The following is a 57671-nucleotide window of genomic DNA, read 5'->3' as shown; positions in this document are numbered from 1 at the left end:
CAAACGGGAACGACAAAAGCCCAGGAACGAAGCAAAAACCTTTTCGCACGCTGAAAAAAGCGGCAAGTATGGCGAGAGCTGGTGCAATCATTTACGTGAGAGGCGGCACATACAAAGAGAAATTGATTGTCCGCCATTCAGGTACAAAGAAAGCACCTGTTATCTTTCAAGCTTACGGAAAAGAAAAACCTGTCATTAGCGGGGCTTCACTCAAAGGAAATCAAGCAGATGGCGGTCTTGTCTCGATCGATGAAAAAAGTTACATTACCCTCAAAGGTCTGACGGTGGGACATCTCAAGACGAATAAGGAAGATCTGACCCCAGTCGGTATTTTCATCAAAGGAAGCGGGAAAGGCGTTAAACTTCTCAACAACCGAGTGTATGACATTCAGACGACACACAAAAATGGGAATGCGCACGGTATTGCGGTCTATGGAACAAAAGCTCCTGCAGCCATTGAAGACATTGAAATCAAAGGAAACACTGTTGAAAAATTAAAGCTTGGCTTCAGTGAAGCGCTTGTGCTCAATGGGAACGTCAAAAAGTTCCGTGTGACACATAACACCGTCCGCCACACTGATAATATAGGCATTGATTTAATTGGTTTTGAGAACGTAGCACCTTCTAAAAAGTACGATCAAGTCAGAAATGGTGTCGTATCTAGAAACAAAGTGTATGAGATTACGAGTGTAGGAAATCCAGCCTATGGCAAAGACATCTCCGCTGGCGGAATTTATGTGGATGGCGGGAAGGACATTGTGATTGATCATAACATCACACATCACAATGACCTAGGGATTGAAGTCACAAGTGAACATAAAGGAAAAATGGCAGATCGCATTCGCATCGAACACAATCAAGTGTATTTGAACCGTTATACAGGCATTTCAATTGGCGGCTATGATAAAAAGCGAGGCGGAACAACAAATACGACGATCTCACATAATATTTTATATAAAAATGACACAGCCGGCTTAGAAGGCGGTCAATTGTTGATGCAATATCAAGCCGTGAACAATCGAATCACGAACAATATCATGACAGCGAGTGCCTCGCATTACTTAGTCGTGAATCTTTATGGAGTAAATCAAAAGAATATCTTCCAGAAGAACGTATATGACGACCGCAAAGGTGCAAAAGCATCACAGTGGGTATGGCGCGGGAAATGGATGGAAGGCTACAAAACGTATCTCTCTAAAAGCGGTCAAGATAAAGGATCAGCACATCTCAATCCACAATTTATGAATGAGAAAAAATATGATTTTCGCCTGAAGAAGTCATCACCTGCTAAGAAAATCATCGGAAATTAAGCAAGTCTGAATCGCAAACTCATTGTTTTAAATTTTCGAAAAAATCATTGACATTGATGTGACATCACATTAAAGTAAAGAAGACATTTCAACGAAAATAAAATTTCATAACGGATCTCTTATCAAGAGAGGCAGAGGGACTGGCCCTATGACGCCCGGCAACCGTTTCTACTATAGAAATTGGTGCTAATTCCTGCAAAGCTGTTACAGCTTTGACAGATAAGAGAGGAAGAATCCCGATACATGTTTCATGCAACGGTGATCAAGCCTCTCTTTCCAAGAGAGGCTTTTTTTCGTCTCTTTTTCAAATGAAAGAACAGTTTACTGGCGTTTTCCCACATTTTTACCTAGTTTTCCGATGTGAAAAATAAAAACAACTTGAGGAGGAACAGCAATGAAGCGTAACTATTTTACATCTTGTCTTATATTATTAACGGTATTGACCGTCCTATTAACAGGCTGCGGCACTGGATCAAGTGCAGGCTCAAAGACAAATGCGAACGAAAAGGTCTCCTTTGACAATGTACCGAAGCGATTTGCAAAGGGACAGGGAGCAAAAATTAAAGTCATTCGTAAAATTGGAGGAGATGATCATACAGCGCAGTTTTTAGCTGGGACGAAGGCAGAAGGTGAAGCGCTTGGCTTTACGGTAGATGTCTACACCGCAAATGGAGATACAGCGAAGTTCCATGACGCGATCTCTCAGGCGCTGGAAGAAAATTATGATGGCTTTATCATCTCTCATGGGGACGACGAGGCGACCGTCGCTGACGTGAAAAAGATCACAGCGAAGGGTATTCCAGTCGTAGCGTTCGATTCAAATCCTAAGCTGAAGGACATCAAAGGAGTCACAGTGACGTCTCAAGATGACGAACAATTAGCGAAAAAATCACTAGACGCACTCGTGTCTGACTTTAAAGGAACAGCAAATATTGCGTACCTCTGGGTAGATGGATTCCCGCCAATGGTGAGACGGAACAAGGTCTATCAAGAAACGCTCAAACAACATGCAGGGATCAAGGAACTTGACCGCTTTGGTATTGCCTCCTCTGATACGTCTGTTCAAACACAAAATGCAGTGGCAGCGATGCTGAATAAATATCCAAAGGGCAAACTTGACGCTATTTTTGCTACGTGGGATGCCTTTGCCATTGGCGCAGCAAGAGCGCTAAAGGAAGCAGGAAGAACAGAAGTGAAGATTTATGGGATTGATGTGTCAAATGCGGATCTTCAAGAAATGACAGCAAAAGACAGTCCATGGAAGTACACAGCAGCGGTTGATCCGAAGCTCATTGGCGCAGTTGACGTGAGAATTCTTGCGAAGAAAATAGCGGGTGAGAAAACCCCGTCTTCCTATGATCTTGAGGCCTCTCTCATCTCACAAAAACAGCTTAAACAATCAGGAAAGGCCATCAATATGGTCAATCTTGCAGACGAAGTGAAGGGGTTCGGCTCATCGACTGCCTTTGAAGAAGATTGGATGAAGACCTTGAAGAAGCATTATACAAAATAAACGCCGTGCACTCTCTTCTATAGAGGGTGTTTCGTTTTTCAAATGATGATCATGAGAAGGAGGACATCTATGACTTCGCCGCTAGTTTGTATGAAACATATTTCGATTGAATTCCCAGGAGTAAAAGCGTTAGATCAAGTGAATTTCACATTAAAAAAAGGGACAGTTCATGCACTGATTGGAGCGAATGGTGCTGGGAAGTCCACGTTAATGAAAGTTCTTTCTGGCGCTCATTCGCACTATGAAGGAAGCATCCAAATCAATGGTCAGGCGGCATCGATTCAAACCCCAAAGGATGCGGCCTCATATGGTGTGCAGACGGTTCATCAAGAAGTGGATACAGCTCTCGTTCCCTACTTAAGTGTTGGTGAGAATATGATGATGCATCAGATTGAGAAAAAAACATTTGTCGACTGGAAAGAGCTGCACCGTAAGGCAGCTCAACGATTAAAAGAACTGGACATCGACATCTCCACAAAACGCCTTGTAAGTGATCTGACCCTTGCGGAAAAACAGATGGTGCTCATCGCCAAAGCCGTTTCAATCAAATGTAGCATTTTAATTTTAGATGAACCAACAGCTCCGCTAAGTCATACAGAAACAAACAAATTATTTTCAATGATTGACCGGCTGAAACAGAATGGAACGGGCATTGTGTTTATCTCTCATCGCATGCCTGAAATTTTCACCATTTGTGATGAACTGACAGTGATGCGAAATGGAACCGATGTCGCAGCTCACCTTGTTCAAAATACAAATCCGCAGCAGATCATTGAAGAAATGCTAGGTGCGCCATTAGAGGAGCAATTCCCGCTCCGTACACCGTTGAAGGATGCACCTATTGCCCTTGAAGTGAAGCAGCTAAACGACCAGCATAAATTACGCAATATTCATCTTCATGTGAAAAAGGGTGAAATTCTCGGAATTGCAGGCCTTGTCGGTGCTGGAAAAACGGAATTGTGTAAAGCCCTTTTCGGCGCCTCAGAAAAAACGACAGGGACTGTGAAGCTTCATGGTCAAACCGTTCGCATCACATCGCCTCATCAAGCGGTGAGAGCTGGAATGGCCCTTGTGCCAGAAGAACGGAGAAAGGAAGGGATTCTGACAGAAGAGAGCGTGGGGTGGAACTTAACGGCCGCAAGTCTTCGTTCATTCTCAAGCGTGTTCAGTTTTTTACATCGTTCGAAGGAAAAGCGGAAAGCAGACGAAATCGTCAAACGACTAGGTGTCAAAACGCTATCTCTTGAAGCGAAGGTGAAGCATCTATCCGGTGGAAATCAACAGAAGATTGCCATCGGAAAATGGCTGCTGGCTGAAGCGGATGTCTATCTCTTTGATGAACCAACTAAAGGTGTTGACGTTGGAGCGAAAAAAGATATTTTCACGCTGATTGCAGAGCTTGCCGCCCGCGGGAAATCTGTGATTTATGCGTCAAGTGAGCTGTCGGAGATTGCAGGGATCGCTGACCGAGTCTATGTGCTGTATGATGGCAGCATTGCCCGGGGAATGACTGCCCCAACGACTGAGGAAGAGCTTTTATATCATTCAACAGGAGGACAATCATGAGTGAACAACAAATTCCAGCCCCTGTGCAGCAAACGAAAAAACAGCGGCCATCCTTTCATCTATTTGATTTCTTTTATCGATATGGCACGATCTTAACCATTGCTGTATTGATTGTGGTATTTGCGGCAGCGAATCCAGCGTTTTTGCAATCAGGGAATATTATCAATATTTTACGGTCTATCTCCATTGTGACCATTATTGCGGTGGGCCTTACCATCTCCTTGGCAGTCAACGGCTTTGATTTATCGGTCGGATCAGTCGCAACGTTATCGAATGCAATTGTGATTTCTATGTTTGTGTGGTTTTCGCAAAACCCGCTGATTGCGATCCTCTCTGCGCTAGCGGCTGCCATTATTGTTGGTTTACTCAATGCCTTGATGATTGTCAAAATGAAAATTCCAGATATGCTCATGACATTAGCCATGATGTTTATTATTCAAGGGCTGGCTCAGACGTATACGAAAGGGGCGACCATTTCTGAAAACATGGTGCTGCCTGATGGTACATTCTCAACGGGTACAATCCCTGCCTTTTTCAGCAAAATCGGACAGGTGCCATATATCATTCTCTTAATGGCAGTGATTGTGCTATTTGCACATGTTTTCATGACCTACACAAAGCACGGACGATATATGTACATCATTGGAGGGAATAAGGAAGCGGCTCGATTGTCCGGTATTCATGTGAATAAATATAAAATCGCGGCATATCTGCTTTCGGCTTTATTTGCAGCAATCGGCGGTATTGTGCTGGCATCAAGGGTAATGACAGCGGAAATAAATGCGGGCACACCATATTTAATGGATGGCGTAGCGGCAGCTTTTATCGGTTTTTCCGTCATGGGAGCAGGAAAACCAAATGCATTTGGTACTTTTATTGGGGCTGTGCTCATCGGTATTTTGCAAAATGGACTTGTGATGATGTCTGTCCCTTATTACGCGATGGATATTGTGAAAGGCTCTGTACTCGCGCTTGCGCTGGCGTTGACGTATTACAAACAGCGAGGCTGACGACGTATTTTTTAAAACCTTTCGAGTCCCGTCTCCGTCTAGTAAACGGAAAGCGGTGCTGCCGCCGTTTCCCAAAAGGAGATGACAAAAAGAAATGAATATGTCAGCAACTCATGTAGAAGATTTGAAAAACGTCATGGAAGACTGGAAAAATGAATTATTAGTATATAAATTTGCATTAGATGAAATGGATACGAAGTTTTCAATCATAAGCCAAGAATATAATTTAATCCATGGCCACAATCCAATAGAGCATACAAAATCACGGATCAAATCCTTTGAAAGCATTGTAAATAAATTAGCAAGAAAAGGATGCGACATCACAACACAATGTGCCAAGGAGTATATTCATGATATCGCAGGTGTCCGTATCATCTGCTCCTTTATTCAAGATATCTATAATATTATGGATGTATTGAGGCAAAGAGAGGATCTAAAAATCCTTGAAGTGAAGGATTACATTCAACATCCAAAACCAAATGGCTACAGAAGTCTGCATTTAATTGTGGAAATCCCTGTGTACTTAACGAATCGTGTGGAGCATGTGAAGGTTGAGATTCAGGTGCGGACCATAGCGATGGATTTTTGGGCGAGCCTTGAACATAAAATCTATTATAAACTGCAAAACGATGTCCCTCATCAGCTAACCGATGAATTAAAGGAAGCGGCAGATATCGCCCATTACTTAGATGAAAAAATGCAAAATATTAAACGAGAAATCGATTAACGTATAAAAAAGAGTAGCTGTGATATTCACAGCTACTCTTTTTCTTGTTTAAGGATTGGTGCCGCGGTCTCTCTTTTGAATGATATCTTGAGATTGTGCAGATTGGCTCTCTTTTTGGATAGAAGCGCCAATAGAAACACCTGTTATCAAGAGTGTCAAAATCGCAGTTGTGATAAGCCATTTTTTCATCATATATCACTCCATATTCTTAACAAGTTTTTAAGGACAACGCCTTGTTCCAGAAATAAGTGGATTCTTCATGAAGTCCAATATCTGTTAAGTAAGCAGCTGCATCCTGACAGATGGCTTCAAGATCGACAAGAAAATTCATAGATTCTAATTGATCACAATAAGACTTGATTTGCTCTATCATGTTGTCTTGCTGAAGCATAAGTGTTTCTAAAATAGATAATTTAAGAGAAATGTTTCGTTGTTTTAAATTTTCTGCTTTTTGAAGTGAAAGCTGCACATAATAGTGGAACAAACCAGGCTTTTTCAGCTTGAATAGTGCTTTTGTGTAGGCATACATGGCAAGTAAGTAGCCGCCTGGAGAAGACGTTTCAAATGTCTCGATCAATAAAGCCTTTTCTATGAGCGGCACAGCTTCACTGTATTCGTTTCTAAGACTTTTAATAAAAGCTGCATTGCAATACGCGTGACCAAGTAAATCTGGGTCTTCCATTTGTTCTAGTGAATGAATCACTTCTTCAAATAATGACTCTGCCTCATCATATTTTGATTGATCAGCATAATTCAAAGCGAGCATCATTTGACAGCTGATTGATTTTTTCACATAACATGGATCTGCGTCATAAATAGATGAAGCCATTTTCAAGTGGTGTATGGAGAGGAGCGTGGATCTTATATTATAGTAAAGACACCCTGTTTTATAATGAAATTCTGCTTTTTCAATGTCATCGTGGACGAGATCTAATTTATCCTCTGCCAATTTTAAAAGGTGAAATGCCGTATCCTGATTGCCTCTGCGCATTTCATACATCCCTTTAAAGAAATAGAAATAGTAGCTGAGCATGTCATCTGTACGGATTGCATTTTCATCAACAAAAAGACTGTGATCCAGCGAAGCTGTATCTTCAATGAGATCCTTAAAACGGTACTCTAGCAATTGATAGTAAAGTAGGACATCTTGATTCTCTTCCATGCGATCAAACGCTTGAAGAATCTCTTCTTTTAGCTGGATCGCACCTTGTATTTCTCTTTTTTTCATCATGACATACCAGTCATTTAACATATTCGCTACATCAACGGACGACAAAACACCTGTTTCTGCCAATTTATATCCTCCTTTCTTCATCTATCCATCTCGTTCGATTCCCGCTCATCTGAATTCACTTTCCATATTCAGTATCTTCTTATATTTTAAGCGCTCTCTCGCAATTTGTAAAACATGTTTTTTGATGTAAATTCAACCAGTTGTGAAAGAAATAGGGATCATGTGCCTTTTGTATACGCTTACATATTTTTAGGTAAAAAGAGGGTTTTAGAGAAGATATATTACGATATCAATAGAGAGAAGAAGATCATTCAAGCGTTTGTTTTCGTATGTTAGAAAAAACGGCGGTTTTCAAGGTTTTATCTCGTTTTTTGTGAGATTATCTCACATTATGATTGTGAATCGCTCTTCTTTTAGAATAAAATGAGTTATTCGCAAAAAAGTAAAATTTAAAGAGACTATTGATCTAGAATTGTATGGATCTTTGGTATTGATAAAAAACATCACACACTATAGCTTTAGCGTGGTATAGTATTATTGGTATTGCGAATATTTAGATAAAACTGACAATAGGGGGCGTGTTTTATGAAAAAATCGATGTTGCTGATCATGGGACTCATAGTTGTGCTCGTCATGGTAGCCTGTGGATCAAAATCGGACAGCGGTTCGGGAGAAGGCAAAGGCACATATAAAATTGGGATAGATGTAACATATCCGCCATTTGAATTTGAAAAGGGCGGTAAAACTGAAGGAATCGACGTTGATCTGATTAACGCCATCGCGAAAGACCAAGACTTCAAAGTGAAACTTGAAGCGATGGACTTCTCAGGCATTATCCCGGCAATGCAGGCAGGTCAGCTTGATGTAGGGATGGGCGGAATGAGCATTACAGATGAGCGTAAGAAGAAGGTAGATTTCTCAGATCCGTACTTCGACGCTGGATTGACAGTTGTTGTGAAAAAGGACAGTAGCATCAAATCAATTGATGATTTAAAAGGGAAAAAGCTAGCTGTTAAAAATGGGACGACGGGTGCAAAATTTGCATCAGATAACGCAGATAAATATGGGTATGAAGTGGTTCAATTTAATGACAGCCCATCGATGTTCCAAGAAGTTTCAAACGGAAATGCAGATGCCTTAATTGAGGATTATCCTGTCATTACGTATGCAATTGCACAGCAAGATTTAAAATTGAAAACAGTTGGAGACCGATTGAATGGAGACCAGTATGGTATCTCTGTGATGAAGGGGAAAAACCAAGACCTATTGAAAAAGATTAATAAAGGTCTAGAGAACCTAAAGAAAAATGGTGAATATGACAAAATTATTGATAAATATTTGAAGTCATAATACAAGCGAGGCGCGCTCCGAGCGCGCTTTCTTTATGATGCGTCGTATGTGAATTAGGGAGGGAGAAACATGGACACGATTATTAATGCATTTCCGTATTTAATGGATGGTTTGCAAACCACTTTATATATTTTTGTTGTTGCCATCATTTTAGGATTTATCATCGGCTTAATAGTGGCATTATTCCGTCTGTCACCTTTTAAAATCTTAAATTTCATCGCACTTGTCTTTGTCAATGCCATCCGAGGCACACCATTTATCGTACAGCTATTCTTCATTTACTTTGGTTTGAATACACTTGAATTCATATCGCTTGATCGAGTGCCGGCAGGGATTATTACAGTAGCGATTAATGCAGGAGCTTATTTCTCAGAAATTATTCGTGCTGGGATTCAGTCCATTGATAAAGGACAAACAGAAGCTGCGCGTTCCTTAGGTTTTACAGGGGGACAAAACATGCGCTTTATCGTCCTTCCACAGGCATTTCGCCGCATGCTTCCAGCAATTACAAACCAAGCCATCATCAGCTTGAAGGACACGTCTCTCTTATCAATTATCGGAATTGCCGATATTATGCAGCGGGGACAAGTACAGGCATCGGCAACATTTGATCCTTTGAATGTCTGGCTCATTGTCGGTATCATTTATTTCGTGATCATTTATTTACTTTCTCTACTGGCTAGCTACGCAGAAAGGAGATTTGATATCAAATGAGTATGATTACGGTGAAGAATTTAAAGAAATCCTTTGGCGATCACGAAGTGTTAAAGGATATTAATGCAGTCATCGAAGAAAAGGAAGTAGTGTGTGTGATTGGTCCTTCTGGATCAGGCAAAAGCACGTTTCTAAGATGTCTCAATAAATTAGAAGATATTACGGCTGGTGAAGTCGTTGTCCACGGACATACGATTACAGATCCAAAGGTGAATATCAATAAAGTACGACAAGAAGTGGGGATGGTGTTTCAGCACTTTAATTTATTTCCTCATAAAACCGTTTTAGAAAACATCACGATCGCACCGATGAAGGTAAAAGGTACCGACAAGAAGGCGGCAGTCGATAAAGCGATGGACCTGCTTGAAAAGGTCGGCTTAAAAGACAAAGCCAAAAGCTACCCTAACCAATTATCTGGTGGACAAAAACAGCGTGTCGCCATCGCAAGAGCCTTGGCAATGGACCCGAAAGTGTTATTATTCGATGAACCGACATCTGCTCTTGACCCTGAAGTCGTCGGGGATGTATTAGCAGTTATGAAACAATTAGCCGTCGAAGGCATGACAATGATTGTGGTCACACATGAAATGGGCTTTGCGAGAGAGGTAGGAGACCGCGTGATCTTTATGGATGGCGGATATATTGTCGAGGAAGACAAACCGGAGGCTCTCTTTGGAAATCCGCAGCATGAGCGTACAAAATCATTTCTTAGTAAGGTGTTATAAAAAAAGAGTAAGGGCATATGGATGCTCTTACTCTTTTTCTTTTATGGAGCCTAAAGGGAACTGGCCCCATTTCCTAGGAAATATTAGCGCTGGAAGAATTCGATCCATTCTTGGTCTGGCCCTCTGAAAAAGAAGTAGCAGTATCCATTTGGTAGCGTCGTAATTTCTTCATCAATTAATTCGATTTGCAGCTTTTGAATACGATTGAATTCAGCATGAATATTGTCAGTTGTAAAGGCAAGATGGTGAACCTTTCCTTCAGATGGCAGATCGCTGCTGTACCCTTGGATGAGCTCAATTTCCGTTTCTGCCTCATCTTTAAAGCCGAGAAATGCAAGCTCAATGATTCCGTTTGTATGAGTGATGCGATCCTTTAATTTCATGCCCACGACTTTTTCATAAAAATCAATGGACGTATCAATATTTGAAACCATAATACCTGTATGATCTAATCGTAATGTCGTCAAAAAAAGAGCCTCCTCTATGGTGTGTTGATATTTTTCTCCTCATCTTATCATAATAGAAGTAACGTATACATTCATATGATAGGATAGAGAGAGTCAATTTAGGATAAGGATGACACGAATGAAAAAAATCTCATTAAAACAAACATTTGCAGAACAAGTGAAAAAGGGATATCCGCTCATTTCTAAAGATGCTGTATCGCATGTAAACGGTATGAAAGAAGGCGAGCTGATTGAATGGGTGGATGAGCGAGGCACCTTTTTAGGAAAAGGATATTATGGTGTGCAAAATAAAGGGATCGGCTGGGTACTCACCTTTGATGCCAACGAAAAAATAGACCACGCCTTTTTTGTCTCCAAGCTTGAGCAGGCAGCGAAAAGCAGAACGCATTTATTTCATGATGCACTGACGACTGCTTTCCGTGTGTTCAACGGAGAGGGAGATGGCATTGGTGGGCTCACGATTGATCATTATGACGGCTTCTATCTCATCCAGTGGTATAGCGAAGGAGTTTATACATTCAAGGCGGAAGTATTGGCTGCACTTGAGCATGTATATCCAGACTATAAAGGCATTTATGAAAAGAAACGATTTGATACGTCGGGACAGTATATAGAAGATGATGATTTTGTAAAAGGGGAGAAAGGTCAATTTCCTCTCATCGTGAAAGAAAATGGCATGAACGTAGCGGTTTACTTAAATGATGGTGCGATGACAGGCATTTTTCTTGATCAACGTCATGTGAGAAAAGCAATTCGAGATCGCTATGCAAAAGGAAAGACCGTGCTCAATACATTTTCTTACACAGGTGCTTTCTCCGTGGCAGCAGCGCTTGGCGGAGCGAGCCGGACGACAAGTGTAGATGTCGCAAACCGCAGTTTGAAAAAAACATCTGAACAGTTTGAAGTCAACGATATAGATGTGGACGGGCAGGATATTAAAGTCATGGACGTCTTTAAGTACTTTCCGTTTGCTGCGAAAAAAGGATGGACCTATGATCTTGTCATCTTAGATCCGCCATCCTTTGCACGCACGAAAAAGCACACATTCAGTGCGGCGAAGGATTATAAGAAGCTATTAAAAGAAGCTATCCAAATCACAGCTGAGAACGGCGTCATTGTGGCATCAACGAATAGCAGTGCATTTGGTATGAAGAAATTCAAAGGATTTATTGCGCAGGCCTTTAAAGAATCAGGACAAACCTATCGTATCCTTGAAGAATATACACTTCCTGAGGATTTCCGTACGACGAAGAATTATCCAGAAGGAAATTATTTAAAGGTTGTCTTCATACAAGCATAAGAAAAAAGCCATTTTCTGATAAAGGAAATGGCTTTTTTTATAAGGCAAACGACATGAGGAGAGGTGCTGCACATAATGTAATGATGGCTGAAAGAATCATCGACACACTTGAGATCGTCCCTGAGACGGAGCTCATTTCAAATGCCTTCGATGTTCCTGCCCCGTGTGCCCCAGTACCAAGCAGGACGCCCATGGCAATGTCATTATCAATACGGAAATAACGAATGATCATTGGACCGATGATTGACCCAAACAGTGCGGTTAAAATGACGAATACTGCCGTAACGGACGGCATCCCGCCAATCATTTCTGACACACTCATCGCCACTGGTGTTGTGACCGACCTTGGAACAAGACTTTCAATAAGGCCTGTATCCAAATGAAACAACTTCGCGATAAATGCCGTAGATAGAATCGCAATGACAGAACCGCAAGCCACATTCAAAATAATTTCCACTGCATGCTTCTTCAGAATGTGAAAATACTTATATAAAGGAATGGCAAAAGCAACAGTCGCAGGCTGAAGCATATTCGTGAGCCATTTCCCGCCTTGATTGTATGCATCGTAAGGAATGTTGACGATTAACAGAAAGACGACAAGGACAAGCGGTGTCACAAGTAATGGTGAGACATAGACCTTCGGATGCCGTTTATACACCGCTTTTGATCCGAGATATAAAAGAACCGTTAAGATCAGAAATAGTGCGCCAACTAACATAGCTTTTTCCGCTCCTTTCTTTTCGCAATCATTTGCGTCATGATACCAGTCGAGAGCATGACGACAAAGGTACTCAGTAAGACGACAAGGACAATACTTGTACCAGATTGAGAAATCAATGTTCCATAATCAATGACACCAACGGCTGATGGGATAAAGAATAGCAGCAGTTCTCCGAGCAGCCATACGGCACCAAGTTCAATCCATTTTAATTGAATGATTTTAAAATGAAGTAATAAGAAAATGACCAGAATGCCTAAAATCGTACCCGGTATTCTTAAATGCAAAAAGGCCGCGAGCACATTCATCAATTTCGCAAAAACAAACAAAGCCATAATCTGAAGGACAGCAATCAGCGGCGTTTTGAGCAATTTCACTTTCTGTTCACTCCTTTTTCTATATAAATTGTTCACTGTTTCACAAAAGCATGACAACGTTCCAATTGATTAGCTTACTTTAAAGTGTACAGCACGTTCAGTTATAGGTAAAATACATATATCGAATAATTAGTATTCCTTTTGTCTATAGGAAGGGTGAGTCATGTGGACATTAGACATTTAACATATTTCTTAGAAGTGGCGAGGTTAAAAAGCTTCACAAAAGCATCACAATCTCTTTATGTGTCGCAGCCTACCATTTCCAAGATGGTCAAAAATCTCGAGGATGAGCTGGGGGTGCAGTTGTTTTATCGGAATGGCCGGCAGGTTGAAATGACAGATGCTGGACAAACGATGTATACCCAGGCGAGTGAAATCACACAATCATTTCAAAATTTAACGAGCGAGCTAAATGATCTAATGAATGTCAAAAAAGGGCATATTCGCATCGGGCTGCCGCCGATGATTGGATCGAGTTTTTTCCCGAATGTCATGGGAGAATTTCGTCAGCAGTATCCTGATGTCACATTTCAATTAGTGGAGCACGGCTCTATTAAAGTAGAGGAAGGGGTCGAAGATGGTTCGTTAGATATTGGTGTCATTGTTCTGCCTGCAAATGATAAAATCTTTCATACGTACACCATTATTAAAGAGGACATGAAGCTCGTGACGCATCCATCACATCCGATGGCAGGTCGAGATAAGGTTGATTTAGCTGATTTAAAGGAAGAGTCCTTTATTTTCTTTCGAGAAGACTTTGTTCTGCATAGCCGGATATTGAATGAATGTATGAATGCGGGCTTCCGGCCCAATGTCATTTATGAAACGTCTCAATGGGATTTCATTAGTGAGATGGTAGCCGAGAACTTGGGAATTGGCCTTCTGCCTGAGCGGATCTGCCGTGATCTTGATCCTGAAAAGGTGAAAGTCATTTCCTTAAATACGTCGATCCCATGGCATTTAGGAGTCATTTGGCGAAAGGATCGCTATTTGTCGTTTGCGGCAAGAGAATGGTTAAAGCATACGAAATCCTATGTATGGGGAGCAGAGTAAAAGGGAGGACGATACAGATGAAAACAAGCATCGCATCTCATTTATTGGAAAAGGTTCGAGCGGAAAATCCACTTGTTCATAATATCACCAATCAAGTCGTGACGAACTTTACAGCAAATGGTCTGCTTGCTTTAGGCGCTTCGCCAGTCATGGCAAATGCCAAAGAAGAAGTGGCTGAAATGGCGCAATTAGCCGATGCGCTTGTGCTGAACATTGGCACACTGACCAAGGAGACGGTGGAGGCCATGATTATGGCTGGACAATCTGCCAATAAAAAGGGGATACCTGTTCTATTAGATCCTGTCGGCGTTGGTGCGACGGCGTTTCGAATGAAAGCGGCAAAACAGCTGTTAGAGCAAGTGAACATGACCGTTGTCAGAGGGAACGCTGCAGAAATTGCTCATTTACTTGAAGTGGATGGCTGGGAGTCAAAAGGCGTGGATGCGAAAGCAGCGAACGGAGATGTATCGGCACTAGTCAAACAAGCAGCGAGGACACTTCAGACCGTTGTGGTGATCACTGGGAAAGTCGATGTGGTGTCAGATGGAGAGGACGTGTTGTCTATTCATAATGGACATGAATGGCTCACCAAGGTGACGGGAACCGGCTGTTTACTGACGTCTGTCATCGGGGCATTTTGTGCAGTAGGTGAAAGGCCGCTTCACGCGTCGGTAGCTGCTCTATTGTTTTATGGTGTCGCAGCTGAAAAGGCAGCTCAGTACACCCAGAATAAAGGGCCAGGTACGTTTCAAATGGAATTGCTCAATGCACTCTCACACACAACTGGCGATGATGTGTTGTCGATAGGGAAAATAGGGGGAATGTCACATGACAAAGGCTGATCAACAGCAAATCAAACAGCAATTATCGGTTTATTTTATTATGGGAACAGTGAATACAAGCCGGCAACCGCATGATGTTTTGAAAGAGGCGATTCAAGGCGGAATCACCATGTTTCAATTTCGAGAAAAGGGCGAGGGAGCCTTGCAAGGAGAAGAGAAGAAACAATTGGCTCGCCAACTTCAAGTACTTTGCCAAGAAGCGAATGTTCCTTTTATTGTAAATGATGATGTGCAGCTAGCGATAGATCTTGATGCAGATGGCGTACATGTTGGCCAGGAAGACACAAACGCAAAAGATGTCAGACAAAGGATTGGGAATAAAATATTAGGCGTGTCAACGCATAACCTAGATGAAGTGAAACAAGCCATGAAGGACGGCGCAGATTATGTCGGCATGGGTCCAGTTTATCCAACAGAAACGAAAAAGGATACACGCAGTGTCCAAGGAGTATCATTGATCACTGAAGTGCGTCATCATGGTCTTCATATTCCGATTGTTGGCATTGGGGGTATCACATATGGCAATGCAGCACCAGTCATACAAGCAGGGGCAGATGGTATTAGCATCATCAGCGCCATTAGCCAGAGCGCTGATCCTAAAAAAGCAGCAGAAGAATTGAAAGCACTTGTTGCATCAGAAAAAGTATCTCTTTAATCTGGAGGAGACATGGATTGACTCAATTCATGTCTTTTCTGATTTCGGGGAAAATAGACAGGTGAGAAACAATTGTGTACAATCAAATTGTTCGATTATTGTCGAAATGACAGGTAAATAAAGGAGAATGAACAATGGAAGTGCTCGATACGTATTTTCGCCGCTACGATGAAGCTGGAAAAGGGCAGGAGCAAATGGATGAATTGCTCGCATTGTTTTCTGACGATGTCATGATTGTCTTAAATGGTGCAGAGAAGCCTGGGATCCAAGCGTTTACACAGTTTTTAAACACATTTTTCCACGTGCATGAAGACATCAAGCATATGTGGGATGGGTGGAAAAAAAGAGAAGACGGAAAGTATGAAACCAACTGGGCCGTTTGTGGAAAACTTTCGGATGGCCGTGTTTATACAGCAGAAGGAATTGATATTGCACAACTGGACGACAAAGGAAAAATCGTTTATTTAGAAAACGTTCCGAAAAATCCAGAGTTATTTCAACGCTATTAAATAAAAAGCCGGCTCATCAGCCGGCTTCTTTTATTTGTCTAAAGAATAAGCCTCGATGGCTTCTTTCGCTGATGTTTCTTTATCAAAAATAAGGTGGCGGCTGTACACCTCACTTAAATGCAGTGGTTCTTGATCTAAGTCATCTACAAGCTCAAAGACATCTAATATGGCTGCTAATTTTATGGTCGTTTGTCCACCTGCAGCATTATCAAAGGTTTCTTCTGGAAAGCTTTTTTGGATGATACCTTTTACTTTACGATGGTTTTTTTCTCGCACCAAAATGATTCGTTCTTCAAATATTTTATCGGGCATACTGCTTGGTGATGAGATGGATTCGAATAATAACTTGGCAGCATATATTTGACGCATAAGTAATGTCACTTCTTTCTTGCAGTTTTTTTTGTTCAAATGAGAGTTTCTCAACATGTGAAATGATTTCCAGTATGTGTATAAAATGATAACATATGAATGATGTTGTGTAGGAGGATGTTTGAACACACATAAAAAGGAGGTGATAGGGATGAAAAGTGTGATTGATAATAGAGGGGAAGAGCATGAAATTTTGTTGATCCTCGTCACATGCTGCTCTTTGATCACACGTAGAAGGTTTGCCAGATTAGAGAAGTATAAAAATAAGTTAAAAGGTCAATTTATACCTTACTGAAACTTGTTTTTGAGAAGAACACAAAAAGCCGGCTCATCAGCCGGCTCTTCCTTATGAATCAGTATCCATATGCATCCCTGTATGTGCCTTTACTTGAATTTCTGTAAAGGTATCTTCATCTGCTTTTTCAGAGGAGAAGATCGTGCCTAAGTAAGCGGCAAGGAATCCAAGCGGGATCGAGATAATTCCAGGGTTCGACAGCGGGATGAGCGGGTCTCCTGTAAAGATGGCTGCTCCCGATGGGTCCCAGACGCTTGGGCTGAGCGAGACGATAATCAGTGCGCTCAGCAGTCCTACTAAGCTCCCTGCAATGGCACCTGTAGAATTAAATCGTTTCCAAAAGACAGTGAAGATAATCAATGGTAAATTTGCACTTGCTGCCACTGCGAAGGCAAGTGACACAAGGAAAGCAACGTTTAACGATTGGGCAAATAATGCGAGAATGATAGAAAGAATGGCCACGCCGATGGAAGCAAAGCGTGCCGCTTTTACCTGTTCCCGTTCACTCGCTTTCCCTTTGCGGATGATCTGACTATAAAAGTCATGCGCAAAGGCAGACGCGGCGGATAGGACGAGACCAGTTACCACCGCCAAAATGGTCGCAAAGGCAATAGCGGAAACAAAGGCAAATAGCAAATCTCCTCCAAGGGCTTGGGCGAGCAGGGGAGCGGCCATATTTCCTGCTGCATCTGCTGCTGTGATCGCTTCTGTTCCAACAAAGGCAGCAGCACCGAAGCCAAGGAAAACTGTCATTAGATAAAAAATACCGATGATCCACGTAGCGGATAGAACAGATTTACGCGCAGAAATGGCATCCTTCACCGTATAAAACCGGATCAAAATGTGCGGCAAACCTGCTGTCCCAAGCACTAGAGCAAGGTTCAAAGACAGTGTCTCTAAAGGCACATCATATTTATTTCCCGGGTGAAGAAATGCCCCACCGAGCGGGGTCGCTGTTTTCATCTCCTCAAACATCTTCAGCAGGCTAAAATCAAACTTTGCAAATACAAGCAGTGAAATAATCAGTGTCCCAAGCATGAGAAGTACAGCCTTTGTAATCTGTACCCAGCTGGTTGCGATCATGCCACCAAACACGACATAAATGGTCATCAAGACACCGACGATCAGTACCGCAATCCAGTAATCAATGCCAAGAAGCAGCTTGATTAATGCACCTGCCCCAACAAGCTGTGCAATCATATAAAAAGTAGAGACTGTGATTGTGTTAAACGCAGCAACTCCTCGAATGGCAGGACGCTTAAATCGTGCAGCAATCATATCGGCCATCGTATATTTCCCTAGATTTCGAAGCGGTTCGGCTACAACGTAAAGTACGACAAGATACGCCACTAGAAAGCCAATGCTATAGAAAAAGCCGTCAAATCCATTTAAAGCGATCATTCCAGCGATCCCTAAAAATGAAGCGGCAGACATATAGTCCCCGGCGATGGCAAGTCCGTTTTGAAATCCAGTCAGACCTCCACCTGCTGTGTAAAAATCGCTCGCATTGCTCGTTTTTTTCGCAGCAAAATACGTGATGACCAATGTGAGCCCTACGATCGCTATGAATAAAATAAAAGCGGTCATGCTCATTCGTCATCACCTCTTGATTCAATTTTTAAAGCGCTTACATATTTGTCGAACTGAGCTGCTTTCCTCGCATAAAGTCCACATAATACCCAGGTCATCACAAATTGTGTGAGGGCGAATAACCACGCCCATGAGATCGCGCCAATTGCCGGCGTGTTCAAAAAGGTGAAGTAGGATGTAGCAACCGGAAGTGAAAAGTAAAAGAGAAAAAAGAAAATCGTCATCGGTACGATAAATCTGCGTTTTTCCTCGAGAAGTTTTCGAAAATCCTCTGAAGCGGCAACCTTCTTATAATGAACTTTTTTGTCTGCCATTGTTTCCTCCTTTGTACGAATTAGGGACAAGGTACTCCAATGCATATGAGACGATCTGGCTGTTTATGACAGTATATCATAAAAAAGGCACCCGAAAAGGGTGCTTTCTATCGATAATTTGCAAGAAATGTTTGTCTCGCTTTTTCATATGCTTCCGCATCAAAATGATCTCCGCATTTGTGGATGCACCAAGGCTCTTCTTGTTTCGCAATGCCAACCTCATAGCCCTGTTGCATGAATTCAAAGGATTGCGAAACATCATAAAAATGAAAGCCATCAAAGAGGTCCTCACGCCACTTCACATCATATTGCGTCGCCATGAAAAGACCATCAATCGCCGAAGCGTTCATATAATCTTGCGTTTCTGCCTGTTGACGACCACTTTCAAACGAAAGCAGCTGATAGGTGTCGTGACGATATTCAATGACTTTCCCCCTGCAATCAGAACTTTCCCACCAGATCCCATTGTCAGGCACGCTTTCTGCACCTATGACCCCAATCATCCCAAGTGATGGATGCTGTAAAAAAAGCGGGATCAACTCAAGCAGCATATGCTGTTTGACAATCAAGGTATCTTGATGAAGATAAATTTTAAACTGAGCTGGATGAGTGATGGCTTCATTATAAGCAGAGGTCATACTGGATGCATGTCTAATCGGCAAAACCTCCACATGATATCCATGGGGAGCAGGAAGTGAAGCGAGCTGCCGAAAGCAAGCCTGAAACATAGACTCATCATTTACACATAAAACAAACAGGATGGTGGGGTTACTCATGAAGCTGAACCGCCTCAACCACATACTGATAGGCGGTAGCGGCCTCATGAAAATCTGAACGAATGCCATGCTTCATGAGTAATTCATGTAAATCACTCATTACGCTCGCGTAGGTAGGATGCTGTACGCGAATGGTTTCGAGTTCGCGAATACGAAAGCCTGCTGAATGAAACAGTGCATGAATTTCATGAAGAGTGAAGAAACGTAAATGAGTTTGATCCATTAATCCTGCATCTGTATAAGTGAATCTGCCGGCTAATAATTCTAAAACGGTTGATATGTGACCGATATTTGGAATGGATGACAGGATGGCTCCTTCTTTTTTAAGGAAAGGTTTGACCTTCTTTAAAACGGCCCACGGGTCCAATAAATGTTCAAGGACATCTCCGAATATAATGCAGTCAAATTGTTCCTGTTCGTAAGGGAGCGTCATCTGTTCAATATTTCCGCATAACACATGATCTAGCTCTTGCTCAGCCTCTTTTGCTGCATTCTCAAACGATTCAATTCCATAAATGGTCCGGTCCTTTTGTTTCAGGACTTTTCCAAGCTTGCCTGTGCCGCATCCGATATCCAATAAAGACGTCCATTCCTCACGAATACGGCTGACAATGACCGGGTTCACGCCATGATAATACTGATCCTTTTTTTGGTGATAATAGGAAAGGGAATCTGAACTCACGCTCTACCCACCTTTCTGCTTTCTCATTGTTTTCATGCTTAATATATGGGTGGGGAGCTTGGTTTTATAACGAGAGAAGAACAATTTTTATGAATGGCGGCTAAAAAGGGATCATATAAAGAACGGGAAACGGACTGTCCTCCTAATATAGAAAGACAGAACCCCATGAGTGGAAGGGATTGGTATGAAGGGGTGTTCTACTGTAGCGTATCGTCATGAAAGGATTTTTAAAAGGTCAATTGACAAGTCAGAACTTTTAGCCAAAGCAGTCTGAAAGACAAAGGATAACGGCGTTGATTTACGGTTTGTTTATCATCTTCTGATCACCGTTGGATGTTAAAAAAGCTTGTATTTCTTCGATGGCTAGTCCAATTTTTTTCGCTTCCTGAATCAAATAAACCCACTCTTCGTCAACTCTTCTTTTCACTTGCGTATCCATAATATCCTCCAGTTCAATAAGACATATTCATCTGCAACCAATGACTTGAACAAACCGTCTAGTAACTGTACGTGTGGATGAAAACAGCGCAAAATAGATTTTGTCGAAAAATGATGACATTTAACCTATTTTGTAAAATCTATCACCTACCACGTTCCTAAAAAAATGACTAAAAAACCCATAAATATTGATTTCTTACTTCTAATAATAAACAATTGTAAAGTCAGTTAAAAGATTATAAATTAAAATAATGAAAAAGACCTAAAACATTTGGCTTATATAAACCAATTAGGTGACATATGCCATCGAGTAGAACAAATTTCATCTGTGCAGGACGTACATATTGTTCGTTTGGGAAGTTCTTCTCAAGATGGTATTCTAAAAGAAACAGAAACCACCAAGAAGGAATGAAGAAAGACATGTATAGCCTTTTTCAAAAGTATCAAGAAGTTGTCATGTATCTTGTGATGGGTGTGTGTACAACCATCGTCAACATAGTCAGCTTCTACTTATTCGTTGAGATGTTTTCCATGGATTATAAAACAGCTACAGTTGTTTCATGGGTATTTGCTGTTCTCTTTGCTTATATCACCAATAAGAAGTATGTCTTCAAGCAAAAAGCCCGTGATACGAAAAGCCTTATGCGTGAGCTTTCTTCATTTTTTAGTGTTCGTCTCATGTCTCTAGGTGTAGATCTAGGGCTGATGATTTTATTTGTGACCCAAATGGCGCTCAATGAAACTGTCGCAAAAATTCTTGTCAACTTTGTGATTGTGGTCGTGAATTATGTCGCCAGTAAATGGTTCGTCTTCAAGAAAACAAAAGAAGATGCGATTTAACACATGAAAAAAGATAGGTGATATGAAATGAGCAGCAGGCCAGACGAATTATATGATGTCATATATCAGCAAACAGAAAAGCAGCATGAACAAGTGCTGAGGCTAGTCAAAGAAATGACCGCACATCCAGAAGCGTTTTCGGAACAAGAAAAGGAAAAGATCAACCGAATGGACATTGCGCTTCAAACAGCAACGGACATTTTGGAAAACTTAATGACACCTGACACGCAAATGACCATTGTTTTAAGACAAGGGAGAATTCATGTTGACCTGACGAAAGCGTAAAAGAAGCAGCCAATTGTGAAAGCGGCTGCTTTTTATTATGCATCGCTTGTTTCCCGCAGTTGCTTTGGAGACATGCCGATTTTCTTTCGAAAGACTTTATTCAAGTAATTCGCATTTCTGTAGCCGCACTGTATGGCGATTTCTTCAATCGAGTATTTTGTTGTTTTCAGTAACGTTTCCGCCTTTTCTAACCGAATATTGGTTAGATAGTGAATAGGTGTGAAGCCAGTGGCCTTTTTGAATTCCCTCGTAAAATGACTTTTGGATAAACGTGCCGCAGCTGCCATATCGTCCGGGCCAATTTCCTCGTGAAAATGATGGCTGGCAAACAATGCCGCTTGAACGATAGGCTCGGGCCATTTCTCCATTTGTCCCTCAAGCTTTGGCAAATATGAATACAGTTCCATGACAAATTGATAAGCAAGGCTAGACCCCTCAAATGGATTGGTAATCCGTCTTTCACTGGCTTCATCATAAATGGTCTTGAGCAGGCGGATAGGTCTGGAATTCGGATGAAAACGCATGACCTGCTTTCCTTGGTCAATAAATTGGTCAAAGCAAAGATCGCAGGCTTCCCCGTAAAGCGTTAAATAAAGAAATTCCCAATGCTCACTGTCTTCTGGAAAATAATATTGGTAGGCACTTGGGCTTTTCACGAGAAAGGCCTGACCCGGCAATACTTTGAAACGTTTCTCTCCGATTTCAATCATGCCATGTCCAGACAGTGTGAGCTGAAAGATGCACTTGCCCTGATCCTTCCGCTCCACGCCATTCCAGCTATATAACGAAGAAGATTGAACTTCCCAGCCAACAGACCAGATTTGTGCTGGCAATGTCACATCAGAATGGTGAAAACGAAATGCAAATGCTTCTTTCTTCAAATTGGAAACCCTCCTTCACAGCAAAAAACAACCTTTTTCTATTTAGAATCATGTTACACCTCATATCACATCGTACCATTCACAGCAAAAAAAGGGTATTTTTTAACGATTTTTTTACCATTGAACTGATGCTGCTGGGACAACTAAAATAAAAAGTATCAGAAGAGAAAAGGGGAATGGATATGATCGATACGTTACGCGCGGCATTTCACCAGCAATTTGGAGATAGAGAAGAACTTCGCTACTTTTTTGCCCCAGGAAGAGTGAACTTGATTGGTGAACATACAGATTACAATGGAGGACATGTATTTCCATGCGCGCTTACTCTAGGGACATATGCTGCTTGTGCGAAGCGGTCAGATGGCCGCGTGAGAATGTATTCCTTGAACTTTGATCGCGATGGTGTGAAAGAATTCAATCTTTTTGAAATCGCTTACGTAGAATCGGACGGCTGGGCAAATTATCCTAAGGGTGTGTTCAAACAGTTTATAGAAGCAGGAATGAAGATAGAAGAAGGCTTTGACATTGTGTACAGTGGCAATATTCCAAATGGTGCAGGCCTGTCTTCCTCTGCCTCCATTGAGCTTGTTACCGCTGTTCTCATCAATGAATGGCATTCATTCAGCGTTTCAAATGTCCAACTTGCCCTCCTTTCACAGCGTGCAGAGAATGAATTTATTGGTGTCAATTGCGGGATCATGGATCAGTTTTCGATTGCCCTTGGAAAAGAAGATCACGCCATTTTGCTCAATTGTGACACCCTTGCCTTTGAATATAGTCCGTTTCGGCAAGAGGGACTTGCGCTTGTCATCGCCAATACAAACAAAAAACGGACACTGGCTGATTCCAAATACAATGAGCGCCGGGCAGAGTGTCAATCCGCTTTAAATGATCTTCAGAAAGAAAACGACATTGCCCACTTATGTGAGCTCACTGCGGATGAATTTGCGAGGGTTGCCCACTTGATTGAAGATGACGTCTGCCGCAAACGAGCAAGACATGTCGTGACGGAAAACGAGCGGACGATGAAAGCAGTAAATTTTCTGAAAGATGATAAAATGGAAGAACTAGGTGGGCTCATGAAGGCTTCTCATCTTTCTTTAAAGAATGATTATGAAGTAACAGGACTTGAACTAGATGCACTGGCTGAAGCAGCTTGGCGGCACCCGGGGACGATTGGCTCCCGTATGACAGGTGCAGGCTTTGGCGGATGTACGATCAGCATCGTGAAAGAAGAGCTGCTAGATTCATTTATAGAAGAAACTGGTGCGATATATCAAGAGAAAACAGGGATTCAAGCCTCTTTTTACACAGCTGGAATTGGAGGCGGCGCAAGAGAACTCACAAAGGGGGAAGTGTGATGACAATTTTAGTTTGTGGAGGAGCAGGGTACATAGGCAGTCATGCAGTGGCGGCTCTTTTAGCGAAAGGCGAACGAGTAGTGGTAGTGGATAATTTGCAGACAGGCCACAAAGAAGCTGTTTTGGAAGGAGCTGTCTTAGAGGAGGGTGATTTACGAGATCACGCCTTTTTAAGACAGGTGTTCAAAACGCATCAAATAGAAGCGGTCATGCACTTTGCGGCAGATTCACTTGTTGGGGAGAGTGTAACAGACCCGCTTAAGTACTATAACAACAACGTCGGCGGAGCAACTACTTTACTACAAGTCATGAATGAATTTGATGTGAAACTCATCGTCTTTTCTTCCACTGCTGCTGCATACGGTGAACCGAAGCGGGTGCCGATCGTTGAAACGGATGAAACGAACCCAACGAATCCTTATGGAGAAACGAAACTAGCCATTGAAAAAATGCTGAAGTGGTCTGAGCAAGCGTATGGAATAGAATACGTAGTACTTCGCTACTTTAATGTAGCTGGTGCCCATACAGAAGGACTTGTCGGAGAGGATCATCAGCCTGAGACGCATCTCATTCCAATTATTCTGCAAGTTGCTTTAGGAAAACGGGATCAAATCATGATTTACGGTGATGATTATGAGACAGAGGATGGCACGTGTATTAGAGATTACATTCATGTGATGGATTTAGTAGAGGCACACATCTTAGCTGTTGACCGGCTGCGTGCTGGAAAAGGCAGTGCGACCTACAATTTAGGGAATGGAACAGGGTTCTCCGTGAAGCAGGTCGTAGAAGCCGTCAGAAAAGTCACGGGGCATGCCATCCCTGCACAAGTGGCAAAAAGGCGCGCGGGAGATCCAGCAAAGCTGATTGCTTCTTCTGAAAAAGCACTGCAAGAATTGGGATGGACACCTCAATATGCTGACCTTCACACGATCATTCAGAGTGCGTGGGATTGGTTTCAGAAGCATCCAGATGGCTACCAAAGTGAATAAAACGTAAAGGCAGGCAAGAGAGGGGACAGAGGGAATGGCGATTGATATTTTTGAAAAGCTGGAACAGCTGATTCAATACGGGATGAATAAAGAGCTGATAACATCACTAGATATCGAATATACGAGAAATCGACTGCTTGAGGTGCTCAGACTCGATGAAGCGGAAGCAAGAACAGTCTCAGGAGAAGAAGACCTTGAAGACATCTTAATGCCGATGCTCGATTGGGCAGTAGAAACAGAACTTATTCCTGAGGGGACGGATACGTATCGTGATTTACTAGATGCGAAAATCATGGGCTGCTTGGTGGCACCTCCAAGTGTCATCTATGCGAAGTTTGAGGAAAAACGTCAGCAGGGAGGACCGAAGGCAGCTACGAGCTGGTTCTATGAGATGCAGCAGCATGCACACTACATTCATACAGGCAGGATCGCCAAAAATGTACAGTGGTTTACACGAACAGAAGATGGTGTGCTAGAGATCACCATTAATCTATCGAAGCCGGAAAAGGACCCCAAAGCCATCGCTGAAGCCAAGAAGCTCAGCCAAAAGCAATATCCTCTTTGTCTCCTTTGTAAAGAAAACGTTGGGTTCGAGGGACGGATTAACCATCCAGCGAGACAGAATCATCGGATTATTCCTGTGTCACTCTCAGGTGAATCGTGGTTTCTGCAATTTTCACCTTATGTGTATTACAACGAGCACTGTATAGTGTTCAAAGGCAAACATGAGCCAATGAGCATCACCAAAAAGACCTTTGAACGACTGCTTTCCTTCATATCTATATACCCGCACTATTTCATCGGGTCGAACGCCGACCTTCCGATTGTCGGTGGCAGTATATTAAGTCATGACCATTTTCAGGGCGGTGCACATGAATTTCCGATGGCAAAAGCAGAGATGGAAGAGGTCTTTTCTCTCAATGCCTTTCCAGGTGTGCGAGCTGGTATTGTGAAATGGCCGATGTCTGTGATCCGCCTTCGAAGCAGTGAGCGGCAGTCGCTCGCAGACGCAGCAGACTTTATCTTACATGAGTGGAAACTGTATTCAGATGAAGAGGTGGGGGTCATCGCTCATACAGGAGAGACACCTCACAACACCATTACACCTATTGCGAGGCGCCACGGGGATGACTATGAATTAGATTTAGTGCTTCGTAATAACCGTACAAACAAGCAGCACCCGGACGGCATTTTCCATCCGCACGAAGAAGTCCACCATATTAAAAAAGAGAATATCGGATTAATTGAAGTCATGGGCCTTGCTGTGCTTCCTGGTAGATTAGCAGAGGAAATAAGCCAATTAAAAGAGGCTTTGCTATCCGAAAATCCACTTGAAGAAATCAAAGCCCGTCCTGCTATCATGAAGCACGAGGCTTGGGCGAAGCGGCTGCTTGAAGAGAATTCCTTTACAGAGAAAAATACCGAAACCATTTTACAAAAAGAAATTGGCTTTATTTTTTCTCGAATTCTCTCGCAGGCAGGTGTGTTTAAAAGAACTGAGCAAGGGAAAATAGCTTTTAACCGTTTCATTCAAACACTTCAAATAGGCAGGTGATTAGATGATTGAACAAGTAAGAGAGCTCATGGAAGAAAAGCAGCTTGAGGGTGTTTTGATTCAAAAGCGAAATAACTTCTCCTGGCTGACAGGCGGAAGAAGGAATCATATTGTGTTAAATACGCCAGAGGGCGTGTGCCAGCTGCTCGTCTTAAAAGATGACCTCGTTCTCATTGTGAATCAAATGGAAGAAAAGCGGATCATTGAAGAGGAAATGGCGTACGTCGATCATCCGTTTCAAGTGGTCACAATGGATTGGTATGAGGATGAGACCCCATACATTCAAGAACTCACAAAAGGTAAACGAATTGGGACGGACATTCAAATGGATGGATTCGAATGGATCGAACCGGATTTGTCGAATATTCGCTCGATCCTAACTGCCTCACAGCTCAGACAATATGAAACGCTCTGTCATGAAACAGCGGTCATTGTAGAAAGTGTCTGTCAAGAAATCGTTCCAGGGCAGACCGAGCACGAGATTGCTTCGCTTGTTGCTCAAAGAGCCATTGCGCAAGGGATGACGATAGAAGTCCTGCTTGTGGCAACGGATGACCGGATCCATCAATATCGTCACCCGATTCCAACAGATAAAGCTCTTCAAAAGCACGCGCTTGTTGTTCTCTGCGCGGAGCGGCACGGGCTCGTTGCAAATGTTACAAGGTCTGTTTACTTTGGTCAGCTTCCGAAGGAGCTTGAAGAGAACAAAGAGCGGCTAGCACGAATTGACACGGTCATGAATGCCGCTACACGTCCTGGGGAAACATTAGGTGATGTTCTGAAAGCAGGTATTGCTCAGTACGAAAAAGAGGGCTTCCCTGATAGCTGGAAAAAGCTTCATCAAGGGGGAAAGACGGGATTTGTATCTAGGGAAATCATTGCTGTTCCCTCATCGAAGGAAGAAATTCAGCTTCATCAAGTGTTTACATGGAACCCTTCATTGCCTGGACTGAAATCAGAGGATACGATTGTTGTAGAAAAAGAGGGCAACCGCTTTTTAACGTATACAGGCAAGTGGACGTACATGGACATTGAACATGAAGGGAAGATCTATAGACGACCTGACATCTTAGTGAGAGATGAATAAATGCAGAGTGCCGGCGCTGAGCCGGTTTTTTGCTGGAAGTCTTTAGCGAGATTCCACTAATTCAGCATCATTACCAATTCTTACAGCGTATACACAGAGGATCGATACTTTCTTTTCTTGTGAACTTGCGTTAAAATGAGTAAGGTTTTTGTTAAATGTGGGGATACCTATTTTGAAATTGTTTACCTAGATAAAATTTCATTAAGTTAAATTGAAATTTGACCAAACTTTTTTATTGTGGTAAACCTAAATTTGACAAAGTTCTTGATTGTTTGTCCTTTGCCTTCAACTCTCAACTTTTCAAAATCCTAGAAATTTATTGTGTGTGCAATAATATAAATTTATGTCGAATTTATGACATTTTAATAGAAATCTGTTGAAAAATAAATGAACTTTTGAAAAAAGGGAAGCTAACTCTAACAGATTTTGATAGCATTACAAAGGGAAGAAAAGTTTTCGAAGGCAGATGGCTTTTCACAATTATTCAGCAATATATACATTATCTAAGGAAGGATGGTGATCTTCTTGTTCAGAGCCATTAAACCTATGCTTTTATTAGCGATGCTCGTGAGTGTTTTTTTATTAGGAGGTTGCAGCAATATCGCTGTTTTAGATCCTAAAGGACCTGTCGCAGCACAACAAAAAGACTTAATCCTTTTATCCATCGGATTCATGCTCTTTATCGTTGGTGCGGTATTTGTACTGTTTACCATCATTTTGGTAAAATACCGTGAGCGTAAGGACGTTGGAAACGCCTCTTATAATCCAGAACTACACGGGAATACGCTTCTAGAAGTTATCTGGACAGTGATCCCAATATTAATCGTTGCTGCCCTTTCAGTTCCAACTGTAAAAACAATTTACTCTTTGGAAGAGGCACCTCAAGCAACAAGCCATAAAGATCCTCTTGTCGTTTATGCTACAGCTGTTGATTGGAAATGGATCTTTAGCTATCCAGAGGAAAATATTGAGACAGTGAACTACTTAAACATTCCAAAAGATCAGCCGGTTTTATTCAAAATCACTTCTGCTGATACAATGGCATCACTATGGATTCCTCAGCTAGGCGGGGAGAAGTATGCGATGGCTGGAATGGAGATGGAACAATATCTTCAAGCTGATCAAGTTGGCACATATGAAGGAAGAAACGCCAACTTCACAGGCGAGGGCTTTGCTCAGCAAAAATTCAAAGTCAATGCGATGAAGCAGTCTGACTATGATAAATGGGTAAGCAAAACGAAAAAAGAAGCACCAAAGTTAACGAAGAAAACGTATGACTACTTGATGCTTCCTGATGCTGCAGATGTGCAGACATTCTCATCAACACATTTATCCTTTGCGAAGCATGGAGAGGATTCTGAATACGCACTCCAAGCACGCAAACGTTTAGGTTACCAATCAGTTTCTCCGCATTCCAAAACAGATCCTTTCGAGAATGTGAAGAACTATAAAAGAAAACTAGATAATGAATAAACTGACTAAGGAAAGGAGGAGGCCGTTATGCATTTGAAATGGGATGAGTTTTTTGTAACTGGAGACCCATTAATTCTTGGTGCGCAAATTTCTATCGCTCTTACTTCCATTGCTATCGTGTTTGTTTTAACCTACTTTAAAAAGTGGAAATGGCTCTGGAAAGAATGGCTAACATCAGTTGATCATAAAAAGCTTGGGATCATGTATATCCTTGCTGCTGTGATTATGTTCTTCCGCGGTGGGGTAGACGGACTGATGATGCGCGCACAGCTGGCGCTTCCTAATAATACGTTTTTAGATTCCAACCACTATAATGAAATTTTCACAACGCATGGTACGATCATGATTCTATTCATGGCGATGCCATTTTTAATTGGTTTAATCAACGTCGTTGTACCTCTTCAAATTGGTGCACGTGACGTTGCATTCCCTTATTTGAACAACCTGAGCTTCTGGACATTTATGGTCGGAGCGATGCTGTTCAACATTTCCTTCGTCATTGGAGGATCACCAAGTGCAGGCTGGACGAGTTACATGCCGCTCGCCGGAAATGATTTCTCACCAGGACCTGGACAGAACTATTACTTGCTCGGGCTCCAAATTGCAGGTATTGGTACACTTATGACTGGTATTAACTTCATGGTGACCATCTTAAAAATGCGTACAAAAGGTATGACGCTTATGCGTATGCCAATGTTTACATGGACAACATTGATCACGTCTGTCATCATCGTATTCGCATTCCCTGTACTAACAGTTGCTTTAGCACTTATGACATTTGATCGTTTATTCGGTTCTGCATTCTTTACACTCGAAGCAGGCGGTATGCCAATGCTTTGGGCGAACCTTTTCTGGATTTGGGGACATCCTGAGGTATATATCGTGATCCTGCCGGCTTTCGGTATTTTCTCAGAAATCTTTGCGACGTTCTCAAGAAAACAGTTGTTTGGTTACAAAGCGATGGTTGTATCGATTGTGGCAATCTCTGTGCTTAGTTTCCTTGTGTGGGTTCACCACTTCTTTACAATGGGGAACAGTGCAGCGGTTAACTCATTCTTCTCGATTACAACAATGGCAATTTCTGTACCAACAGGTGTGAAAATCTTTAACTGGCTCTTTACGATGTATCGAGGCCGTATCAGCTTTACTTCACCAATGCTTTGGGCACTTGGTTTCATCCCGAACTTCGTTATCGGTGGTGTCACTGGGGTTATGCTTGCGATGGCAGCTGCGGATTACCAGTACCATAACACGTACTTCCTTGTATCCCACTTCCACTATGTATTAATCGCAGGTACTGTTTTTGCTTGTTTTGCTGGTCTTGTTTTCTGGTATCCAAAAATGTTTGGTTACAAGTTAAACGAAAGAATCGGCAAATGGTTCTTCTGGGTATTCATGATCGGATTTAACATCTGTTTCTTCCCGCAGTACTTCTTAGGACTGCAAGGAATGCCAAGACGTATTTATACGTATGGACCAGAAGATGGCTGGACTGCACTAAACTTTATCTCAACAATTGGTGCATTTATGATGGGTGTCGGATTCATCATCCTTTGCTACAACATTTACTACAGCTGGAGACACGCGAAACGTGAAGTGTCTGGAGACAGCTGGGGAGAGGGACGTACTCTTGACTGGGCGACATCTTCTGCAATTCCGCCGCATTATAACTTTGCAGCACTTCCAGAAGTGACAACACCAGATGCATTCCATCACTGGAAGCAAAACAATGTAGACGTTCATCCTGAAAAAGAATTCAAGAAAATTCACATGCCGCACAATTCAGGCAGACCACTTATCATGTCTGCATTCTTCGGACTTGGTGCATTCGGTCTTGTATTTGAATGGTACTGGATTGGCGTTATTGGCTTAATCGGTGTATTTGCAACGATGATTTTACGTTCATTCGAATACGACGATGGCTACTATATTCCTGTTGAAGAAGTGATTGAAACAGAGAAAAAGAATAAGGAGGCGCAGAAGTAATGGGACATAATGATAGCAGCTATGCAAATGCACCGCTTGAATATCAGTCTGAAACGGGACGTTTAAACATCCTTGGTTTCTGGATATTCCTTGGCGCGGAAATCGTGTTATTCTCAACACTTTTTGCGACCTACTTTGTTCTTCATGGCAGAACAGCTGGCGGCGTTTTACCAGCTGAGCTGTTTGATATGAAGCTTGTATTGATCATGACATTCCTGCTATTGGTTAGTTCATTTACATGTGGGATTGCCGTTCATGAAATGCGCCGTGGAAGTACAAAAGGGGTTGTCATTTGGACGATTCTGACACTGCTTCTAGGTGCAGGCTTCGTTGGCTTTGAGATTTTCGAGTTCTTCCATTATGTACATGAGGGCGCGAGCATTCATACAAGTGCGTATTGGTCTGCATTCTTTGTACTCTTAGGAACTCACGGACTACACGTATCCATCGGTATCTTCTGGATTACCGGGGTCTTGTTCCAAATTAAAAAACGTGGATTAACTCCACAAACAGCATCGAAGATTTTTATCTCAAGTCTATACTGGCATTTCCTTGATGTAGTATGGATTTTCATCTTCACAGCTGTTTACTTGATCGGATTAGGGGGGCTTTTGTGATATGGCTGGAAAAACAAATTCCTCAGCAGAGCACGAACACTTCCCTTGGAAACACGTAGTTGGCTTCATCCTATCCATCGTGCTAACCATCTTAGCATTCTGGATTGCTATTGGAGCTGAAATTGGCAGTTCTGCAAAACTTTGGATTATCTTTGGTTTTGCCTTCATTCAAGCGTTCTTGCAGCTATTCATGTTTATGCACATGACAGAAAGCGAGAACGGAACTGTTCAAGTCGGAAATACATTGTTTGGTCTGTTTTGTGCGATTATCTTCGTTATCGGATCTGTTTGGATCTTTGCGGCTCACTACAGCCACGGAGAGAACAGCAAAGACGGTTATTCACCTTCTGCGCCAAAGCAATCGGAGCATTCAGAGAAATAATAAAAAACCACTCATCTCTCAAAGGTGAGTGGTTTTTATCATGATGTTGATAACGTCTCCAATAAGTGGTGCGTTATTTATCTGGTGCTACTGAATCTTTTGCGAATGAATGGAAGTCCATAAATGAGGAACGCTGCAATATGTGCCAAAATGACGTTAATGGCAAAGAATGCGATCATGAAGGTATGTCCTGCTGGAGATAAACTGCTTGTCATGTAAAGACCGAAGAAAATCCACATAATCATAATGGGTGGAATTGAAGCTAGCGCAATTTTTCTGTTTTCAAGCCATAAAAACAGGGGTGTAGCCGTTGCAATACATAGGTACGCAAAGAACATATCCATCGTATCCAACTCCTTTGTAAGTTGATGTTCAATTCAAATGAGAGGTCAGGATGCAATTGTGTCTGTTTTTAGGAGATATTGTGAACATTTTGTTACAAGTATTATACCACAATTGACTTTGAAGTAAACTCAATAATTGGAAAATGGGCCTTATTCCGTAGAAAGTGGCTTTTTCCTTTTCTCTTCATAAAACTTATGCTGACTTGATAATTGCTTGTCATATCGCCACATAGGTCATTGAATTTTCCCCTTAATATCTGTAAAATAATCTTTTTAAAGGACTCGTGATCGGTTGAATGGAAAGAGTATAGAGGAATTTTTTCCTATTGTTAGGATGAAAAGTATTTCATTTTTTGAAAAATGATTGGAACCTTTCGGATGTATCTTCCGTCATATTTAAGGTGAGTTGCTTTTGTGAAAATTTCAATCTAATATAAATAAGGGCTTTTATGTTTTGTAATAAGGGTGGTTAGTTCATGAACAAGCAGAATACATCTCCGTACTATCAAGGGGATTTAATTTTTATATTTTTAGCCTTCTTTGCCATCAGTGTCATTGCGATTTATGCTGCGGGTCAATTTGGGCAGTATGGATCTAATGCATGGACCAGACAGATTATTTACTACATGGTCGGAGTTATATGTATCGTAGCCATAAATTACTTTGATTTGGAGCAATTAGAGAAGCTAAGTCTCTATATTTTTATAGGCGGCATCCTGTTGTTACTCTTTCTGAAAGTCGCTCCTGCACAAATCGGAGGTCATGATTTTGCTCCAATTAAAAATGGTGCAAAAAGCTGGTTTGTGATACCGGGGGTTGGAACACTTCAGCCCTCAGAGTTCATGAAAATTGGTTTGATTATGATGCTCGCATCTGTTATTGGCAAGTCAAGCCCTAGAGGAAAACGGACATTAGAAGATGATATCTTCCTTCTATTAAAAATTGCCGGGGTGGCAGCTGTTCCAGTTGGACTGATTTTCTTACAGGATGCAGGTACGGCAGCTGTCTGTATGTTTATTGTCGTTGTGATGGTGTTTTTATCAGGGGTCAATTGGAAGCTGATTTCTCTCATCGGTTCCGTTGTTGTGCTTTTAGTTGCCGCTGTGTTAGCCGTGATCATACTTTTCCCTGATGTTGCGAAAACAATTGGTATTCAGCAGTATCAGATTAACCGGATTACCGCTTGGCTACCTGATAGTTCAACGTCAGCCAACCAAGCGCAGACTCAGGATGCGTCGGGGTCTGATAAATACCAAGTAGACCAGGCCATTATGGCTATTGGTGCTGGACAGATTTTTGGGAATGGGGTTAAAAACTTAAAGGTCTATGTCCCAGAAGCACAAACAGATATGATTTTCTCCATTATAGGAGAAGCCTTTGGCTTTATCGGCTGTGCGTTTGTTGTGATCATGTTCTTCTTCTTGATCTACCGGCTTGTCGTGCTGATTGACCGTATCCATCCTTATAGCCGATTCGCGTCATTCTTCTGTGTGGGATATACAGCACTTATTGTGATCCATACGTTCCAGAACATTGGGATGAACATAGGCGTGATGCCTGTAACAGGAATTCCGCTCCTATTTATCAGCTTCGGAGGAAGCTCTGTTTTATCTGTTCTCATTGGATTCGGGATTGCTTATAATGCAAGTGTTCAATTAACGAAATACCAAAGTTATTTATTTAAATAAAACGGGTAAGGGCAGTCTAAGCATAGACTGTCTTTTTTCATTCGAGTTTTAATTTTTGAAAAGCCATATGGCTTTGCCTTATGATAGTAGAAGTGAAGGAGGTCTTCGAATTGAACAAAACGATAGAAACGATATTAAATCATCGGTCCATCCGTTCGTTTACAGACGAGCGTTTGTCCGAAGAAGAGGTGCTGACACTTATTAAAAGTGCACAGGCTGCTTCGACATCAAGCTATGTACAGGCGTATAGTATTATTGGGGTGACAGATCAGGAGAAGAAGGCCAAGCTTGCTGAACTGGCTGGGAATCAGCCATACGTTGAGAAGAATGGGCATTTCTTTGTCTTCTGTGCAGACTTGAAACGCCATGATGATATTGCAAAAAAAGCAGGTAAGAATCATCAGGAGGCGCTTGAGAATACAGAAGCCTTTCTCATTAGCGTCATTGATACAGCGCTCGCTGCGCAAAATATGAGTATAGCCGCAGAATCAATGGGACTTGGGATCTGCTATATAGGCGGTCTGCGTAATCAACTGAGAGAAGTCTCTGATTTGCTTGAAACGCCATCATATGTGCTGCCGTTATTTGGTCTGGTTGTCGGACATCCAGCGAATCAATCGTCACAAAAGGAACGACTGCCAGTTGAACTCATTTATCATGAAAATTCATATCAGCAAGATGAAGCGCATGTGGATCGTTATTTAAAAGAATACGATGATCGTATTTCATCATATTATGAAGAACGGACAAACGGAGAGAGAACAGATACTTGGTCTAAGCAGATGCTTCGCGGCTTTAGTCAGCCAAAGCGTGCCTTCCTTGGGGAATTTGTGAAAGAGAAGGGCTTTAATCGAAAATAAATAAGAAATCCCCCTTTCGATTGAGAGAGGGGGATTTCTGTAAGAGGTGCAGTAAGATGAAATTAAGTATACTGGATCAATCTCCTTTGATTGGAGATGCAACACCTGCTGAAGCCTTAAAGCAAACGGTTGAATTGGCAAAGCAGGCAGAGAAGTGGGGCTATCACCGTTTTTGGGTATCAGAGCATCACTTTTCAAACCGGCTTGCAGGATCGAGCCCAGAGGTGCTTCTCGGTCATTTATCAGCCGTTACGTCAAACATACGTATTGGCTCAGGCGGTGTGATGCTGCCTCACTATAGCGCCTATAAAGTAGCAGAGAACTTCAGGGTTCTTGAAGCCCTCGCTCCTGGCAGAATCGATCTTGGGATTGGACGTGCTCCTGGTGGTATGCCCATTTCCTCCATAGCTCTTCATCATGGTGAACGAAAACGTCTAGGTGATCAATATCCTGAGCAGGTAGAAGAGCTGAAGGTCTATTTACATGACCTAGCAGATGAATTTTATCCACTGCCTCATTTAATCGCTTCTCCGAAGGTAGAGACTGCACCAGAGGTATGGATGCTTGGTTCCTCTGGAGGAAGTGCAAGACTTGCGGCGAAAGCAGGTGCAGGCTATACGTTTGCGCTATTTATCAATGGCGAAGGCGGAGAAGATTCTGTGGAGCAATATATCAACCGGTTCGAACCTTCAGCATTCGGTGATGAGCCGCGCGTTAGTCTGGCGGTCTTCGTTTTATGTGCTGAAACAGAGGAACAGGCAGAAAAACTGGCAGTCAGCTTAGATTTATCCTTACTCGCCAATGAACAGGGGCAAAACCTCGGGGGCTTTCCTTCATATGAAGAGGCACAGGCTTATTCCTATAGTCCGTATGAACAAAAACGAGTGGCTGCCAATCGTCAAAGGATGGTGGTTGGAACGCCATCTTCTGTGAAAAAACAGCTGACGGCATTAACGAAGGCTTATCGTACAGATGAAGTGATCGCCGTGACCATCACTCACCGCATGCAAGACCGGCTCACATCTTATCGTTTATTAAAAGAAGCCTTTGATGCATAACGTATGTATGTCTGTTTACCGTCCACGCAGCCGGTAGATAGGGAAGAGGAGCATCATGATGAAAATAAACGCGGCTGTCACCAGCAAACTAAGCGGGTAAATGAAGGACACATAGACCGTCAGCTCGCATGCTTGATGAAAAGGACGAGGATGGTTCGCATATAAAAGGGTGAAAAAATACACCAAGGTGATCGTTAGAAAAAAAGCAATAAAAAAAGAAACGATCCATAGCAATATCAACATCAATCTCTCTTTCCTCCATATATGATCGAAAAGCCTTGATGAGCGATCCACTCATACAAGGCTTTTCTTGTGATTCACATTTATTCAGGATAAATATCGAAAGGTTCCTTCGTTTGAACAGTGTCGGATTTCCCTTTCAAACTTGCATACGCAAGCATTGTATACTCACCAGATTCGAGCTTTTGACCTTGATTAATTGTGCCATTCCATTTTACGCGGTGTTCTCCTTTATCAACATGTTGATAAACACCTGCTTCACCTAAATACTCTCCATCTGTCGAGTAGACGAGGAATGCAAGGTTTTCAGCTCCGCCAGGCAGATAGCTGCTAATGACATAGCTTCCAGCACGGTTATCCGGCTCTACAGAAACCGATGTGACGCGAGGATAATCAGGCTCTTTTACAATCAATAAAGTCGGAATCTCTGTGACCTTTCTGCCATTTTCGCGAAGGGTAATGCTGCCTTGGTACGTTCCTTTTTTCGTTTTACCATATTTCACTTGTACCGCGGAAGTAAAGGACCCAGTGGAATTCCCTTTGACAGTGATTTTTTTCGTTCCATTTATGCTGATGCCGCTGCCATCGAATTTGTAATCAATGGTATACGTTTTCGGTGCTTTTGAAAGGTTTTCTACCTTGAATTTCTTTGTTTTGATTTGAACGCCTTTTTCTTTCAAGAAAGTGCCGTAAGAATAACTCGCATCAGAAACGATAGATGACGCTTGGAGTGATTCAATGATTCGAACACTGCCTGTCCCTTGTGTGTTGTGAGGGAATGGGCTGCCGTTTGCGTCAAATAGTTTTTCTGCTGTATTCATGAGTAATGCTTTGATTTGTTCTGTTGAGTAAGATGGTTTTGCTTGCTTCATGATCGCTGCAACCCCTGCGACATGCGGTGAAGCCATGCTTGTCCCTTGCTTTGAGCCATATCCGTAAGGCTGAGAAGGATCATGCGTTGGGATTGTACTCACAATGCTGACGCCTGGCGCTGATAAATCAGGTTTAATCATCCACGTATCCACAACTGGTCCACGAGAGGAGAAGTCAGCGACTTGCTCACTAAGTTCTTTGACAAATTGAATGGAGAAAGTCGTTGTATTGTTTCCAGCCTCAATGGCTTTGACAAGCGCCGTTCCTTCAGCTTTTGAAAGCTTAATCGTAGGAAGAGCAAGACCCGGTACATCGACAGGGATTTCTCCATCGGTGTTGTTATACATCACAACGCCGATTGCACCAGCAGCTTTTGCATTGTCGACTTTATCAACAAAGGCAATGGCTCCTCGTTCGATCACGGCAACCTTTCCTTTCACATCGATGTCTTCAAATGCTTTTTCGTCACCGATACCTGCATGGACGAGTGTGACTTGTTTTTGGTCAAGTGCTTTTAAATCACTCTCTTGGTAGTAGCCCATCACTTTTGCAGTAGAATAGTTCGTGAATTTCACATTGTAAAGGCTGTAAGGAAGCTGAGTTGCTCCGACAGATATTGCATCTCTTGACGTGCCGGGAGATCCGACTGTCCAGCTGTTCGGACCGCTGTTTCCATTTGATGTGACAGCGACAACGCCTTCAGACATGGCCCAATCGAGTGCGATGCTTGTAGCATAATCAGGATTATTCACACTATTTCCGAGAGAGAGGTTCATGACATCTGCTCCATCAGTAACAGCACGGTCGATGCCTGCAAGGACGTTTTCAGTCGTCCCAGAACCGCCTGGTCCAAGTACACGGTACGCAAGAAGTGAGGCATCCTTTGCGACACCTTTAATTTGTCCATTGGCAGCAATTGTTCCTGCGACGTGTGTGCCATGGTCTGTCGATTCACCTCTAGGGTCTCCTTTAGGTGTCTCTTGCGGAGAATAATCATTATCAACAAAATCATAGCCTTTGTATAAACCGAAGTTTCCTTTTAAATCAGGGTGGGTATAGTCTACTCCAGTATCAATGACAGCGACTTTTACCCCTTTTCCAGAGTAGCCGGCATCCCAAGCTTTTGGGGCACCGATAAATGGAGCGCTTTTATCCATAAGGGGGGAGACATCTTCGTTTGGAAGCTGGATGCTTTCTTTTTTCACTTCATCTGTTTGATATGTAACATCCGGATAAACGGCTTTTACTCCGTCAACTGCGAGCAGCTTCGGAATTTCGTTTGCAGGAAGTTTCATCGAGAAACCAGAGAAGACTTTTTCGTATTCTTGACGAACACTCGCTTTATCAATTTCTTTGAGTGCTTCATTTTTTACTTTTGTTCGAGATTTTTTGAGGGAGGCCTTTGTTTGAGCTTTGCCTTCTTGCTTTGCTTCAACTAAGGATTTTTCCTTTAATTCAACAATGACAGTGGTGTGTTTTCTAGAATTGACATTGATTTCACCGAAGATTTCTGCTTTTTCCAGTTCCACCTGTTTGTTTGATGGAGCGGCACTAGCCTGTTGACCTGTAAAGAATGTGGATAAAATAAAAATAGTGGAGAACAATAGAACAGAAGAACGAGAGATGACCTTTTTCATTAATTTTCCCCTTTCTAGCTGTGTTTTTAGGGAGATAGCCTTTCTTTTTGTGAATAAATAGGAAAGATTCACTGCCCGTTATTAAGTATTCAATACGATGAAAACAATTCCTTTACTAAAATGGTCTTATTTTACATAGTTATAAAGAACTATTTTGTTTATAAAGTCTCACTTATGCACAAAATCCTGTTGATAACTCAATTATTTAGATATATATATGGAAAACAAAAAAATCTCATACACAAAATCTAGTAATGGGGTGTTGATATGTGGATAAACCCTGTTGATAAGGTGTGCTTATCTTTTGGATATAGTGTGTATAAAATTTTTATTCAAACACCCTCGTACATGATGATTTTCTGCACTTTTCAACAAAACTTCTGAAAACTAGTTTGTTTTTTCACCCAGATTGTGACAAACCTCTCTTTTTTCTCGGGATATGATAGGAGCAGTTGTTTTGCTAGAACTGCTAGATTCTAAGAAAAGCGGAGGGATGTTCGGTGAGGAAATTCAGAAACTGGTTGAGTGTATGGTTTGGTTTCATGATGAATGTGCTTGTGAATCCTGGTGTGATGATGAAGCAGCAACGTTTTCAGGCGGCTGCGGTGGATGATCGTTTCTTTCAAGTCGTGAACGAGAGAGAGCTAGAGAAGCTGGCAGAAGAAAAGAACAAGAAGCGCAGGTCAGAGAAACTGTTTAAGCAAAGTCTGATGATGCTTGATGAGAAGACGACGAGAGAGGCGCGTGCTGGTCCGCTCTTACCTTTACATGGGAGATGAAACAGGGTAAAATCCCACATAAGAAATGTTATCTAGTGGGAGAGGATACCCCTTGAAGATATATAAGATATTGAATAACAATGCAGTGATTGTAAAGGAGGATGATCAGGAGAAAATTGTGATGGGGCCCGGAATTGCTTTTCAGAAGGGGAAAAATGACGTCATTCCCGTTCAAAAAATAGAGAAAATCTTTGTTGTGCGTGAAGAAAATGAGAAATTCAAACAAATTCTTGCGACATTGCCCGAAGCGCATATTGAGGTGGCAGAGCATATCATCAGTTATGCAGAGGGTGAACTGATGATGCCGCTTAGTGATCATATCCACATATCACTGACTGACCATTTATCCTTTGCCATTGAGCGCATTCAAAAGGGCATTGTGCTATATAATAAATTGCTTGGTGAGATCAAAGTCTTATATAAGCAGGAATATGAAATTGGAAAGTATGCCATTCGTTATGTAAAGGATCGGCTTGGGGTTGAACTGCCGGACGATGAGGCAGGGTATGTGGCACTCCATATTCATACGGCCAAAATGAATACGGAGTCTATGAAAAAAACCGTGAAATATACAACGATGATCAAAGAAATGATCGAGCATATAGAAAGCTATTTTCAGCATTCAATTGATGAGGATAGTATTTCCTATCAGCGACTTGTGACACATTTGAGGTATGCATTAGGCAGGTTGGAATCAAATGAGGCATTTCAAATCATGGACGATGACATGCTGAGTTTTATCCAAACAAAGTATGATTTGGCTTACCAGTGTGCACGTGGACTCGCTGAATTGTTAAAAAATGAATATGAACTTCATCTCCCTGAATCGGAGATCGGCTACATCACGCTGCATGTCCAGCGTCTGCAGGATGCCGAATTGGTTTAGTGGTTGTGCCTGCATGCAGGCTTTTTTTTATGCACACTACTTTAAATAGTGTATATGGGTCAATAGATTCGAAAAAAGAGGTTGACGCACGTGACGCTCTTGTACTATGATGAAAGCGTAATCAAAACTTGATATCGTGGGATTGTGACTGTCAGGCAGGCAAGACCTAAAATTTGCGTAACGAGGGGACGTGTATGTCCTTTTATCGTTAGTGAATTTTAGGTCTTTTTTGTTTTAAAAAAGGAGGAGACAACATGGATTATCAAAAAACAGCCAAAGAATTAACAGAACTATTAGGCGGCAAGAAAAATGTCATCAGTGCCACGCATTGTGCAACAAGACTCAGATTGGTGATGAAAGATGAGGAACTGATTGACAAAGATGCCATTGAGGAACTTGAAGGGGTAAAGGGGGCTTTCTCAAGCTCGGGGCAATTCCAAATCATTTTTGGAACGGGAGCGGTCAACAAAGTATATGAACCATTTGCTCGTGAGACCGGCCTTGAGACAGACGACGAGAAAGAAAAACCTGTCAGCCATGATGAAGCAGTGAAACAAAAAATGAATCCACTTGCACGTTTTGCAAAGACGTTGTCAAATATTTTTGTACCGATCATTCCAGCCATTGTTGCAAGCGGTTTATTAATGGGGCTTTTAGGCATGATGAAAGCCTTCAAATGGGCTGACCCAAGCTCCGCGATCTTCCAAATGCTTGATATGTTCTCAAGTGCAGCCTTTATCATTTTACCGATTTTAATTGGTGTCAGTGCAGCGAAAGAGTTTGGTGGAAATCCGTATTTAGGAGCCGTTATTGGGGGGATTATGATTCACCCGAACCTGCTCAATCCGTGGGGACTGACGGATGCGAAACCAGAGTATATGCATTTATTCAATTTTGATATTGCTCTTCTTGGTTACCAAGGAACAGTCATTCCAGTGTTATTGACTGTGTACATCATGTGCCTTGTTGAAAAGTATTTAAGAAAAGTGGTTCCGAACAGTATTGATTTACTTGTGACCCCATTTGTGACGGTGATTGTGACTGGATTTGTGACGTTTATTGCTGTTGGACCGCTTGGAAGAATGCTCGGTACAGGAATTTCGAATGCACTGACATTTATTTATGATCACGCAGGGTTCTTAGCAGGACTTATTTTCGGAGGAGCCTACTCTCTCATTGTGCTCACAGGGGTTCATCATAGCTTCCATGCGATTGAAGCAGGACTGCTGAATGATATTGGGCGGAACTATTTGCTGCCAATTTGGGCGATGTCCAACGTAGCGCAAGGCGGGGCAGGCTTGGCAGTCTTTTTCTTAGCGAAACGCGCGAAAACAAAAGAAATTGCACTTCCTGCAGCCTTCTCAGCTTTCCTAGGGATTACCGAGCCTGTTATATTCGGTGTCAACCTCCGCTATCGTAAACCGTTTATTGCCGCGATGATCGGAGGCGCATTAGGCGGGGCATTTGTTGTCTTCACAAAGGTAGCCGCCAACGCCTATGGTTTAACGGGGATTCCGATGATTGCAATTGCAGCGCCATTCGGTGTGCAAAATGTGGTGAATTATGTGATTGGTATGTTAATCGCTGTTGCTGTTTCATTTACTCTCACCATCATCTTTAAAGTAAAAGAAGTCGAAAAATAATCAAGGAGTGGTCACAGTCATGACAACAACTGACGCAGTACTTCGTCAAAAGGTAGCAGAACGTATTCGAAACTACGAGCATTTGGTGAAAAAAGATGTGTACCGCCAGCATTTTCATTTAATGCCGCCAGTAGGTCTTTTAAATGACCCGAATGGGTTGATTCAGTGGAAAGGCGTTTACCACGTTTTTTATCAGTGGCAGCCATTCGAAACGGGTCACGGCGCAAAATTTTGGGGCCATTACACATCGACAGATCTAGTAAATTGGCAGCACGAGGAAGCCGCCCTTGCGCCAAGTGATTGGTTTGATCAAAACGGCTGTTATTCTGGCAGTGCAGTCATTGACGATGGACATATGTATGTGATGTACACTGGCAACGTTCGCGATGAACAAGGGAACCGCGAGACGTATCAATGTTTAGCTGTTTCAGAGGATGGCATTCATTTTCAGAAAAAAGGAGTCGTGGCGACGCTGCCAGATGGATTCACCGCCCATTTTCGTGATCCGAAAGTATGGAAGCGAAATGGCCAGTGGTACATGGTTCTAGGTGCACAAAGCCTGAACCTGAAAGGGAATCTCGTCTTGTTTACCTCTGATACTTTAGATAATTGGACGTTTCAAGGCATCATTGCAGGCAGTGGGAAAAATGGATTAGAGGATTTCGGCTATATGTGGGAATGTCCAGATCTATTTGAATTAGATGGCCGGGATGTATTGATTGTGTCGCCGCAGGGGCTCAAGCCGGATGGCTTAAAATATCATAATACACATCAATCAGGCTATTTTGTTGGGAGATTGGATGACCATACTTATCAATATACGCACGGAGCATTTGAGGAGCTGGACCGAGGCTTTGACTTCTATGCGCAGCAAACCTTTCTAGACGAATCAGGCAGACGCCTTCTAATCGGATGGATGGGAGTGCCTGATCAAGGAGAAGAGCATCACCCAACGATTTCGTATCAATGGATACACTGCCTCACCATTCCGAGAGAGCTGCGTTTAGATGATGACGGACATCTGATTCAAAAGCCAGTCACTGAGCTTCAGGCGATGAGAACCAACGAACAAGAGCATATTTTCCATATCAAACGCTCCGTTCAATCGATTCCTGTAGATGATATTACGAGCGCAGAGTTATTCATTGATCAAATTGATACACAAAAAGGGTTTGAATGCTGTATTCGAGCGGCAGCCCGTATCATTTATGATAAAGATGAGGGCAAACTGACACTAGAGCGAGATCGATTTGAAGATCGATCAAAAGAAGTTCGAGAAGTAGCAATAGAGGAATTACACGATCTTCACATCTTTATCGATGCATCGTCGATTGAGATTTTTGTAAACGGAGGCCGGGAAGTATTGACTGCTCGTTACTTTCCTTCCCCGGGAAATAAATCAATCTCGATCAGTGGTAGAAATGAAACAAATCTTAAACTAAAAACATGGCATTTACAAAGAGAAGCAGGTCGTTGATCTGCTCAACAAGTAGGGAAACGTCTACGTCTTCTACAACGATGATCAGTATGATGTGAAATTGAATTTTCCAGTTGATAAGTACCAAGAAACAGCGCAATGCTATAAATAAGGGAACTCTTCAGCCGCCTTCACGATTGATAGAAAAGGTGCCGATCAAGGATAAGGAATGTCAAACAAGAAAAAAGAGATGAATCATGAGTTTGTATAGGTAGAAATCTACCTGTATGAAATATCACTACTAAAGCTAAAGAAGAGCGAAAAAGAAGCAGGAAGGGATAGCCTGCTTCTTTTTGTTTTGAGAAGAGACAAAGTAATTATTAAGAATCTCAATCTATAGGCAACATTTGAATCAATTTGAACCACGATAGATGATAGTTGAATACAATTGTTCTTAGTTTGGACTAAGTATCCCCGAACTGTCCCCTAAAAAAGACTGATAACACATATCAGTCTTTTTTTCGCTTTTTATTATGATTTCTTTTTCAACTAAACATCTTTTGGTTTCCGAAAACACATTTTGATTCTTTCAGGTCTAAAATGTTACGTATTTTACTGAAATAAATCTTTTAAGATTAACTTGTGATATAAGGAATCTAGTTCTTTGGGCGTTAATCTCTTAGTTAGTGATTTATTCCAGTTGTCTAAAAAATTGATATTAGACAGAATATATTTACTAAGAAAAGAAGGTTCAAAACTAGTAGGGAGCATTTCTTCGAAATAATACTCCATTTCTATTACAAGTAATTTTGATAGATATTCAGTTAAAAAAAGGTTGAACGGTTCATCATTTACATGATTACTGATCAGCTTTCTTGCTTTAGAAAATTTATAAAAAGCGTCAGCTGTTTGAAAAGGTTGATGTATTCTATCATGAATATTAATTTCAGTAAATTTGCTCCATAAAATGGAAGCTCCAAATTCTAATAGATTGTATTTATCATGAAAAAGTCTATAGAAAGTTGAACGATGAATCCCTGATTGTTCGCATATTGTATTTATAGGAATTTTAGAAAATGTCCATTCTTCATTTGTAAGGAGTGAATAAAATTGTTCCCATATATATTTCTTTTGATTAACTGCTTTCATCATAATCTCCCAAGAGTCATAATTAAAAAAGTTCTATTTTGAGACAAAATCTATTTTTGTATCTTTTTCTTCTTCACTTAACAGTATAATATAAAATTATGCTTAATAAAAGGAGGAGAATAAAATGACGAGAAAAGTAATACTTTACATTGCTACAAGTATTGATGGATATATCGCAGATTCTGCTGGAGGAATTGAATGGTTATCATTAGATGAAACTTCGGGATTAGAAAAAGATGAAACCTATAATAAATTTTACAAGGAGATAGATACTGTTATCATGGGAAGAACAACTTATGATCAAGTAGTAAATGAACTATCTCCAAACTTTTATCCATACGAGAATAAAGTTAATTACGTGTTAACTAATAGAGATGGTGACGATAGAGCGAACGTAAATTTCTCAAGTGAGAATGTAGTTGATCTTGTAGAGAGAGCGAAAAATGAAAATGGAAAAGCTATCTGGATTGTTGGCGGAAATAGTGTAATAATGCCGTTAGTTGAAAAGAATTTGATTGATGAATATCGTATTGCTACAGTTCCTGTTATACTTGGGAAAGGAATTCCATTATTTAATACATTTAATAAATCAATTTTTTTAAAACTGAAAGAGTCATATAGTATTAATAGTATTTGTTATCACACATTTACAAAGTAGAGAAAACTTAGCAGATGATTCAAGTAAAGGAACGCTGATTGAACTGTCTGGTTTGGCGAAAAACTAAATTCAGAAATTAAACTAAACCATACAAAAAGAATCCGTGTCGGTGGCGAAGCCAAACCGATGCGGATTCCTTTTTTAGTATGTGTTAACCCCATGTTCTAACAGGGGGCTAACAAGTAACAGGAAACTGTCTCAACTATTGACAGATCAACGTTCTTATTGTCACATTCCAGTAGGAAATGGTCAACATAAGAAATTGACAAAATCATTTGATAAAAAAAGTGAAGCAAAGCGTTGGGCTTTAGAAAATGAATTAGAAAAAGGAAATGGGAAACAATTAGCTGAGCGTTCTACCACTTTTGCTGTGTACTTTGAAAATTGGATTTATATTATCAAAAAAAATGATGTCAAAGAAACTACTTTTCAAATTACCAACGTACTTCGTCAAGTATTGTTAAACGACTTTTTGGTGACATTCAGTTAAAAGATTTGAATGACATCGTAGTTCAACGTAAAATCGACGAGTATGCTAAAACACATTCCCGTAAGACAGCACATGAAGTTCTCTTAAAAATCAAAACGGCTCTACGTGATGCGTATGCTAGAGGTTACCTAGTGAGTGATTTTGCTAGTTTGGTAAAAACTCGTGATGAGGAATTACCTAAGCGTAATAAAGCCCTATCAATTACCGATTTTAAAACATTACGCAGATACATTCTAGAAAATACCGATGACGAGTTTAATGTGTTGGTATTGCTTGCTTTAGAAACTGGATTGCGGCGTTGTGAACTTTTAGGTATTCGGCCAGAAGATGTATATGAGTACGGCATATAGGTTAGACGTTCCATATGTCCAACTTCTGATGACACTTCTTTAAAAATTAAAAATTCTAAACGTGATGTGCCCATCAATAAAGAAGTCTATCAAATACTCAAAAAACTCCCCATTAAAGCAGGTGGCTTTTATTTTGATTCTGACGGATTCCATCAATCAGCTAAATTACTCAAAAAGTTAGATATTCTCAAAACGACGTTTCATGGATTACGTGATACCCATGCATCATTTCTATTCTCTCAAGATAGCGATATTGCCTATGTATCAAAACGCTAAAGTCATATCAATATTCAGACAACGCAGAACTATTATCTTGAATTGATGCCAGAAAAAAGCACCAGCAAGATGCTGATGCTTTAAACCTTTTAAATTTTTTGTCAAATTGATATTTTGAACCAACTTGAACCAAAAAACTCTTGTAAACGTTGATACAACAAGGAGTTGATTAACGTTTTGCGCAGTGAGTAAACCTCTATTTTCCTGAAAAGCGCAGAGGAAGTGCTTGTACATGACCAATGAAAGAAATACAATTACAGCGTTCCATTGTTGGGCTGCTAAGACCCCTTTATCAAGGAACGATCTCCTCTAATTTCAATAGAGTGAATAGCTTGTTAAAGTAGGATGTTAGAGCATGTGATGTTTCATTCTTTTTATTTGAATTAACATAAACCTGCTAAGTTGATTTTTTAGCTCAGCTATTTATTGAATTCATTAACTTGAAGAAGTATTCAGGTTGATGAGTCTTATTTAGGTTATACCATGAATGTAATGTATCTGGTGCAAATACATCTAATTTTTTCAATACTTCCATCGCAAATTCCAGAGGGGCTATTCCTGAGGCAGTAACTAAATTCGCATCAGATATTGCAGATCCCGCCTCATAGAACTTTTCCCCTTTATAGTTAGGACATACCATTTTAGTGTATTCTAAATTATTACTTGTATGCTTTCTAGTATCTAAGTATCCCATGTTCGCAAGAGCCTCAGTGGCACCACAAATTGCAGCAACAATAGTGTCATTCTTTAAAGCCTTGCCAACTAATTCTAAGGTGGGTTGATGAATTTCTTCATTCCAAGTAGTCCCTCCTGGTAAAATTAAAAGATCTTTACTCTCAAGAATACATTCATCGAGGGAAATATCTGGTTTTATGCTCAGTCCTCCCATAGTAGTAATCATTTCTTTATTAGCTCCTACTGTCATTACTTTTAAAGGTGCTAAACCTTTTTTGAAATATCTTCCTGAGTTTAGTTCAGCAATTAAATATCCATATTCCCAGTCCGACATTGTGTTAAATACATATAGAAATACTTTTTTTGTTTGCATCCAATAACACTCCAATCACAAGTGATATAGCTATTATAAAATAACTTCCCTGACAGTTAACGTCAGGGAAGTTATCATACTTGGTGAAATTTTATTAATTCCGACAGAACTTCAATAAGTCTTTTTTTAAGACTTATTGGCTCAATAACTTTAATAGATTTATTGTACGGTAAAAGTAAATAAGGTACATATGTATGTATCATGTCTTTTTCAAGAAGAAAAACTGCTTGATTTGAAGTCCGTTCTTGTAAATAATGTCCTAAAAACCAATGTTGGCAAATATCAGCCAATACACTTTTATCCCCATTAATAACCAATGAAATAATTTCTTCCTTATCTTCTATAGTTGGAAGGAGGTTTTTTATAAAAAAGTCACGTGCTGAAAAATTTTCTGGTCTGTTAAAATGATTTTCAGTTAGCATAAGACTTTCAATTCGATCTACTCTAAAACTGCGGATATCATTTCTTAGATGACAAAATCCAATCACATACCACTTATTATTCCAATAGATAATTCTGTACGGATCAATCAATCTATAATTTAATTGCTTTTCTCCAATTTTCTGGTAAAGAATTTTTACTGAATGCCTGTGCGCTAAGGCCTGCTCCAACTCTTTCAAAGAAGATTCCATAGAGAAAGAACTTACTCGACTTATTACTTCAAGACTAGTTACATGTTGGTTTATCTTTGATTCCTGCTCTTGATTTGAGTATTTACTTAGTTTTGAAATGGCCCTATTTAAGGCTTCACCTCCGTAATATCCGGCTTCTTCTGCAAAAACAGCAGCGTGAAATAGTGAAGTTTGTTCCTCAGAATCAAAAAAAAGAGGAGCCTCAATGAAATTGTTCATTAAAGTGTATCCACCGTTATGTCCTGGTTCTGAAATTATAGGTACGCCACTTGTTGAAATTGTATCAATATAACGATACACAGTCCTTATATTAATTTCTAACTTTTCTGAAATTTGTTTCGCAGTAATTTTCTCACCTGAATGAAGCATCCATAGAATTGCTAACATATTGTCAATTTTAGGCATGTGATTTCACCTCTATATGAAATTTATTTTCTGTTATACATTTCTGATTTTTTAGTATAACTCATCAACTGTTCCTTTCCGATAGCTTTCTATACAATGATGCCCTAGACATTGTGATTTCACAAATTTGATTTACAGTGTGATCTCACTCTTTATAAAGCTTTACTGCTTAATCCATTCTTACATCATATTTCTCCTTAGGATGGGAGCATATCACTAGGAGAATACCTAATTCTAAAAAATGGTTGCGTTCGATTCTCTAAGACCATTAAACCTTTCTTAACGTTGTTAAAACTGTGGAGTTAATTATACTTTTTCTTATAGTTGATTGTAGAAAAACATGGGTGTCTCTACAATCTGAGCTGATCATTGATCTGCTTTTTCTAGTTAAATCAACCTGTATCTTATAGCCTATAACGTGTATATACAAGGCTGACTGGAAGCGGTTTGATGACGTTTTACATATAGGATATCAAGTGGCATTATGGTATCATTTTAAAATATATACAGCTGAGGCTGACGTTTATCCAAATGCGGTAGGACAAAAAAGGGGTTGTTTATTTGAATTCAAAACAGCAGCCGACGACTAGAAAACGCTTGGAGACAATGGCAGATCATGTTGAAGATAAACGTGAAGAATATAAAGAATTGCTCATTCAAGTCCAATCTATTCTCGGTGAACCTTCTCTAGAGCAGGAAGAATTAAAAGAGAAGCTGTCAGATACGTATAAACAAATGAAAGAATATGCCTTATTTGTTGAATCCATTGAAGCCTTTATTCGAAAAATGGCGAAAGAATCTGATCAGCAAAAGTAGGTATTCATTTATGGATAAAAGAGTGTACTTGCGTGCGAGTGCACTCTTTTATTTCGGTCAGATGATTCAGAAATTAAAATGAAAGCGTTGACATTTCTATTGTCATGATAAATAATAAATAAAAATTCATCTGAGCATGTACAGGAGGAACGATATGAACCATACAACCAAGAAATGCCTGATCACCTTTATCATTGTCCTATTTTCTATGAGTTTTCTTTTTCCTTCCGTTTCTTCTGCCCGAAATCATACGTCGTATTTTGCATCAACTGCTTCAGTCCCATCTGGTCAATATTATCGTTCACAAGAGGTAGCTCTGCATTCTCACGTTCAAAAAGCTTCTCTTTATTACACAACAGATGGCAGCCAGCCGACAACTCAAAGTCAGTTATACAAAAAGCCCATTCATATAGAAACTGATACGACTTTAAAAGTAAGCGCTTACAAGAGAAACCACCGCCTTTCCACGTCTACGTACAATTATCGCTTTGTCACACGAGAGGACATTGCATCATCTTTTTTATCTTTCGAATACCAAGGAATGCCTTATCGGCTGTATATTCCAAAAAACCGTAAGAGGGGTAAAGCCTATCCTCTAGTCCTGTTCTTACATGGAGGCGGGGAGAGGGGAACAGACAATCAAAAGCAGTTACTTGCGAATGATGGTGCAGTTTTATGGGCTTCCCCTGAAGTCCAAAAGAAACATCCTTCGTACGTACTAGCACCTCAGGCGCGAAATGCTGTCGATGGAGGATTTGCATTAACAAGAAATTTGCAAAATGAAATCGATCTGACAAACGTGTTTCAATTTTCACCAGATTTACACAAAGCTTATGATGTCCTTCAGCATGTGTTAACTTCTTATCAGATTGATCAGAAAAGAATTTATGCGACGGGTTTATCACAAGGTGGATTTGGGACGTACCAGTTGAACATCACATATCCTCGTTTGTTTGCAGCGATGATTCCTATTGCGGGGGGTGCAGATCCAAGCAAGGCAGGAATTTTAGCGCACAAGCCGATATGGGCATTTCATGCAGAAGATGATTCCATTATCCCTATCAGCTATGCGAGAAATACAATTCAAGCTATTCAAAAAGCTGGCGGCCAGCCGCTTTATACGGAGTACGCAAGCAAGTATGGATATGACCATGCATCATGGACGCCTGCTTATGAGACACCAGGCTTAACAGATTGGCTGTTTGCACAGAGACGCAGCTATCGATAAACAAAACCCGATTCACCTTCTAACAAGGCGAATCGGGTTTTTTCTGTTTTATTTGTCAAAACGATGAGCAGAATGCTTTGTTGGTCCGATGTATTCATTTAGCTGGAAAGAGCCTTTGATGGCAGCTGTGATGAATTCTTTTGCTGCATAAATGGCTTCTTTCACGTCTGAGCCGTTTGCCAGTTCAGCTGTGACTGCTGCTGAGAATGTGCAGCCTGCGCCGTGTGTGTATTCTGTGTCGATCTTCTCTGTTTCAAGTCGTTCGAAGGTTTGTCCATCATAAAGCAAATCAATCGCTTTATCTGGGCTTAGCTTACCGCCTCCAGTGATGACCACATACTTGGCACCAAGTTCGTGAATGCGTTTTGCTGCTTCTTCCATTTGTTCGATCGTTTTGATCTCACCGATTCCGCTTAATTGACCTGCTTCGAAAAGGTTAGGCGTGATGACTGTTGCCAGTGGCGTAAGCTTTTCGCGCAGTGCTTCCGCGTGCTCTGGATAAAGGACTTCGTTCGCACCCTTACAAACCATAACAGGATCAATGACGACATTTTTTAGATCGTATGTTTTGATGGTGTCAGCTGCAAGTTCGATCACGTCGACCGTTGGGAGCATACCCGTTTTCAGCGCATCTACCCCAATACCTTCTACAATGGTAGAGAGCTGCGCACGAATCGTCGCCGTATCAATTGGAAACACCTGATGATCCCAATGGTTATGAGGGTCCATTGCAACGACAACGGTTAAAGCTGTCATCCCGTAGACGTTTTTTTCTTGAAACGTTTTTAAATCTGCTTGGATACCTGCACCGCCGCTTGAATCCGAGCCTGCGATGGTGAGTGCTTTATTCATAGACATAGTTGCTGAACCTCCAATGTGATGTGTAACAGTTACTGTTCTATCCTTATTATAATCAGCTTTTCCATTTATCACAATGAAACGGCATAAAAAAGCGTTCCACTCTAGGAGGAACGCCTTACCCCTTACCTTTTAAAAATCACTAATTTCCCCTTTTTCAGTTCGTCTAAAAGAGTTAAAGCTAATTCCTGATCGGCGCCAACTGACATCATTTTGGCCATGAGCTCGTCATCCCGGGTGCGGATGACATTGGCAATTTGATCTAAAATTCCTTGATCGACCGCTGTCATGCTTTTGGCATTCGTATGCTCTGTGACGGTATCAGAGCGTTCTGGATCGTATGCAAAAACAAAAATATCATCCTTTGCTGAGCGTATTTGTTCAATGGTCTGCTTCGCTTCTTTGCTATTTTCTACTGTGAAATATTCCATCGTGATCACTCCTTTCCATCGAAAATTCCCATTTTCCCGTCACATCAAACCGCCTTTTATATCATGAGAAGAACGTCATTTTATGTTTTAATGGAAAAAGACGAATCTATTAAAGGAGTTAGCTGAATATGAAGATTTCCTTATTAATTGTGACACATAACCGGCTCAGCGCACTGTGTGAGCTGCTTGAATCTATTACGAGACAAACCGTACAGCCTTTTGAAATTGTGGTTGTGAATGATGCAGGAGAGCGCGTCGAGATCATTCAGGAACTCTACCCCGAACTTCCGATCCGCTTGATCCATTTAGATGAGAACGTCCAGCATGTGAATGCTAGAAACGTGGGGGTGCGGGAGCTGACTGGCGATGTGATCATGCTGAGTGACGACGATGATTACTTTACACCTTGTCATATTGAACGTATGAGTAAGGCGCTGGAGGACGCCGATTTTGTCTTTTCTGATGCAGAAATTGTGTCATTTGAAGAAAAAGGCGCGACCCGCTTCCCGGTGTCAAGACGTTTGTTTGCGTATACAGCTGCTATTGAGGATATGCGTGTCTTTTCTACATATGTTCCTTCCGGCAGTATGTATAAACGCTGTATACACGATGAGATTGGCTATTTTGATCCAGCGATGCATCATTATTGGGACTGGGACTTCTTTTTGCGTGTATCACAGCATGCCCGGATCAAACGAGTGCCAGCTGCCAGCGTGATCTATGCGTTTTTTGACGGCGGAGGGAATCAGTCTAGTGATCTTGGTGAGACAAGGAAGAACTACTTAGATGATCTAAGTGAAAAGCATGGGCTGGGTGACCTTCCGACAGCGAACTTTGCTGTCTTATTAGAAGAACCAGCAATGAAAAAACGAGAATCAGAGAGTGAGATTGTGTGGGATGGAAAACCGATGATCTCAAGACTAACGCAGCAGACACAAGGAGGAGAACCCCAATGAAGCCATTTTTAAATGATAGCTGGTGGGCTGTGATGAAAAGTGAATTTGAACAGCCATATTATCACGAATTACGTGAATGGATGAAGGAAGAATATCGCACGCAGACCGTTTTTCCGAAACCAGATGACGTTTATCGTGCGCTTCATTTGACGTCATATGAAGAGGTCAAAGTGGTGATTTTGGGACAAGACCCTTATCATGGCCCATGTCAGGCACATGGATTAAGCTTTTCTGTTCAGCCTGGTGTGAAGCATCCGCCATCATTGAGAAATATTTTTCAGGAGCTAAAGGATGATCTTGGCTGTCCTGTTCCAAATCACGGCTCACTTGTGAGCTGGGCAGAGCAAGGTGTGCTGCTCTTAAACACTGTGCTAACCGTGAGAAAGGGCGAGGCGAACTCGCATAAAGGCAAGGGCTGGGAACGTGTGACAGACCGCGTGATTGATGTGCTGAATGAACGTGATCAGCCCGTCGTTTTTGTGCTGTGGGGAAGACATGCTCAAAATAAGAAAGAACGCATTGATCAAAACAAGCATTACATCATTGAGTCACCTCATCCAAGTCCTTTTTCTGCAAGAAACGGCTTTTTTGGCAGTCGTCCGTTTTCAAAGGTAAACGCGTATTTAAAGCAAATGGGGATTGAAGAAATCAACTGGTGTATCCAAGATATTGAGTAAAAAGAGGACGAGGGGAGAGACCCTTCGTCCTGTTTATTTTAAAAATTTACGAACCAAGTCGAGTCCGTTTTTCGCATTTGGATAACGGAAGGAAAAATCGAAGCGATTGGTTTGGCGCAGGACGCTTTTTTCATGCGTAAACGTAAAGAAGCTTTCTTTCCCGTGATATCGTCCCATGCCGCTTTCACCCACGCCTCCGAATGGCAGGTAAGGAGTAGCGACATGCATGAGCGTGTCATTGATACATCCTCCGCCAAATGAGAGATGGTCTAGAATATAGGCTTCTGTTTCTTTACTTGTTGTAAATAAGTAAAGCGCAAGCGGCTTCGGTCTTGTTTTGATCATATGAGCTGCCTCGTGCAGAGAATCGAAGGTCATGACAGGCAGAATCGGTCCGAAAATTTCCTCCTGCATGACAGGATCTTCCCATGTGATGTGGTCTAATATGGTTGGTGCAATTTTGAGCTCGTCTTCGTTGCGCTGTCCACCTGTAACGATCGTTCCATTTGAGAGAAATTGTGAGAGCCTGTCAAAATGACGCTGGCTGACATTTTTCCCAAAGTGCGGATTTGTTTCAGGCTGGTCGCCATAAAAGTCACGGATACAGGCTGTCATTTCCCGTAAAAGATCGTCTTTAATGGATTCATGAACAAGCAAATAGTCTGGTGCAATACACGTTTGGCCAGCATTGGTAAATTTGCCGAACGTGATTCGCTTTGCCGCTAATTTGATATCTGCATCAGGCGTGACGATGCAAGGGCTTTTTCCGCCAAGCTCAAGTGTAACAGGGGTCAAATGCTTTGCGGCGGCTTCCATGACGACTTTGCCAACTGCCACACTTCCTGTAAAGAAGATATAATCAAAGGGCAGTTTCAACAGCTCTGTACTCACATCTACACCGCCTTCTACGACAGCTACATGGTCTTCTTGAAATACAGGTTCGACCATTGCACTGATTACTTCTGAAACTTGCGGCGTCAGCTCAGACGGTTTTAAAATAACGGCATTACCCGCAGCAATGGCACCAACTAATGGAGAAAGGGCCAATTGGAAAGGATAGTTCCAAGGGGCAATGATGAGCACACTGCCATAAGGTTCCTTCATAATCATACTTTTCGACCCGATATGAGTGAGGGGCGTTTTCACGCGTGTTGGTTTTGCCCATTTGTGGAGGTGCTTGATGGTATGATTGATTTCCTCATACACCATCCCGATCTCTGTTGTGTAGGCCTCCTGTTCGGATTTATGTAAATCATGGGCCAAGGCTTGTAAAATATCCTTCTCATGCTGTTTGATGGCTGCTTTTAAGTCTTTAAGAAGACGGATGCGTTCTTCCACCGGCGGCTTTTGAAAGACTTTTTGTTTCTGAAAAAGAGTAGTGAGTTTGTCCATTATTCAATCCTTTCATAAACGATGTTGTTTCCTTTATTATGTGTGAAGGGCTATGTCGGGTCAAATAAGAGAGGCGGGAGCAGACTGCTTTGAAAAAATGAACCCATTTCGTTTGTTCATTTGGTAAAATAATGTTGAAAAGAGACTTTTTTAGATTGGAGGGTCTACCCTTGAATATTCATATATCAAGCCTGCTTCAAAAAATGGAGGAAGCGGTTCAAAAGGCGAAACAAAGTGAAAATGATGAAGAGGTGAAACGCCAAGTGGCGGCGATTTCTTCACTATGTGATGTCATTCTCGATGCACCATCACAGGTGCAAATGCCGCAAACGCCGGTTATCTCGCCACCTTCTTCGATACAGACACCGCCCGCGCCGCCCGTATCCTCAGATCAAGCCATGCTTGAGAAACTGATGGGTGCGAGTGGTGCGAAGAAATTTCAGCATCAAGAAGAGGGGCAAAAAGAGAAGGATGGGAACGGCGACTCTATCTTTGATTTTTAATGGTCTTGTCACGACAAAGGGAAGGTGATCGGTTTGAAACTATTTTTGGGCGCCATTCAGTGGATGGCATTTTTTATCGCAGCTTCTATTGCTGTACCAATTGCGATTGCACAAGCATTTGAATTGAACCAAGTGCAGTCAGCGGAGCTGATTCAAAGTACATTCTTTTCACTTGGTCTTGTGGCGATGGTTCAGTGTTTATGCGGCCATATGCTGCCGATCAATGAAAGTCCAGCGGGGCTTTGGTGGGGTGTGTATACCCTTTATGCAGGTATGACAGGAACCATCTTTGCGACGTATCCTGAAACTCTGCAAGCACTACAAGGGGCTTTAATTTTTAGTGCCGCTTTCTTTTTTATTTTTAGTTTATTTAAAATCATTAATTGGCTCGCGTCTTTATTTACGCCAGTCGTCACAGGCATTTACTTGCTATTATTAGTTGTCCAGTTAAGTCAGCCGATCATGAAAGGGCTGATGGGCATCGGCTATCGGGGAAATCAGGTGGATGGGCTTGTCTTTTGCTTATCAATCTTCATTATTATCCTGACCTTCATGATCAGCCGCTCAAAATGGCATTACTTAAGACAGTTTTCTGTGTTGTTTGCCCTTGCAGGAGGCTGGTTGTTATTCGCTCTACTCGGGTTGGCAAAGCCGGTTCGAATTCCAGAAAAAATCATCGAGTTTCCGAAGCTTTTCCCATTCGGCATGCCAGTCTTTGACAGTGGATTGCTTGTCACGTCCTTTTTCATTACGATATTACTCATTGTGAACATGCTGGCAAGTATTCGAATTGTGGAAAGTTCAGTGAAGGCATTTGGTGAACTGCGTGAGCGGAAGAGAGCTCGTCCGGCTGGTTTTGTCGCAGCATTTGGTCACTTACTGAGCGGATTGATCGGAGCGATTGCGCCTGTACCTATTTCCGGGGCAGCAGGATTTATCCAGACAACGAAAATTCCATCGAGAAAGCCATTTTTCATAGGAAGTCTGCTCATTGTACTCATTAGTTTATTCCCGCTGCTCATGAGCTTTTTCTCCGCATTGCCATCACCTGTGGGGCTTGCTGTAAACTTTGTGGTGTTCTCCTCGATGATTGGGATTGCGATGTCTGAGTTTGATCAGTATGAGAAAGAAGAAATTCCGCGGATTCGCTTTGTCCTAGGGATTGCCGTTTTAGCAGGTGTAGGGGCGATGTTTGTACCGCAGGAAGCCTTGAAAGGCATGCATCCTGTGCTCATTTCATTATTAAGCAATGGACTTGTTCTAGGTACACTCATTGCGATCGCGGTCGATCAAGTTCTGTTACGAAAGAAAAAGAAATCCGACAATCTCGTGTCAACGTAAAGGGAAAGTTGAATATCGTCTGTCACCCGCGCTATGATAAATATAATTGACGAGATAAGGAGAATGACGAATGAAACTATTTTTCATTTTAGGTGCGATTAATGCGATGCTAGCTGTTGGACTCGGAGCCTTCGGTGCGCACGGTCTTGAAGGGAAAATCCCTGAAAAGTATATAGAGATTTGGAACAAAGGGGTTCAATATCAGATGTTCCATGCGATTGGACTATTTATTGTCGCCTTTCTTGCAGATAAGCTGTCAGGTGTTTCTTTAGTCCCAACCGCTGGCTGGGTGATGCTTGCAGGTATCCTTTTCTTCTCAGGAAGCCTTTATGTCCTGGCATTGACTCAGGTGAAGATTCTAGGTGCCATTACCCCAATTGGCGGAGTGGCGTTTATTGCTTCTTGGATCATGCTTGTCATTGCAGCAGCAAAAAATTTATAAGCTAAAAAACCGATGCTCTGAGAGGGGCATCGGTTTTTTTCTTAATTCCAGTAAGGGGCGTAGTTTGGCGGTGCTTGATAATAAGGGATGTAGTGAGACGGAGGGACAGGGTTCGTTTGTGCTTCCTCTTCTCTGTGGCAAAATGGTCCGATAAACACACTTGGCTTCACCGGCTGTGTCGCCTGTTTCCACTGTGTTTCGTTCATGCAATACGTATGTGCCATGATGTGAGCAGGGGTGAGGGTGAGAAGGTCTGAGCCTAGGATCACTTCTGGCGTAGATGCGTTGAAAATGGCTAACAAATGAGTTCTGTCTTGAAGGGCAACTTCATAGTGCCACCAGCCTTGAGGTACGTTTGCTACCTGTCCTGGGGTGATGGTATAGGTGTGCAGTTTTTTTGTAAATGGATTCAGCATCGAGACGGCAGCAGAACCGGCTATACAATAAACAAGCTCTGCGGCATTTTGATGATAATGAGGCTCTACGACTTTGCTTTTACTCAAATATATATCCAGCAGAGATACTTGATCCAACGAATTTAATTGTTTTTTTCCTAAAACGTTAATCAGGTTATGCTGATCGTATTTCACAAGGGGGCTTT

The 57671-nt window shown here is 41.6% G+C and carries 62 protein-coding genes, 1 pseudogene and 1 riboswitch (2 of these 64 running past the window's edge); of the genes and pseudogenes, 40 read left to right on the top strand and 23 right to left on the bottom strand.

The window, feature by feature from the left end; genetic code table 11:
* The 5 genes from NSS78_RS18380 to NSS78_RS18360 all read left to right on the top strand — a co-directional run.
* Positions 1–1310: the 3' portion of a right-handed parallel beta-helix repeat-containing protein gene (locus tag NSS78_RS18380; RefSeq protein ID WP_212045699.1), read on the top strand. The gene continues 118 nt to the left of window position 1, outside the view; the window shows 1310 of its 1428 coding nt (coding positions 119–1428); its start codon lies off the left edge, out of view; it ends in the stop codon at positions 1308–1310.
* Between the two features lie 116 nt (positions 1311–1426).
* A riboswitch (SAM riboswitch) is annotated at positions 1427–1536 on the top strand.
* A 168-nt stretch (positions 1537–1704) separates the two neighbouring features.
* Positions 1705–2823 carry a sugar ABC transporter substrate-binding protein gene (locus NSS78_RS18375; protein WP_106035733.1) on the top strand — a complete coding sequence of 373 codons (1119 nt, stop codon included), beginning with the start codon at positions 1705–1707 and terminating at the stop codon, positions 2821–2823.
* Between the two features lie 69 nt (positions 2824–2892).
* Positions 2893–4389 carry a sugar ABC transporter ATP-binding protein gene (locus tag NSS78_RS18370; protein ID WP_342468247.1) on the top strand — a complete coding sequence of 499 codons (1497 nt, stop codon included), beginning with the start codon at positions 2893–2895 and terminating at the stop codon, positions 4387–4389.
* Positions 4386–5399, top strand: coding sequence for an ABC transporter permease (locus NSS78_RS18365; RefSeq protein ID WP_212045696.1), 1014 nt, complete (start codon positions 4386–4388; stop codon positions 5397–5399). Before NSS78_RS18370 ends, NSS78_RS18365 begins: the two co-directional genes overlap by 4 nt.
* Before the next feature lie 94 nt (positions 5400–5493).
* Positions 5494–6126 carry a GTP pyrophosphokinase family protein gene (locus NSS78_RS18360; RefSeq protein WP_003215004.1) on the top strand — a complete coding sequence of 211 codons (633 nt, stop codon included), beginning with the start codon at positions 5494–5496 and terminating at the stop codon, positions 6124–6126.
* A gap of 48 nt (positions 6127–6174) precedes the next feature.
* Here the strand turns inward: NSS78_RS18360 and NSS78_RS18355 are convergent, their stop codons facing one another.
* Both NSS78_RS18355 and NSS78_RS18350 read right to left on the bottom strand, forming a co-directional pair.
* Positions 6175–6318, bottom strand: a complete 144-nt coding sequence (locus tag NSS78_RS18355) for a hypothetical protein (RefSeq protein ID WP_003215289.1) — start codon at positions 6316–6318, stop codon at positions 6175–6177.
* Positions 6319–6334: 16 nt separating this feature from the next.
* The gene (locus NSS78_RS18350; protein WP_342468246.1) at positions 6335–7420 is read right to left on the bottom strand and encodes a tetratricopeptide repeat protein; all 1086 of its coding nucleotides are present in this window, start codon (positions 7418–7420) and stop codon (positions 6335–6337) included.
* 525 nt (positions 7421–7945) lie between these two features.
* Here NSS78_RS18350 and NSS78_RS18345 point away from each other — a divergent pair.
* The 3 genes from NSS78_RS18345 to NSS78_RS18335 all read left to right on the top strand — a co-directional run bounded on the left by NSS78_RS18345 (position 7946) and on the right by NSS78_RS18335 (position 10149).
* A complete protein-coding gene (locus tag NSS78_RS18345) occupies positions 7946–8710 on the top strand; it encodes a transporter substrate-binding domain-containing protein (RefSeq protein WP_327839467.1) in 765 nt (254 codons plus the stop codon).
* Between the two features lie 69 nt (positions 8711–8779).
* A complete protein-coding gene (locus NSS78_RS18340) occupies positions 8780–9424 on the top strand; it encodes an amino acid ABC transporter permease (RefSeq protein ID WP_003215015.1) in 645 nt (214 codons plus the stop codon).
* A complete protein-coding gene (locus NSS78_RS18335; protein WP_003215369.1) occupies positions 9421–10149 on the top strand; it encodes an amino acid ABC transporter ATP-binding protein in 729 nt (242 codons plus the stop codon). The genes NSS78_RS18340 and NSS78_RS18335 overlap by 4 nt, the downstream gene beginning before the upstream one ends.
* An 83-nt stretch (positions 10150–10232) precedes the next feature.
* Here NSS78_RS18335 and NSS78_RS18330 read toward each other — a convergent pair whose 3' ends face one another.
* Complete coding sequence (locus NSS78_RS18330; protein ID WP_003214664.1) at positions 10233–10616, bottom strand: VOC family protein; 384 nt, start codon at positions 10614–10616, stop codon at positions 10233–10235.
* A gap of 118 nt (positions 10617–10734) precedes the next feature.
* Between NSS78_RS18330 and NSS78_RS18325 the strand changes: the two genes are divergently transcribed.
* Positions 10735–11916: a class I SAM-dependent rRNA methyltransferase gene (locus tag NSS78_RS18325; RefSeq protein ID WP_327839468.1), complete on the top strand. Its 1182-nt coding sequence runs from the start codon at positions 10735–10737 to the stop codon at positions 11914–11916.
* Between the two features lie 37 nt (positions 11917–11953).
* On the opposite strand, the gene NSS78_RS18320 is transcribed toward NSS78_RS18325, so the two are convergent.
* Together NSS78_RS18320 and NSS78_RS18315 are read right to left on the bottom strand one after the other, a co-directional pair.
* Positions 11954–12634 carry a CidB/LrgB family autolysis modulator gene (locus NSS78_RS18320; protein ID WP_050944523.1) on the bottom strand — a complete coding sequence of 227 codons (681 nt, stop codon included), beginning with the start codon at positions 12632–12634 and terminating at the stop codon, positions 11954–11956.
* Positions 12628–13011, bottom strand: coding sequence for a CidA/LrgA family holin-like protein (locus NSS78_RS18315; protein WP_003215226.1), 384 nt, complete (start codon positions 13009–13011; stop codon positions 12628–12630). Before NSS78_RS18315 ends, NSS78_RS18320 begins: the two co-directional genes overlap by 7 nt.
* A 165-nt stretch (positions 13012–13176) precedes the next feature.
* On the opposite strand from NSS78_RS18315, the gene NSS78_RS18310 reads away from it, so the two are divergent.
* The 4 genes from NSS78_RS18310 (at position 13177) to NSS78_RS18295 (ending at position 16070) form a co-directional block, all read left to right on the top strand.
* Positions 13177–14064, top strand: coding sequence for a LysR family transcriptional regulator (locus NSS78_RS18310; RefSeq protein WP_003214744.1), 888 nt, complete (start codon positions 13177–13179; stop codon positions 14062–14064).
* Positions 14065–14081: 17 nt separating this feature from the next.
* Complete coding sequence (thiM, locus tag NSS78_RS18305) at positions 14082–14906, top strand: hydroxyethylthiazole kinase (protein WP_212045694.1); 825 nt, start codon at positions 14082–14084, stop codon at positions 14904–14906.
* The gene (thiE, locus tag NSS78_RS18300; protein WP_212045693.1) at positions 14893–15561 is read left to right on the top strand and encodes a thiamine phosphate synthase; all 669 of its coding nucleotides are present in this window, start codon (positions 14893–14895) and stop codon (positions 15559–15561) included. The genes thiM and thiE overlap by 14 nt, the downstream gene beginning before the upstream one ends.
* A 134-nt stretch (positions 15562–15695) precedes the next feature.
* Entirely contained in the window at positions 15696–16070 is a 375-nt protein-coding gene (locus tag NSS78_RS18295; RefSeq protein ID WP_003215339.1) for a nuclear transport factor 2 family protein, read from the top strand.
* 30 nt (positions 16071–16100) lie between these two features.
* Here NSS78_RS18295 and NSS78_RS18290 read toward each other — a convergent pair whose 3' ends face one another.
* The 6 genes from NSS78_RS18290 to NSS78_RS18265 all read right to left on the bottom strand — a co-directional run bounded on the left by NSS78_RS18290 (position 16101) and on the right by NSS78_RS18265 (position 20535).
* On the bottom strand, positions 16101–16439 hold the full coding sequence (locus tag NSS78_RS18290) for a DUF4288 domain-containing protein (protein ID WP_212045692.1): 339 nt from the start codon (positions 16437–16439) through the stop codon (positions 16101–16103).
* A 346-nt stretch (positions 16440–16785) separates the two neighbouring features.
* Positions 16786–18327, bottom strand: coding sequence for a cation acetate symporter (locus NSS78_RS18285; protein WP_003214799.1), 1542 nt, complete (start codon positions 18325–18327; stop codon positions 16786–16788).
* Entirely contained in the window at positions 18324–18638 is a 315-nt protein-coding gene (locus NSS78_RS18280; RefSeq protein ID WP_003215154.1) for a DUF485 domain-containing protein, read from the bottom strand. The genes NSS78_RS18285 and NSS78_RS18280 overlap by 4 nt, the downstream gene beginning before the upstream one ends.
* 107 nt (positions 18639–18745) lie before the next feature.
* On the bottom strand, positions 18746–19414 hold the full coding sequence (locus NSS78_RS18275) for a glycosyltransferase family protein (RefSeq protein WP_106029470.1): 669 nt from the start codon (positions 19412–19414) through the stop codon (positions 18746–18748).
* Positions 19407–20096: a class I SAM-dependent methyltransferase gene (locus NSS78_RS18270; RefSeq protein WP_095117915.1), complete on the bottom strand. Its 690-nt coding sequence runs from the start codon at positions 20094–20096 to the stop codon at positions 19407–19409. Before NSS78_RS18270 ends, NSS78_RS18275 begins: the two co-directional genes overlap by 8 nt.
* A 298-nt stretch (positions 20097–20394) precedes the next feature.
* Complete coding sequence (locus NSS78_RS18265; protein ID WP_003215413.1) at positions 20395–20535, bottom strand: anti-repressor SinI family protein; 141 nt, start codon at positions 20533–20535, stop codon at positions 20395–20397.
* 455 nt (positions 20536–20990) lie between these two features.
* Here NSS78_RS18265 and NSS78_RS18260 point away from each other — a divergent pair, with 455 nt between their 5' ends.
* Both NSS78_RS18260 and NSS78_RS18255 read left to right on the top strand, forming a co-directional pair.
* Positions 20991–21374: a GtrA family protein gene (locus NSS78_RS18260; RefSeq protein ID WP_034620336.1), complete on the top strand. Its 384-nt coding sequence runs from the start codon at positions 20991–20993 to the stop codon at positions 21372–21374.
* Between the two features lie 27 nt (positions 21375–21401).
* The gene (locus NSS78_RS18255) at positions 21402–21659 is read left to right on the top strand and encodes a hypothetical protein (RefSeq protein WP_003215318.1); all 258 of its coding nucleotides are present in this window, start codon (positions 21402–21404) and stop codon (positions 21657–21659) included.
* Between the two features lie 35 nt (positions 21660–21694).
* Here the strand turns inward: NSS78_RS18255 and NSS78_RS18250 are convergent, their stop codons facing one another.
* Complete coding sequence (locus NSS78_RS18250) at positions 21695–22540, bottom strand: AraC family transcriptional regulator (protein ID WP_003214606.1); 846 nt, start codon at positions 22538–22540, stop codon at positions 21695–21697.
* A gap of 176 nt (positions 22541–22716) precedes the next feature.
* Here NSS78_RS18250 and NSS78_RS18245 point away from each other — a divergent pair, with 176 nt between their 5' ends.
* From NSS78_RS18245 to qoxD, 8 genes are all read left to right on the top strand, one after another.
* Positions 22717–23901, top strand: coding sequence for a galactokinase (locus NSS78_RS18245; RefSeq protein ID WP_137054213.1), 1185 nt, complete (start codon positions 22717–22719; stop codon positions 23899–23901).
* Entirely contained in the window at positions 23901–24893 is a 993-nt protein-coding gene (gene galE / locus NSS78_RS18240; RefSeq protein WP_309216072.1) for a UDP-glucose 4-epimerase GalE, read from the top strand. Before NSS78_RS18245 ends, galE begins: the two co-directional genes overlap by 1 nt.
* A 34-nt stretch (positions 24894–24927) precedes the next feature.
* Positions 24928–26448 carry a UDP-glucose--hexose-1-phosphate uridylyltransferase gene (galT, locus tag NSS78_RS18235; protein WP_137054215.1) on the top strand — a complete coding sequence of 507 codons (1521 nt, stop codon included), beginning with the start codon at positions 24928–24930 and terminating at the stop codon, positions 26446–26448.
* A 4-nt stretch (positions 26449–26452) separates the two neighbouring features.
* Positions 26453–27535: an aminopeptidase P family N-terminal domain-containing protein gene (locus tag NSS78_RS18230; protein ID WP_003214911.1), complete on the top strand. Its 1083-nt coding sequence runs from the start codon at positions 26453–26455 to the stop codon at positions 27533–27535.
* Positions 27536–28051: 516 nt separating this feature from the next.
* Positions 28052–29008 carry a cytochrome aa3 quinol oxidase subunit II gene (qoxA, locus tag NSS78_RS18225; protein WP_095117964.1) on the top strand — a complete coding sequence of 319 codons (957 nt, stop codon included), beginning with the start codon at positions 28052–28054 and terminating at the stop codon, positions 29006–29008.
* 27 nt (positions 29009–29035) lie between these two features.
* Complete coding sequence (gene qoxB / locus NSS78_RS18220) at positions 29036–30994, top strand: cytochrome aa3 quinol oxidase subunit I (protein ID WP_003215069.1); 1959 nt, start codon at positions 29036–29038, stop codon at positions 30992–30994.
* The gene (qoxC, locus tag NSS78_RS18215) at positions 30994–31611 is read left to right on the top strand and encodes a cytochrome aa3 quinol oxidase subunit III (RefSeq protein WP_003214975.1); all 618 of its coding nucleotides are present in this window, start codon (positions 30994–30996) and stop codon (positions 31609–31611) included. The genes qoxB and qoxC overlap by 1 nt, the downstream gene beginning before the upstream one ends.
* 1 nt (position 31612) lies before the next feature.
* Complete coding sequence (gene qoxD, locus NSS78_RS18210; protein WP_003215204.1) at positions 31613–31993, top strand: cytochrome aa3 quinol oxidase subunit IV; 381 nt, start codon at positions 31613–31615, stop codon at positions 31991–31993.
* A gap of 77 nt (positions 31994–32070) precedes the next feature.
* Here the strand turns inward: qoxD and NSS78_RS18205 are convergent, their stop codons facing one another.
* A complete protein-coding gene (locus NSS78_RS18205) occupies positions 32071–32337 on the bottom strand; it encodes a spore morphogenesis/germination protein YwcE (protein ID WP_003215279.1) in 267 nt (88 codons plus the stop codon).
* A gap of 476 nt (positions 32338–32813) precedes the next feature.
* Here NSS78_RS18205 and NSS78_RS18200 point away from each other — a divergent pair, with 476 nt between their 5' ends.
* From NSS78_RS18200 to NSS78_RS18190, 3 genes are all read left to right on the top strand, one after another.
* On the top strand, positions 32814–34025 hold the full coding sequence (locus NSS78_RS18200) for an FtsW/RodA/SpoVE family cell cycle protein (RefSeq protein ID WP_106066982.1): 1212 nt from the start codon (positions 32814–32816) through the stop codon (positions 34023–34025).
* A gap of 110 nt (positions 34026–34135) precedes the next feature.
* Positions 34136–34885: an oxygen-insensitive NADPH nitroreductase gene (nfsA, locus tag NSS78_RS18195; RefSeq protein WP_226804398.1), complete on the top strand. Its 750-nt coding sequence runs from the start codon at positions 34136–34138 to the stop codon at positions 34883–34885.
* A gap of 56 nt (positions 34886–34941) precedes the next feature.
* A complete protein-coding gene (locus NSS78_RS18190) occupies positions 34942–35943 on the top strand; it encodes an LLM class flavin-dependent oxidoreductase (protein WP_309216070.1) in 1002 nt (333 codons plus the stop codon).
* A 15-nt stretch (positions 35944–35958) separates the two neighbouring features.
* Here the strand turns inward: NSS78_RS18190 and NSS78_RS18185 are convergent, their stop codons facing one another.
* Complete coding sequence (locus NSS78_RS18185; RefSeq protein WP_003214732.1) at positions 35959–36186, bottom strand: hypothetical protein; 228 nt, start codon at positions 36184–36186, stop codon at positions 35959–35961.
* Positions 36187–36266: 80 nt separating this feature from the next.
* Entirely contained in the window at positions 36267–38693 is a 2427-nt protein-coding gene (locus NSS78_RS18180) for a S8 family serine peptidase (RefSeq protein WP_309216069.1), read from the bottom strand.
* 500 nt (positions 38694–39193) lie between these two features.
* Between NSS78_RS18180 and NSS78_RS18175 the strand changes: the two genes are divergently transcribed.
* From NSS78_RS18175 to NSS78_RS18160, 4 genes are all read left to right on the top strand, one after another.
* Positions 39194–39472: a hypothetical protein gene (locus tag NSS78_RS18175; RefSeq protein WP_137054219.1), complete on the top strand. Its 279-nt coding sequence runs from the start codon at positions 39194–39196 to the stop codon at positions 39470–39472.
* Between the two features lie 52 nt (positions 39473–39524).
* A complete protein-coding gene (locus NSS78_RS18170; protein WP_137054220.1) occupies positions 39525–40358 on the top strand; it encodes a PRD domain-containing protein in 834 nt (277 codons plus the stop codon).
* Between the two features lie 254 nt (positions 40359–40612).
* Positions 40613–42001 carry a sucrose-specific PTS transporter subunit IIBC gene (locus NSS78_RS18165; RefSeq protein ID WP_212045684.1) on the top strand — a complete coding sequence of 463 codons (1389 nt, stop codon included), beginning with the start codon at positions 40613–40615 and terminating at the stop codon, positions 41999–42001.
* Between the two features lie 19 nt (positions 42002–42020).
* Entirely contained in the window at positions 42021–43478 is a 1458-nt protein-coding gene (locus NSS78_RS18160) for a sucrose-6-phosphate hydrolase (protein ID WP_050944506.1), read from the top strand.
* Between the two features lie 552 nt (positions 43479–44030).
* Here the strand turns inward: NSS78_RS18160 and NSS78_RS18155 are convergent.
* Positions 44031–44570, bottom strand: a complete 540-nt coding sequence (locus NSS78_RS18155; RefSeq protein ID WP_342468245.1) for a hypothetical protein — start codon at positions 44568–44570, stop codon at positions 44031–44033.
* Positions 44571–44691: 121 nt separating this feature from the next.
* Here NSS78_RS18155 and NSS78_RS18150 point away from each other — a divergent pair, with 121 nt between their 5' ends.
* The 3 genes from NSS78_RS18150 (at position 44692) to NSS78_RS18140 (ending at position 46065) form a co-directional block, all read left to right on the top strand.
* Positions 44692–45225 carry a dihydrofolate reductase family protein gene (locus NSS78_RS18150; RefSeq protein WP_212045682.1) on the top strand — a complete coding sequence of 178 codons (534 nt, stop codon included), beginning with the start codon at positions 44692–44694 and terminating at the stop codon, positions 45223–45225.
* A gap of 205 nt (positions 45226–45430) precedes the next feature.
* The gene (locus tag NSS78_RS18145) at positions 45431–45715 is read left to right on the top strand and encodes a hypothetical protein (protein ID WP_249118181.1); all 285 of its coding nucleotides are present in this window, start codon (positions 45431–45433) and stop codon (positions 45713–45715) included.
* 131 nt (positions 45716–45846) lie between these two features.
* A complete protein-coding gene (locus NSS78_RS18140) occupies positions 45847–46065 on the top strand; it encodes a hypothetical protein (RefSeq protein WP_249118180.1) in 219 nt (72 codons plus the stop codon).
* A 691-nt stretch (positions 46066–46756) separates the two neighbouring features.
* On the opposite strand, the gene NSS78_RS18135 is transcribed toward NSS78_RS18140, so the two are convergent.
* The 3 genes and pseudogenes from NSS78_RS18135 to NSS78_RS18125 form a co-directional block, all read right to left on the bottom strand.
* The gene (locus tag NSS78_RS18135; protein WP_212045681.1) at positions 46757–47389 is read right to left on the bottom strand and encodes a type 1 glutamine amidotransferase family protein; all 633 of its coding nucleotides are present in this window, start codon (positions 47387–47389) and stop codon (positions 46757–46759) included.
* Positions 47390–47463: 74 nt separating this feature from the next.
* On the bottom strand, positions 47464–48426 hold the full coding sequence (locus NSS78_RS18130; protein WP_212045680.1) for a WYL domain-containing protein: 963 nt from the start codon (positions 48424–48426) through the stop codon (positions 47464–47466).
* 64 nt (positions 48427–48490) lie between these two features.
* Positions 48491–48604, bottom strand: a pseudogene (locus NSS78_RS18125) (helix-turn-helix domain-containing protein); the annotation flags it as partial.
* A 383-nt stretch (positions 48605–48987) separates the two neighbouring features.
* Here NSS78_RS18125 and NSS78_RS18120 point away from each other — a divergent pair.
* Positions 48988–49242 carry a hypothetical protein gene (locus tag NSS78_RS18120; protein WP_008359596.1) on the top strand — a complete coding sequence of 85 codons (255 nt, stop codon included), beginning with the start codon at positions 48988–48990 and terminating at the stop codon, positions 49240–49242.
* A gap of 154 nt (positions 49243–49396) precedes the next feature.
* Positions 49397–50470, top strand: a complete 1074-nt coding sequence (locus NSS78_RS18115) for a chitobiase/beta-hexosaminidase C-terminal domain-containing protein (protein WP_226804386.1) — start codon at positions 49397–49399, stop codon at positions 50468–50470.
* 48 nt (positions 50471–50518) lie between these two features.
* Here the strand turns inward: NSS78_RS18115 and NSS78_RS18110 are convergent, their stop codons facing one another.
* Together NSS78_RS18110 and NSS78_RS18105 are read right to left on the bottom strand one after the other, a co-directional pair.
* Positions 50519–51328, bottom strand: coding sequence for a bifunctional hydroxymethylpyrimidine kinase/phosphomethylpyrimidine kinase (locus tag NSS78_RS18110; protein ID WP_044140232.1), 810 nt, complete (start codon positions 51326–51328; stop codon positions 50519–50521).
* Positions 51329–51453: 125 nt separating this feature from the next.
* A complete protein-coding gene (locus NSS78_RS18105; RefSeq protein ID WP_137054226.1) occupies positions 51454–51759 on the bottom strand; it encodes a general stress protein in 306 nt (101 codons plus the stop codon).
* A 128-nt stretch (positions 51760–51887) separates the two neighbouring features.
* Between NSS78_RS18105 and NSS78_RS18100 the strand changes: the two genes are divergently transcribed.
* Complete coding sequence (locus tag NSS78_RS18100; protein WP_003214726.1) at positions 51888–52715, top strand: glycosyltransferase family 2 protein; 828 nt, start codon at positions 51888–51890, stop codon at positions 52713–52715.
* Positions 52712–53392 (top strand): uracil-DNA glycosylase, encoded by a 681-nt coding sequence (locus tag NSS78_RS18095; RefSeq protein ID WP_212045678.1) that lies wholly within the window; start codon positions 52712–52714, stop codon positions 53390–53392. Before NSS78_RS18100 ends, NSS78_RS18095 begins: the two co-directional genes overlap by 4 nt.
* Positions 53393–53425: 33 nt before the next feature.
* Here NSS78_RS18095 and NSS78_RS18090 read toward each other — a convergent pair whose 3' ends face one another.
* Positions 53426–54784: an aldehyde dehydrogenase gene (locus NSS78_RS18090; protein ID WP_342468244.1), complete on the bottom strand. Its 1359-nt coding sequence runs from the start codon at positions 54782–54784 to the stop codon at positions 53426–53428.
* A 170-nt stretch (positions 54785–54954) separates the two neighbouring features.
* Between NSS78_RS18090 and NSS78_RS18085 the strand changes: the two genes are divergently transcribed.
* From NSS78_RS18085 to NSS78_RS18075, 3 genes are all read left to right on the top strand, one after another.
* Complete coding sequence (locus NSS78_RS18085) at positions 54955–55287, top strand: YwdI family protein (protein WP_137054229.1); 333 nt, start codon at positions 54955–54957, stop codon at positions 55285–55287.
* 33 nt (positions 55288–55320) lie between these two features.
* Positions 55321–56628 carry a purine/pyrimidine permease gene (locus NSS78_RS18080; RefSeq protein WP_003214905.1) on the top strand — a complete coding sequence of 436 codons (1308 nt, stop codon included), beginning with the start codon at positions 55321–55323 and terminating at the stop codon, positions 56626–56628.
* A gap of 70 nt (positions 56629–56698) precedes the next feature.
* Positions 56699–57070 carry a DUF423 domain-containing protein gene (locus NSS78_RS18075; protein ID WP_003215282.1) on the top strand — a complete coding sequence of 124 codons (372 nt, stop codon included), beginning with the start codon at positions 56699–56701 and terminating at the stop codon, positions 57068–57070.
* A gap of 41 nt (positions 57071–57111) precedes the next feature.
* On the opposite strand, the gene NSS78_RS18070 is transcribed toward NSS78_RS18075, so the two are convergent.
* Positions 57112–57671, bottom strand: partial view of a cupin domain-containing protein gene (locus NSS78_RS18070; RefSeq protein WP_050944496.1) — the 3' portion only. It continues 58 nt past the right edge of the window; 560 of the gene's 618 nt are visible here — the last part of the coding sequence; its start codon lies off the right edge, out of view; the stop codon is at positions 57112–57114.

It is taken from the genome of Bacillus sp. FSL W8-0920, from assembly GCF_038593215.1.
Classification (GTDB): domain Bacteria; phylum Bacillota; class Bacilli; order Bacillales; family Bacillaceae; genus Bacillus; species Bacillus pumilus.
The sequence above is the reverse complement of the archived record's forward strand: the minus strand, read 5'-3'. Positions and strand labels throughout refer to the sequence as shown.

Excerpts from the sequence above, each read along its gene's own strand:
- NSS78_RS18375 (WP_106035733.1), top strand. The coding sequence starts at position 1,705 with ATGAAGCGTAACTATTTTACATCTTGTCTTATATTATTAACGGTATTG.
- NSS78_RS18370 (WP_342468247.1), top strand. The coding sequence starts at position 2,893 with ATGACTTCGCCGCTAGTTTGTATGAAACATATTTCGATTGAATTCCCA.
- NSS78_RS18365 (WP_212045696.1), top strand. The coding sequence starts at position 4,386 with ATGAGTGAACAACAAATTCCAGCCCCTGTGCAGCAAACGAAAAAACAG.
- NSS78_RS18360 (WP_003215004.1), top strand. The coding sequence starts at position 5,494 with ATGAATATGTCAGCAACTCATGTAGAAGATTTGAAAAACGTCATGGAA.
- NSS78_RS18355 (WP_003215289.1), bottom strand. The coding sequence starts at position 6,318 with ATGATGAAAAAATGGCTTATCACAACTGCGATTTTGACACTCTTGATA.
- NSS78_RS18345 (WP_327839467.1), top strand. The coding sequence starts at position 7,946 with ATGAAAAAATCGATGTTGCTGATCATGGGACTCATAGTTGTGCTCGTC.
- NSS78_RS18340 (WP_003215015.1), top strand. The coding sequence starts at position 8,780 with ATGGACACGATTATTAATGCATTTCCGTATTTAATGGATGGTTTGCAA.
- NSS78_RS18335 (WP_003215369.1), top strand. The coding sequence starts at position 9,421 with ATGAGTATGATTACGGTGAAGAATTTAAAGAAATCCTTTGGCGATCAC.
- NSS78_RS18325 (WP_327839468.1), top strand. The coding sequence starts at position 10,735 with ATGAAAAAAATCTCATTAAAACAAACATTTGCAGAACAAGTGAAAAAG.
- NSS78_RS18320 (WP_050944523.1), bottom strand. The coding sequence starts at position 12,634 with ATGTTAGTTGGCGCACTATTTCTGATCTTAACGGTTCTTTTATATCTC.
- thiM (WP_212045694.1), top strand. The coding sequence starts at position 14,082 with ATGAAAACAAGCATCGCATCTCATTTATTGGAAAAGGTTCGAGCGGAA.
- thiE (WP_212045693.1), top strand. The coding sequence starts at position 14,893 with ATGACAAAGGCTGATCAACAGCAAATCAAACAGCAATTATCGGTTTAT.
- NSS78_RS18295 (WP_003215339.1), top strand. The coding sequence starts at position 15,696 with ATGGAAGTGCTCGATACGTATTTTCGCCGCTACGATGAAGCTGGAAAA.
- NSS78_RS18290 (WP_212045692.1), bottom strand. The coding sequence starts at position 16,439 with ATGCGTCAAATATATGCTGCCAAGTTATTATTCGAATCCATCTCATCA.
- NSS78_RS18285 (WP_003214799.1), bottom strand. The coding sequence starts at position 18,327 with ATGAGCATGACCGCTTTTATTTTATTCATAGCGATCGTAGGGCTCACA.
- NSS78_RS18280 (WP_003215154.1), bottom strand. The coding sequence starts at position 18,638 with ATGGCAGACAAAAAAGTTCATTATAAGAAGGTTGCCGCTTCAGAGGAT.
- NSS78_RS18275 (WP_106029470.1), bottom strand. The coding sequence starts at position 19,414 with ATGAGTAACCCCACCATCCTGTTTGTTTTATGTGTAAATGATGAGTCT.
- NSS78_RS18265 (WP_003215413.1), bottom strand. The coding sequence starts at position 20,535 with ATGGATACGCAAGTGAAAAGAAGAGTTGACGAAGAGTGGGTTTATTTG.
- NSS78_RS18260 (WP_034620336.1), top strand. The coding sequence starts at position 20,991 with ATGTATCTTGTGATGGGTGTGTGTACAACCATCGTCAACATAGTCAGC.
- NSS78_RS18255 (WP_003215318.1), top strand. The coding sequence starts at position 21,402 with ATGAGCAGCAGGCCAGACGAATTATATGATGTCATATATCAGCAAACA.
- NSS78_RS18245 (WP_137054213.1), top strand. The coding sequence starts at position 22,717 with ATGGATATGATCGATACGTTACGCGCGGCATTTCACCAGCAATTTGGA.
- galE (WP_309216072.1), top strand. The coding sequence starts at position 23,901 with ATGACAATTTTAGTTTGTGGAGGAGCAGGGTACATAGGCAGTCATGCA.
- galT (WP_137054215.1), top strand. The coding sequence starts at position 24,928 with ATGGCGATTGATATTTTTGAAAAGCTGGAACAGCTGATTCAATACGGG.
- NSS78_RS18230 (WP_003214911.1), top strand. The coding sequence starts at position 26,453 with ATGATTGAACAAGTAAGAGAGCTCATGGAAGAAAAGCAGCTTGAGGGT.
- qoxB (WP_003215069.1), top strand. The coding sequence starts at position 29,036 with ATGCATTTGAAATGGGATGAGTTTTTTGTAACTGGAGACCCATTAATT.
- qoxC (WP_003214975.1), top strand. The coding sequence starts at position 30,994 with ATGGGACATAATGATAGCAGCTATGCAAATGCACCGCTTGAATATCAG.
- qoxD (WP_003215204.1), top strand. The coding sequence starts at position 31,613 with ATGGCTGGAAAAACAAATTCCTCAGCAGAGCACGAACACTTCCCTTGG.
- NSS78_RS18205 (WP_003215279.1), bottom strand. The coding sequence starts at position 32,337 with ATGGATATGTTCTTTGCGTACCTATGTATTGCAACGGCTACACCCCTG.
- NSS78_RS18200 (WP_106066982.1), top strand. The coding sequence starts at position 32,814 with ATGAACAAGCAGAATACATCTCCGTACTATCAAGGGGATTTAATTTTT.
- NSS78_RS18190 (WP_309216070.1), top strand. The coding sequence starts at position 34,942 with ATGAAATTAAGTATACTGGATCAATCTCCTTTGATTGGAGATGCAACA.
- NSS78_RS18185 (WP_003214732.1), bottom strand. The coding sequence starts at position 36,186 with ATGTTGATATTGCTATGGATCGTTTCTTTTTTTATTGCTTTTTTTCTA.
- NSS78_RS18180 (WP_309216069.1), bottom strand. The coding sequence starts at position 38,693 with ATGAAAAAGGTCATCTCTCGTTCTTCTGTTCTATTGTTCTCCACTATT.
- NSS78_RS18165 (WP_212045684.1), top strand. The coding sequence starts at position 40,613 with ATGGATTATCAAAAAACAGCCAAAGAATTAACAGAACTATTAGGCGGC.
- NSS78_RS18160 (WP_050944506.1), top strand. The coding sequence starts at position 42,021 with ATGACAACAACTGACGCAGTACTTCGTCAAAAGGTAGCAGAACGTATT.
- NSS78_RS18155 (WP_342468245.1), bottom strand. The coding sequence starts at position 44,570 with ATGATGAAAGCAGTTAATCAAAAGAAATATATATGGGAACAATTTTAT.
- NSS78_RS18150 (WP_212045682.1), top strand. The coding sequence starts at position 44,692 with ATGACGAGAAAAGTAATACTTTACATTGCTACAAGTATTGATGGATAT.
- NSS78_RS18135 (WP_212045681.1), bottom strand. The coding sequence starts at position 47,389 with ATGCAAACAAAAAAAGTATTTCTATATGTATTTAACACAATGTCGGAC.
- NSS78_RS18130 (WP_212045680.1), bottom strand. The coding sequence starts at position 48,426 with ATGCCTAAAATTGACAATATGTTAGCAATTCTATGGATGCTTCATTCA.
- NSS78_RS18115 (WP_226804386.1), top strand. The coding sequence starts at position 49,397 with ATGAACCATACAACCAAGAAATGCCTGATCACCTTTATCATTGTCCTA.
- NSS78_RS18110 (WP_044140232.1), bottom strand. The coding sequence starts at position 51,328 with ATGTCTATGAATAAAGCACTCACCATCGCAGGCTCGGATTCAAGCGGC.
- NSS78_RS18105 (WP_137054226.1), bottom strand. The coding sequence starts at position 51,759 with ATGGAATATTTCACAGTAGAAAATAGCAAAGAAGCGAAGCAGACCATT.
- NSS78_RS18100 (WP_003214726.1), top strand. The coding sequence starts at position 51,888 with ATGAAGATTTCCTTATTAATTGTGACACATAACCGGCTCAGCGCACTG.
- NSS78_RS18095 (WP_212045678.1), top strand. The coding sequence starts at position 52,712 with ATGAAGCCATTTTTAAATGATAGCTGGTGGGCTGTGATGAAAAGTGAA.
- NSS78_RS18090 (WP_342468244.1), bottom strand. The coding sequence starts at position 54,784 with ATGGACAAACTCACTACTCTTTTTCAGAAACAAAAAGTCTTTCAAAAG.
- NSS78_RS18075 (WP_003215282.1), top strand. The coding sequence starts at position 56,699 with ATGAAACTATTTTTCATTTTAGGTGCGATTAATGCGATGCTAGCTGTT.